Here is a 54,668-nt window from a genome sequence, read left to right on the forward strand (position 1 = left end):
TGCCCGACCGGGCAGGCCTGGTGCCCGACCGACCTGGCGGCCCCGAGGTGTACGGCATGGCCGACCTGGCGCGCCACTATCTGCGGGCGTGCGGCAGGTACCGGCTGATGACGCCGGTCAGGATGCCGGGCAAGGCCGGGCGCGCCTACCGGGCCGGGCAGAACCTCACCCTCGACGGCGCCACCCCGGGCACCCGCAACTGGGAGGATGGCCTGGCCGAGCGGGTCGGCCGGCTCTCGCACAGACGGCCTTCCCGCCTTGATCGCTCTTTGTCCAGCGCAGTCCTAGACGGGCACGACGTTGGCGTTGAGACGGAACAGGTTGTCCGGATCGTAGCGCCGCTTGACGTCCCGCAGCCGCTCCAGGTTGTCGCCGAAGGCCGACTGGACCACCTCTGGCGTCTCTTCCGGCGCGGCGCTGTCGAAGCTGAGGTACGGCCGGCCGGTCGAGAACTTCTCGGCATCGGCGATGACCTGCCGTACCCAGGCGATGTGAGCGTCCGCGTCCTGGTCGCGCCAGTTGGCGTCCACGCTCAGCATGCTGCTCGCGTCGCGCGCGGCGTACGCCGTCGCGTGCGGATTCACGTGGTTGATCGCTCCGCCGAGCAGCGGCACGTGCACCATGGACTCCGGCGAGGTCCGCGCGAGCCCGTGCCGTACGATCACGTCCGCCGCCTGGCTGGGAGGCCCGCTGAGCATCAGCGACTTCCAGTAGCTGGACAGCTGGCCCTTGACGAAGAAGAAGTCGAAGGCCGCCTGGAACATGCGGTACGGCATCGGGGCGCTCAGATCGGCGAGCGGGGTGCCGAGCTGCCGTAGCGGCCGCAGCACCTTCTCCCCCTCGTCGGGCGGCCCCGCGTACAGGGCGCCGGTGATGAGCACGTCCCTGCCGTGGATCTCCGGTGGCATGTGCGGATCCGTCGGGATCGTCCAGAAGATGGCCCTGGTGGTGACCTCGTCGGGCACCGTCCCGGCCCAGTCGCTCCAGGCGCGGAACACCTCGTCCTGGTGGTCGGCGTAGACCGGGACCGCGCACATCACGATCGGGCCGACGGGCTGGGCGGCGAACTCGAAGGCGGTGACCACGCCGAAGTTGCCGCCGCCGCCCCGCAGCGCCCAGAACAGGTCATCGTTCTCCAGCTCGCTGGCCCGCCGCAGCCGTCCGTCGGCCGTGACGATCTCGACAGCGCGCAGGTTGTCGCAGGACAGGCCGTACTTGCGGTGCAGCCACCCGATGCCGCCGCTCAGGGTGAGCCCGGCGACGCCGGTCGTCGACACCACCCCGCCCGGAACGGCGAGGTTGAACACCTGGGCCTCCCTGTCGACGTCGCCCCACGTGGCGCCGCCCTGGACGCGCACCAGACGGGCGTCGGGATCGACCCAGACGCCGCGCATCCCGGACAGGTCGATGAGCAGCGCGCCGTCGCGCGCGGAGTGCCCCGCGATGCTGTGGCCGCCGCTGCGCACCGCGGCCAGCAGGCCGTACTCGCGCGCGAGATTGACCGCGTCGATGACGTCCGCGGCGCCCGAGCACCTGATGACGAGGGCGGGACGGCGATCGATCAGCCCGTTCTGCACCGCCCTGACAGCGTCGTAGTCGGCGTCCTCCTGCGTGATGAGCGAACCCCGGAAGGTCATCCGGAGTTCTTCGAGTTTGTCGTCGTCCAGTGTGACGGTTTCGCCCGAGAGCGTCTCGACCTTGATCGACATGGGCTGCCCCCTTCAGGGCGGTGCGTGATCCCCCCAGCGGACCGGTCTCTCCCCGCACCGGGGCGACCCCGTCCGCGGCGCTTGCCTCATCCCTCCGAACATGCCGCCTATCTGCGGCGATGTCCCGACCTCACCCCGTGACTTCCCACAGTAACCCGTCACCACGCCCCCGCATCAGACCTCCGGCTCCCATCCACCCACCCGCCACCACACCTCAAGGCCCACCCCTGCCCCGGCGTTTGAGGTGGGCCTTTTGATCAGGCTTTCTGGTGGGGCCTTTCTGGTGAGGCCTTTTGGCGGAGCCTTTCTGGGGGCCTTGCGCCGGGAGGCCTTCTGGTGGGGCCTTCTGGTGAGGCCTTTTGGCGGGGGCCTTTTGGCGGGGGCTTCTGGTGGGGCCTTTTGGCGAGGGGCTTTCTGGCCTTCTGGTGGGGCCCCTGTGGTGCGCCGGCCCCGGCGGTCCTGCCCCCGCCCCCGGCGTCGCCGCGCTTCCCGGCTGCCAGTACGACGAGAGAACGGCATCCGACCTGCGCCGACGCACCGTCCGCTCCATAGGATCAGAAGCGCCGCCCACCACCGTCGAGGGAGCCCGAGTGAACCGCAGCATCCGCACCATGGACGACGTCATGAACCTGCTCGACCGGCTGTTCGCGTCGGACGCCGACCGATGGACGGAGCAGGCGTCGACCTGGTGGGACGACTTCTACACCGACCGCTCCAAGCCGGTCCCCTTCTTCGCCGACAAGCCGGACGAGAGCCTCGTGTCCTACCTCGAACGCGGCATGCTCCGCCCCGGACGCGCGCTGGACCTGGGCTGCGGCCCCGGCCGCAACGCCATCCACCTCGCCACGCTCGGCTTCGAGGTCGACGCCATCGACCTGTCCCCGACGGCTGTGGCCTGGGCGGAGGAGCGCGCCAGGAAGGCCGGCGCCGATGTCCGCTTCCACTGCGGCGACGCCTTCACCGCCGACCTCCGGCCCGGCCGGTACGACCTGGTCTACGACTCCGGCTGCCTGCACCACCTGCCGCCGCACCGCCGGGTGAGCTACCTGAACCTGCTGGACAGGCTGCTGGCCCCCGGCGGCCACCTCGCCCTCACCTGCTTCGCCTCCGGTGCGATGGGCTCCGAACTCCAGGACGAGGAGTTCTACCGCGACGGCCGCCTGCACGGCGGGCTCGCCTACACCCCCGACGAGCTGCGCTGGATCTTCAGCGACTACAAGGAGGTGGAGATCCGCCAGATGCGCGAGCAGTCACCCGACGCCCCCACCTTCGGCGTCCCCTTCCTCCTGACCGCCCTGTTCCACCGTCCCGCGAACAGCTGACGAACCCACCCCACCCCACCGCCCCGGCAGACGCCCCCCCCCCGGAGACCACTCACACCACCGCCCCTCCGGAAACCACTCACCCCACCGGCGGACGCCCCTCCGGGAACGGCACTCGCCCCATCGGCGGACACTCCTCCGAAAACCACGCTCGCCCCACCGGCCCGGTGGACGACGGCCCGGAAACCACCCTCACCCCACCGGCCTGGCGGACGCCCCTCCGGAACCGCCCGCCCTCGCCCGCCACTGCGGACATCCATCCGGAAACACCTCCACCCGCCCTACAAGCAACCGCCCGGAAACACCCTCGCCCACCGCCCCGCGGCCGACCGCCCAAGAAGCAGCGCGGACGGCGGCGGCACTCGCTCCGCCACCCCGCAGACACCAGCGGGGATGAACGTCAGCAGAGACTGCCGCCACTGGGCGCGGAACTGACCTGCACCACGTAGTCCGCGCCATCCTTCTCGGGCGCTCCGTCAGCGACCCACACCGACAGATAGACCACCCGCCCCTGGACGGACTTCCTGAAACACAGCCCCGCCGCGTCCTCCTCGCCTGCCACCCTCTCCCACCCGCCCTTGCCGGCGGCCTCCCGGTAGAAGGGCAGCACGCCCGCTCGCGAACCCGGAAGACGGTAGTCCTGCTCGGCATACGCCAGCCGGTCGTCGTCATCGCATCCACCGCGACGCCCGCCGTACGGCTCGGCGGCGTCCGGGCGGACATCGAGAACGCCGAGCCTGACGAGGGACGACGCGACCCGCTTGTCCTCCTCGGTGCACCTGTAGGGAAAGAAGGGGCGATTCGCCACGACCTCAAGGATCCAGAAGGCACCCGCGACGGCGGCACAGCCCACCACCAGGACGGCGACGATCGCCCGCTTCACGTCCGCACCACCCCTGGCCGGAGCCCCTGCCCGCCGGGGACCACGACCACGCCGGGCTCCCGGGCCAGCTTCACCACGGCCACGAACACAGGCAGCAGAAGCAGCACGACGGCGACGACACCCACCGGAAGCAGCCACCAGGGCCGCCCGGCGGCACGAGTCATGGCCGGCCCGGAAGGCGCCGTCCGGTGCGTCCCCTGACGACCGGAGGGCGGCGGCACGAGCGGTCCCCGCGATGCGTCCACCTGAGATCCCTGCCCTTCCGCCCTGGTCGGACGATCATCGGAACGCTAGCAGCCCGCCCGCTCCCCAGGGGAAGCGCCAGGACCGCCTCGACCCTCCTGGACCCCGCGACCACGGCGTCCAGCTCTGGACAGATCCGGCGACGCGAAGAGGTCCGACCCGACGGCGGACGCGGGTGACCACGCCAAGGCCGCCACAACGATCCCACGACCGGGTGGGATGATGGGTGCGGGAGGGCTCCCGGACGCCTCGGTCGTCCGCGCGACGCGCGCCGAGCGTGCGAGCCTGACCCCGAGCGCCTGGTCAGCGAGATCAGCTGTGATCGTCGTTGGAGGACGCCATGGGGACAGCCCTCGGTGATGTGCTCGGGCTCGCCGCCGCGGTCGCGATCAGCCCACTCCCGATCGTCGCCATCATCATCATCCTGGGTACGCCGAGGGGACGTCTCAACGGGCTGCTGTTCACCCTGGGATGGGTCATCGGGCTCTTCGTCCTGGGCGCGGTGATGCTGGCGATCGGCGGGCCGGCCGCCGGCGCGACCCCGTCGAAGCCCGCCGCCTGGGTCGGCGACCTCAAGCTCGCCCTGGGCGTGCTGCTCGTCGTGCTCGGCGGGCGGCAGTGGCACCGGCGACCTCCCGCGGGCGCGGAGGCGGAGCTCCCCAAATGGATGTCCGCGATCGACCGCTTCTCACCGGCCAAGGTCTTCGGGCTCGGCATCGTGCTGTCGGCGGCCAACCTCAAGAACGCCCCGCTCACCATCGCCGCAGGCGCCTCGATCAGCGCGGCCGCGATTCCACCCGGGCAGCAGATCACGGTACTGGCCGTGTTCGTGATCATCGCCTCCCTGGGACTTCTGGCGCCCCTGTCGGTCTTCCTCCTCATGGGAGAACGCGCCAAGAGCATGCTCGACAACTGGAGGGGCTGGGCCGCCCGGCACAACACCGCCATCATGGCCGTCCTGTTCGCCGTCCTCGGCGTGAAGCTGCTCGGGGACGGCATCCGCATCCTCGCCCCCTGACCGACGCCCGCGCCACAGCCGACCAGCCGGCCCCTACCCGCTGCTGTGACCGACCCCCCGGCGCAGCACCGAGACCTCGTTGAAGACCGCCTGGTTCCAGGAGAAGCGAAGCCCGCCGGGCGGAAAGCCATCGTGGAAGACCCCGGGCGTCAGAGACGCGTAGGTAACCAGTCTCCCCTTGCTCCGCCGATCTTGCCCAGCACGCAGGAGACCTCACCTGCCACGACGCCCGGAACGAGAAACCGGCATACGTACCCCTGGAACAGCCCGCATGAGGAGATACCGGTTCGTGGGGCGCGACAACCACGATTTTGGTTCAATAGCCGATCATGAAGGCGCGGGCGATAGCGGCGGCAGTCGCCGTCCTGGCGTTGCTGCCGCCTGCCGCCGTGGCCGAAACGCGGACGGCGGTGGCCGTGATGACGTGGAACGTCTGCACGGGGACGAACCCCGCCTGCGGCCTCTACCGTGCCGACGCCCCTCAGCTGGTGCAGGCGATCGGCGAATATGCCGTGAACCAGCCCATCAGACCCGACGTGATCTTCTTGCAGGAATTCTGCACCGGGGCCGACAGTGCCCTGGAACTGGGACTGCGGCAGCGCACCGGCCGCAAGTGGACCGTCCGCTCGTTCGCCCTCACCTCGAACACCGGGGCCCCGTACGCCTGCCACCCCGACAAGCTCGGCCGCCCGCGAGGCACCCAGAGCATCACGGTCGCCGTCGCCGCCGACACGGCGACCTTCCAGAGCCTTCCGCTGACCACACCGCCTTGGTACGTGAAGCGGGCGGTGCTCTGCGCCACCATCCCCGCCAAGCGCGTCCACGCGTGCGGCACGCACCTGTCAGTGGGCACGGCTTACGATGACCGGCAGCCCGGCGCGCCGTACCGCACCAGGCAGATCAAGGAACTGATGGCCTACGCCGCCAAGCCCGGCTACCACAGCGTCTTCGGCGGCGACCTCAACGTCGCCCCTCCGGACAGCACGAACGGCAGCGCCGCCGGCCGGCGTGCCATCATGCCCGCCTACCAGGCCTACCGCGAGTGCGACCAGCGTGGGAGCAGCCGTACCGGGCGCTGGACACACAGCGCCGGCGAGAGACGCAAGAAGCTCGACTACCTGTTCGTCACCAAAGGCGGCACCCGTCGGTGTCACGTCCCTCCGCCCACCTCCATGTCCGACCACACGCCCCTCTATCTCAGAGTGGAGTTCTGACAGAAGCGGCCCAAGATGGTCGTGCTAGCGTGATCTTCTCCGCATCCCCTTGTCAGAGATGGTCGACAGCCATCTTCTGCGCAGTCACGCGAGGGCCCCTTGAAGATCACACGTTGGATCGCGAGCGGCACGGCCCTGACCGCCGCGGCCGCCCTCACCCTGGTGTCCGCCACTCCCGCGCAGGCCTACCCCCAGGGCACCTGCCGAGGGAACTCGTTCCGCAAGGTAGCCAGCTATCCCATCACGGTAGGAGCGAAGGACGGGGAGGTCTACGGCACCGTCTCGCTCTACCACAGCCGCCTCACGCGCAGGAAGTGCGCCATAGCCCGGGTGGCGAGCCCCTACGTCGGACGGACGAGCTATCTCTACGTCGCGCTCCTCGCGGACAAGAACAGGAACAAGAAGTACGACAGCCCTGACATCGGGGTGGCCGACGGCAGCACGCGCTACAAGTGGTTCGCGGGCCCGGTCTACGCCTACGCCGACCAGTTGTGCGTCCAGTTCCACGGAACGATCCGCATCGGCTCCCAGCCCGCCGTCCACGGAGGCACCCCGGAAGGCACCTGGAAGTACTGCGACTGACCGCGCAGGCCGGGGGCCGGGAACGCTTTTACCAGGCCGCCGCCGTCCTGGCCTGAGTGATGAGATCGAACTCGAGCGTTGCTTCCCCAGCAAGGCGAAGCACAGGGGCGACCTGCTCGTCCGGTAGCAGGTTCACGAACTGATGGGGTGCCTCGCGCAAATACACCGCTTCCAGAAAGACACGTGACCCATCCGAAGGACGCGCGAACGAAGACCGGCTCGCCGGATAGAGATTGGCCGCCGGGCCCATGCCTTCGGTCCTCGCGCCTCAGACGCCGGGCACGCGCGCTGGTATCGCCGATACCGCAGTAGCCGTTCGGCTACTCGGTGTCCTTGGGGTGTCGAGGAGACGCGTAGATCACCCAGACGGTACGGGCGACGTCATCGACCGCATAGCGCACCCGCCCACCACTGGTGACCTCGAATTCCCACTGCTCCAAATCCTTGCCGTTGTGACGGTGAGTCGCGAGATCGCCGCGTAGGCGATGTTGCCGATCATGGCTGAAGCTTGAACGGGGATCAGCCCGCAGCGCCTCGAGGCATCGGCGCGTATTGGCCAGGGCATGACGACACAGCTCCTCCCAGCCCCTGACCGCGTCACTGGCACCGAAGCGGACATCCCACTCGTCATCCGGCGGTGGCACCGTCACTCGATCTCCCCGCTTCGGGCTCACGCCGAAACCTGCACCGGCCCGAAGTCGCCGCTCGTGGGCTTGCGAGCCTCGGCGTAGCGCGCGGGGTCGGCCTTGATTCTGGCAGTGGCCCGCCACCCCGCGATGACTTCCTGGGTGGTGGCATCGACATCCAGCTCGGCCGCGTCGGAGAGCGCTTCGACCAGTTCCAGAGTGAAGGCACGCAGTTCGTCCGACGACAGGTGGCGAACCCAAGGGAAGACATCTGGCATGGCCAGGACCAGCGCACGCGCGGTGGGATCGTGCTTGATCAAGGCAAGGAACAGCCGGGACGCGGTGGCCAGGGTCCGTTCGCGCTCCTCTTCACGGTCCGCCGCGGTCAGGTAGAAGTCTGGAGCATCCCGATGTGTGACGCGCACACGTCCCAGGCGTGCCGCGCGCTCGGCGACCGCTCGCGGGTTTCTCGACAGATCAGAGAAGGTCACTGCGTCGGCATGGCTGGTGCTCACTCGACGAGTTTACGTCAGAACACGTTCTGATGTCAGCGATCGACCATCGATGCGGCTGATCAAAAGCTGATACGGAGCCGTCATCGCCGAACACGCCCGCCGAGCCCACACAGTCCACACCGCTGCCCAGGCAGGGCCCAGGAGAGCCAAGCGGTCAAGACGCGGGGTGTGAGGCTGAGGCCCATGCTTTTCAGTCTGGGCAGGAGACCCCAGCGCCGCCGATGCCGCAGTAGCCGGGATTCTTCTCCAAGTACTGCCGGCGGTAGCGCTTTGGCCGGCGCGTCAATAGCCGATTAGGCGTGCCGAAAAGATGATAAAATTACGGACCTTATTCCTTTTGGCCTCTGCGGTCGTGCCGCGCCCCTTTTCGCATCACCTTGGCCACGGTATTGAACCGCCGAGCGCGGGGGCTGTGATGCCGGCATGAGGAATTCCCGAGCTGACGACGGCGCGCCGAACCGTACGCCTCGCAGGCGAGCCGCTCCCGGGCTGTCGCGTACCGCCCGCCTGGCTCTGCTGGCACCGAGCGCTGCCCTGCTGATCGCCGGCTACGCCCTTCCCGCAGCGGCGAGTTTCCCGGCTTTCCCCAACTCGTCGCCCACACCTACGGCCACGGCGAGCGCCCCCACTCAGCCGGCACTGAAGCCGATCGATCCGGCCGTGTTCCAGTCCGCCGTCGAACGTGCGGCGAAGAAGCTCATGGTTCCCGGCGCGGTGGTCCTGCTCCGCACCCCACAGGGAACCTTCCGGGCAACCGTCGGCACGACCGAGCTGGGCACCGCCAGACCGCCCACCACGCGCGACCACTTCCGGATCGCCTCCAACACCAAAACCATGACCTCGGCGCTGATCATCCTCCTGGCCCAGGACGGCAAGCTCCGGCTGAGCGACCCGGTGTCCGCCTACGTTCCCGGAGTGCCCAACGGCGGGCACATCACCATCGCCGAGCTGCTGAAGATGCGCAGCGGACTCTACAACTACACCAACGCCCCCGAACTGGCGGCGACCATGGACGCCGACCCGGGCAAGGCCCAGACGCCACAGGCGATGCTGGACATCGCGTTCCGCCGCCCGCCGACCTTCGCACCCGGCACGCCCTTCGAGTACAACAACACCAACTACGTGCTGCTGGGTCTCGTCGCCGAGAAGGCGGGCGGCCGGCCGCTGGCCCAGCAGTTCCTGGACCGGCTGTTCGTCCCGCTCGGGCTGGCGGGAACCTCGCTGCCCGCCGCCGACGACCTGTCGCTCCCCATGCCCTCTTCGCACGGCTACATGTACGGCGGAACGGCCTACGCGCTGGTCGACCGGCCCTACCCCGCCGACGTGCAGGCGGCGGCCCGGTCAGGAAAGCTCCGGCCGGTGGACTACACCCATCAGAACCCCTCCTACGCGGCCGCCGCCGGAGGCGTCATCTCCACCGCGGACGACCTGGCCACCTGGATCCAGGCCCTGGTGACGGGCAAGGTCCTCAACCCGGCGTTCCAGCGGCAGTGGCTCCACAGCCCGCAAGCCGAGGACCCGGCCGCGCCACCCGACGGGAAGAAGTACGGGTACGGCATCGCCTACCAGCGCTTCGGTCCGAACGCCTCGATGTACTACCACGGCGGTGAGCTGCCCGGCTTCAATTCCTTCATCGGCCACGACACGGACAACGAGGTCACGCTGGTGATCTGGACGAACCTGACCTTGTCGCCCGGCGGCAGGACCACGGCCCAGGCCCTGCTGCCCACCGTCCTCAACCAGGTCTACGCCGGCCTCTCGCTCCCCACCGGCGTCGACTAGTCGATCCGGGAAGGTGGCGTCTCTTCATGTTCTGGCACGCGGTGTTGACGCACCGGGTCCTGCTCCCGCCCGCGATGGCCTGGTCGCTGACGCGACCGCGGGCAGGAGCGGGTGCCAAGGTGCAGCGCCGCAGACCCGAGGGCTACGGCGTCGCACCACGATCAGCCGGTGTAGGCCGGCCTGGCGACGACGGGCTCCGGGCCCCCCGTCGTCTTGACCACTGGCCGCTGGTCGGCCGGCGCCGGGGCGGGCGAGACGGGCGAGGCAGCCGGCTTCGTGGGATCGGCCGTGGCCGTGCCCGAGAAGCCTGCGAGGCCCGCGGTCACCGCCAGCACCGCGCCGATGCCGATGAGCGTGGCTTTGATCTTCATAGGATTCCCCTGTTCATTCGCGTTGGGCCTCAGCCCTGGACGACGACCGGAGTACCGATCGCCAGGTTGTTCGCCATCCAGGTGATGTCGTCGTTGCTGATCCGGACGCAGCCGTGGCTGGCCCGCGTGCCGATGGCGGAGGGCTTGTTCGTCCCGTGGATCGCCAGCTGGCCTGGGCCGCCGGCGAAGCTCTTCAGCACCGGCGAGAAGCCGCTCAGCCCGAAGGCGTAGGCGCCGTACGCCCCGCCCGGGTCGGCGGGCTTCACCAGCTCGGTGAAGAAGTAACGACCTGGAGGTGTCGGTGTGCCCGCTTCACCCGTCGCGACCCCGCCCGTCCTGACCGGCCTGTCGCCGTCGTAGACCGTGAACCTGAACGCCCCACGATCGATCTCCACCCGGTAGGAGGTCTCCGCAAGCGTCACGTCGGCGGCCTTGATCCAGCCCTTGCTGCCGTTCGGCCGGACCGGCAGCAGCACCTGGAGCCATTCGCCCTCGTCACGTTCCACCAGGAAGACACGCGCCGCGCCGTAGTCGTTGGGACTCGTGATCGTCCTCTGGGTCACCCCCTCCTTGTTCTTGTAGACCGTGATCCGAGATCCCTTGACGGTCGCGATCTTCGAGCTGGCGCCGGTCGCCGGCTCGGGCCGTACGGCGGTGCTCGCGGAACCGGCGCCGGCCGCCGGCTCGCGCCGTACAGCGCTGTCCGCGCTGCTCACACAGCCGGTCAGCAGGAAGGCGAGTGTCGCCGCAGCAGCCGTACGAAGCAGGTTGGTTCTCACCTGCCGCAGCCTGGCGACAGAATGTGTGAAACCTGTTTGGTTGTCATGCGAATCCCATGTGCATCCCTGACATGGGCATAGCCTCGGCTCATGTGCGCGTACGTACTGGTCGCCGAGGACGACCCCAAGCAGGCCGAACTGCTCAGGCGGTACCTGGAGCGGGAGGGCCATGAGGTCCACGTCGTGCACGACGGGCGTTCCGCGATCGACGAGGCGCGGCGAGCGGACCCCGACCTCATGGTGCTCGACGTCATGATGCCGAAGGTCGACGGGTTGGACGTCTGCCGGGCGTTGCGTGCCGAGTCCGACCTGCCGATCCTGATGCTGACCGCCAGGTCCACCGAGGATGACCTGCTGTTGGGGCTCGACCTCGGTGCTGACGACTATGTCGCCAAGCCGTACAGCCCGCGTGAGCTGATGGCCCGCGTGCGGACCCTGCTGCGCCGTACCGGGAAGTCCCAGGGCACCGACCGGCGGGTGTTCCAGGCGGGCGATCTCCTCGTGGACCCGGTCAGGCACACCGTCACCGCGGCGGACACGGTGGTGGACTGCACGCTCGCGGAGTTCCGGATCATCGAGACGCTGGCCGCCGAGCCGGAGCGGGTGTTCACCAGGAAGCAGTTGCTGGAGCGCATCCACGGGTTCGACAGGTTCATCACCGAACGCACGGTCGACGTGCACGTGATGAACCTGCGCAAGAAGATCGAGCCTGATCCGCGCCGCCCGGTCCGGCTGCTGACCGTGTACGGCGTCGGCTACAAACTGACCCACGCATGAGGTCGTTGTTCGTCAGGTTGCTCACGAGTTCGGCTGTCGTGGCGGTCTGCTCGATCTCGGCGACCGCGTGGCTGGCTGCCAGCAGCACCTCCGGCGCCATCCGGCGCGAGCAGGGACAGACGCTGGCCAGCGACGCCCGGATCAACAACAGCCTGCTCGGCTACGCGTCCCGCCACTCGAACTGGTCGGACGTCGCCCCCACCCTGCGCGACCTCGCTACCCGGAACAGCCGCCGCATCGCGCTGGCCACCGAGAGCGGCACCCTCATCGCGGACTCGGCGACCGCCGGGACCCCACTGCCCGCCAAGGTGTCGGCCGTCGTCGACCCGCTGGCCGTGGACGTGACCCTGGTGCCGGGAGCGGCCAGGGACCGTATCGATCCACGCGCGGTGGGCCCTTTCCTGCTGTCCGCCCGCGACCGCGCGCGGCTGAGGAAGGCCGCCGACGCCTACGCCGCCTGTACGGCCCGCACCGGGCAGGCCGTACAGGTGACCGTCTCGAACACCGGCAGACCCCTCGTCACGCCCCTCGACCAGGGGGTCGGTCAGCAGTCGAGACCGGCGCAAAGTCCGATGCCGATGCCGATGCCGACTGCGGCCCCCGTCGTGATGAGCGGCTGCGACGCCACCACCTTCAGCACGCCGACACGCACCGAGAAAGCCGCGTTGAAACAACTCAACCTCCTGGTCAGCAGGTGCCTCAAGGGCAAGGGCGCGGGAAGAGGCTCGGTCGGTCTCGACTTCGCCTGGGTGTCCAAGGAAAGACAGCCGATGCCGCCGGCCGCCGAACCCGATCAGGTGATCTCCTCCTGCATCGTCACGGGCCGCAAGGAACAACTCGATCCCTACGTCGCCCCCGCGGCGTACCTGTACATCGGCTCCCCCGTCGAGGCGACCGGCCAGCTCATACCGCTGCCCTCGATCGCCGGCGCCGCTCTCCTCGTGCTCGTGCTGACCGTGGGCGTGAGCGTCATGGCGGCCAGGCGCCTGGTCAGGCCCGTCAACGCGCTCACCCACGCCGCGCAGCGGATGCGCGACGGGGACAGCTCCGCCCGCGTCACGGTCAGGACTACCGGCGAGATCAGCGAGCTCGCCACGGCGTTCAACGAGATGTCGGAACACCTCCAGCGCATGGAGGAGCAGCGCAAGGCCATGGTCAGCGACGTCTCCCACGAGCTGCGCACACCGCTGAGCAACCTCAGGGGCTGGCTGGAGGCCGCCCAGGACGGCGTCGCCGAGTTGGACCCCGCGCTGATCGCCTCGCTGGTCGAGGAGATCCTGCTGCTGCAGCACATCGTCGACGACCTTCAGGAGCTCGCCCTCGCCGACGCGGGCAAGCTCCGTCTGCACGTCGAACCCGTCCATCTCGGCGACCTTCTCGACCAGGTAAGCATCGCTCACCGAGGCCGCGCCGAAGCCGCAGGGCTCACGCTGACCACCGTGGTCACCGACGACCCCTCGCTGACCGCGGATCCGGTACGGCTCCGCCAGGCCATCGGCAACCTGGTGACCAACTCCCTGCGCTACACGCCACGCGGCGGGCACATCACGCTGGGCGCTCGGCAGGATGGCGACCAGGTCGTCGTCGAGGTGACCGACACGGGGATCGGGATCCGCGCCGAGTACCTCCCGCACGTCTTCGACCGGTTCTGGCGGGCGGAGAAGTCCCGCAACCGCCAGACCGGCGGCAGCGGGCTCGGGCTCGCCATCGTGCGCAACCTGGCCGAGGCGCACGGCGGCACAGCCACGGTCGCCAGCGTGCCAGGTGTCCGCACCACGTTCACCCTGCGTCTTCCGTCGTAGCGGCCCGCCGTACCACCAGGAGCACGTTGGCGGTGCCGACCGCGACCGACCGGAGATCCGCAGCACGGCGAGCAACCGCAGGCGGCCGGCCGTGACCCTGGAGAGAAGTGTTACTGACTGTGACGATCGGCCGGCGCAACCCGGCCGAGGATCAGGTCCGTGATCCTGACGGACCGGGCCACATATACACGGGCCTCGCGGCCACGAACGCGCTTCAGCACCCAGCGCAGATCACGGGCGCACGAGCTCAGGACGCGCCGCTGCTCCGCATCGATCTCACCCCGTCGGGAGCCGACTTACGAGGTCACGATGCCTGCCATAGAAGACTCGGCCAGCACGAAGTCCGGGAAGACCTCTCCCATGCTCGGGTACGGTCGACCGACGTGCTGCGCCCACAGCACCGAGACCTCGTTGAAGATCTCCAGGTTCACTCGCCCCAGGCGCGACGCCCACAGGGCAGGAGACCCCGGTCCCACCGATCCCGCAGTAGTCGCCGGGCTTCTTCTCCAGGTGCTGCTGATGGCAGTGCTTCGCCTCAGGCAATGGATGCATAACCTAACGGACCTTCGACCGGTACTCCGCCCACAAGTCGACAGCCTCTTGGAGATCAAGAGCGGCAACGTCCTCGCGAGCCATCCCCACCGTGTAGATCAACCGGTCCGCGAGCCAATCTGGAACCGGTTCCCGAGGGGGCGCTTTCTCCACCCGAATGTGATCGGCCAGCGCGCCAAGACGCTCGATCACCTGGCCGAGCTGGACAATCTCCGGACGGCCGGTACCCGCCTCGCGAACCCTCACCGTCGCCTCTGCGTAGACTTCCGCGTCGGCCCGTTCACCGACAGCCCACACCTCGCAGATCTCCACCGACTTGTCGTCGGCGATGCGGTAGACGACACGCCAGGTGTTGCGACCGACCACAAGCTTCCGAAAACCGGTCAGTTCCCCACCGAGCGGGTAACCAGCTTCAGGGTTGTCCAACAGGAGAAGGATCTTCTTGAGCACCTTGGGCACCGCGTCTGGGCCAATGCGTCGGAGGTCATCGACCGCTGGTGCCGTAAAGACGACGTCGGACATGTCTACTCGTCGTCCGGGATGGCCGTCAGCGACTCGCGAGTGTGCCCGAAAGCGGCCAGCACCTCATCGAGCGAGACCCGCTCCCCCGTGTCCGTGACCGACCGAGCGAGCACAAGCGCCAGATCCCGCAGGTCAGCCGCCGCCTCCTCCAACTCGTTGAGTCGGCGAATGCTCACCACGGCCGCCACCGGTTGGTGTCGACGGGTAACCACCAGGTCGGCCCCCTGCTCCGCCTCTGCCACCAGGCGGGCAACCCCTCGCTGGGCCGCCTCGGTGACGCTCAACTCAGTAGCGTCATGCAGAACAGTCATACATCAACTGTACAGCTTTCTATACAGAACCGCGATCGGAGCGTGGGCACTTCCTGTCCCACACTCCGGCGGAGCGACGCCCACCGGGCAGGAGACGCCCGTGCCGCCAAGGCCGCGCCGTCCTTGTGGGAGTCCTGCAGGAGACGGCCATGGCCCCGCGGGTCAGCGGTCGCCGCCCTCAGCGAGGAGACGCAGCCCATATCCACCCCTGGCCTTAGCCCGAGCTGCTAGTGCTAGCACCTGCCCTGCTAGCGCTAGCAGGCTACGAGGGCGCCGACCTGGCCGTGATCTCGGTCTGGGTCGGACTGGTGGTCTGGTGCGACGGCGAGCACTTCTGGTGGCGAACGGGATGGAACTCGGCGAAGCGCCGGGTGATCTATGCCTGGCATCCGTCGACGGAACCCATCAGGGCCGCGCGCCGTGTAGCGCTTCGCTATGCCGATCTTCGCGTCGCGCATCCGCTTTCCGAACTGATCGCAGAGGGACCGTCGTGGGGGTGACCTTGAGCCAGCTGATCAGCGCGTTCCCCGGCTGGGAGAGATCCAGGGTGCGGCCGCAGGCAGCTGGTACGCGGCCCGAACCCGACCCGGAGCGCAGGGCCAAGGCCCGAGCACAGGAAGCGGGGCGGCAGCTCTCTTGAAACACAGTGGCGCTGGGTCGCGGCACACGCGCGACCGGTTGCGGTGGCGCGACCTGTCTCGCGACCGGTCGCAAACCACGTGACCAGCTCGAACACTCACAGGTCGCGGGTAGCGGACACCGCCGGTCACATCGCAGAGACCGCCCGAGTCAGACCGCCATGCCCTCTCAGGCCGCGACCGCAACCCGACAGCGCCTCGCAGATCATCGGGGAACGGCAGCCCCGAGTGCTCCGCCCACAGGACCGCGACCTCGTTGAAGATCTCCCGGTTCACTCGCCGGCAGGCGCGACGCCCACCGGGCAGGCGACCCCGGTCCCTCCAATCCCGCAGTAGCCGTTTTTGTTGCGGTGAAGGTACTGCTGGTGATACTCCTCGGCGTAGTAGAACTCGCCGGCCGGGGCGATCTCGGTCGTGATGTCGCCGTAGCCCGCCGACCTCAGCATCTGCTGGTAGGCGTCCCTGGACGCCAGCGCCGCCTTCTCCTGCTCGGGCGAATGGAAGTACGCCGCCGACCGGTACTGCGTGCCCATGTCGTTGCCCTGGCGCATGCCCTGGGTGGGGTCGTGCGCTTCCCAGAACACCTTGAGCAGGTCGGCGTACGACACCTTCGCGGGGTCGTACCAGACCCTCACGACCTCGGCATGTCCGGTGAGGCCGGAACACACCTCCTCGTACGTGGGGTTGGGCGTGTAGCCGCCCTGGTACCCGACTGCCGTGGAGATCACGCCCGGGGTCTGCCAGAACTTCCGCTCGGCGCCCCAGAAGCAGCCGAGCCCGAAGTCCGCGATCTCGCCCTGCGCGCCGACGAGCGGAGCGTCGAGGACGGCGTGGCGGGCGGGGACGGGTATCGGTGTCGAACGTCCGGGTAGGGCGTCCGAGGGGTTCACCATCGATGTCTTGTGCGAGCCGAACAGCCAGCCCATCTTGTACCTCCTCCTCCATCAACCCTATGTCGAAACACTTAAGAGTCCCTACATCATCCCAGATAGCAATACGCATTTGTATTTAATGGAGTAAGGGGCGAAGATGGGTTACATGCCTGACCAACGCCGTGGTGTGCTCTATGGTGTCGCCGCCTACTCCCTGTGGGGCCTCTTCCCGCTCTACTGGCCGCTGCTGAAGCCGTCGGGACCGATGGAGATCCTGGCGCACCGCATGGCGTGGTCGCTGGTGGCGGTGGTGGCGATCCTGGCCGTACGCAGGCACTGGTCGTGGTTCAGGCACCTGGAGCCGAGGCAGTTCGGGCTGCTGGGGCTGGCGGCGTTGCTCATCACGGCCAACTGGGGCACCTACATCTACGGCGTCAACTCGGGCCACGTGGTGGAGTCGGCGCTCGGCTACTTCATCAACCCGCTGGTGAGCGTGCTGTTCGGGGTGATCCTGCTGAAGGAGCGGCTGCGGCCGCTGCAGTGGGCGGCGGTGGGGTTCGGCGCGCTGGCGGTCCTCGTGCTGGCCCTGGACTACGGCCGGCTGCCGTGGATCGCACTCACGCTCGCGGTCAGCTTCGGCATCTACGGCCTGGTGAAGAAGAAGGCGAACGTCGGCGCCGCGGAGAGCCTCACGGTCGAGACGCTAGTGCTGCTGGGACCGGCGCTGGCCTACCTGGTGTACCTGGAGCAGTCGGGCGGCGCGACGTTCGGTGACCACGGGCCGTGGCACGCGCTGCTGCTGGCGGGCGGCGGCCTGGTGACGGCGGTGCCGCTGCTGTTCTTCACGGCCAGCGCGATCAGGGTGCCGCTGACCACGATCGGGCTGCTGCAGTACATCGCGCCGATCCTGCAGTTCCTGGTGGGCGTGCTCATCGCGAAGGAGACGATGCCCGCCAGCCGGTGGGCGGGCTTCGCGATCGTGTGGCTGGCACTGGTGATCTTCACCTACGACAGCCTCAGGGCGGCGCGGCGCTCCCGCCGCGCGGAACCCGAACCCGTTCTCTCCGGTACGGCAAGCCGGTCCGGCGCCCCCGCCGATCACCGCTGACCGCCCGCCGCAGGCGCCCCGCCCAGCAGGACTTCGGTCCCCGCCGTCACGGCGCCCCTGAACCCCGCCCAGCAGGACCCCCGGCGTCACGGCGCCCCTGAAACCCCGCCCAGCAGGACTTCGGCCCCCGCCGTCACGGCCCCCCTGAAGTCCAGCGCGTAGGCAAGCCCGGCAGGTGGACGAACCGGTGCGCCGACCACGCATCACCCCAGGATGAGTCCGTCAGGCGGGGATCCCGCACGGTCGACGATGCGGGCGACGGCAGTGGCGACGCCGTCCTCGGCCGCCACACGCCGACCGAGCGCGCCGGTCGCAGGGGCGAGAGGTGCCGCCTCCTCAAGGCGGCGGCCAAGCGCCACGCCGTGAGCCGACCGGCCCGACGCCCGACGTCCGACGGACGGCTGAGCGAACCCTCAGCCCGGCAGCGCCAGGAACGCCGCCCGCGCCGGGATGTCCGGCAGCGCCTCCAGGACGGCCCGAGCGGCCAGTCAGCCCGACCGCTCCACCACGTAGTCGCACAGCGCCAGGAACGCCGCCCGCGCCGGGATGTCCGGCAGCGCCTCCAGGTCGGCCCGTGCCCTGTTCACCCACGACTCCAGCTCCTGCCGGGCCCGCGCCATCCCCTGGTCGGCCCGCAGCAGCCGCAGGGCCTCGGCGACGTCCTCCTCGGCCACCGGCCCCTGGAGCAGTTCCCGCAGCCGCGCCGACGGCGACGACTCCAGCGCGTAGAGGACGGGCAGCGTCCTGATCCCTTCGCGCAGGTCCGTGCCGGGCGTCTTGCCGGACTCGGCGGACTCCGATGCCACGTCCAGCAGGTCGTCGCCGAGCTGCCAGGCCACGCCGATGGCCTCGCACGCGCTGGACAGCCGTTCGACCACGTCGGTGGGGGCGCCGGACAGCAGGCCGCCGAAGCGTCCCGAGGTGGCGATGAGGGAGCCGGTCTTGTCGGCCAGCACCCTGATGTAGTGGTGGATCGGGTCGACGCCCTCGGCGGGCCCGATCGTCTCGCGGATCTGCCCGCGCACCAGGCGGGAGAACGTCTGCGCCTGGATCTTGATCGCCTCGGCGCCGAGGTCGGCGAGGATCTCCGACGCCTGCGCGAACAGGTAGTCGCCGGTGAGGATGGCCACCGTGTTGTCCCAGCGGGCGTTGGCGGAGGGAGAGCCACGGCGGACGGGGGCCTCGTCCATGACGTCGTCGTGGTAAAGCGTGGCCAGGTGGGTGAGTTCGATCACCACCGCGGCGGGCACGACGCCCGGCGCGGAGGGATCACCGAACTGCGCGGCCAGCAGCACCATCATCGTGCGGAAACGCTTTCCGCCGGCCTCGATGAGGTGCTTGGACGCCTCCGTGACGAAGGCGTCCTCGCTCTCGACCGACGTGCGCAGCAGTTTCTCGACGGAGGCGAGACCGCTGGCAAGGTCTTGCGCCAACCGCTCATCGTCGATAGGAAGATCAACAACCGGTGGCGCAGACATATATTCCCCTTAGCGGATGAACAAGGCAGATGCAGCCTTGTCAGCGAGATCCAGGACAGGCTGCGGGAAAACCCCCAGCACTACCGTAACCGCTGCCGCGAGAGTGATAACAGCCGCGGTGGCCGCAGAGGGCACCGCGATGGTCGGGCCGTCGGCGGCGGGCTCGCTGAAGAACATCAGCACGATCACGCGGACGTAGAAGAACGCGGCGATCGCGGAGGTGACCACGCCGACGATGACCAGCGGCGTCGCGCCGTTGGCCACCGCGGCGGCGAAGACCGCGTACTTACCGAAGAACCCGCTGGTGAGCGGGATGCCGGCGAAGGCCAGCAGGAAGAACGCGAACACGCCCGCCAGCATCGGCGACCGCTTGCCCAGACCCGCCCAGCGCGACAGGTGGTTGGCCTCGCCGCCCGCGTCGCGCACCATCGTGACGACGGCGAACGCGCCGACCGTCGTGATGCCGTAGACGAGCAGGTAGAACATGATCGCCGACAGGGTGTCGGCGTTGCCCTGCGCCTGCGTGCTGGTCGCGATCACACCGATGAGCAGGAAGCCCGCGTGCGCGATCGAGGAGTAGGCCAGCATGCGCTTGATGTCCGTCTGGGTGATCGCGAGGATCGCGCCGACGATCATCGTGAGAATGGCCACACCCCACAGGACCGGACGCCAGTCCCAGTCGAGGTTGCCCAGAGCCACCCAGAAGACCCTCAGGACCGCGCCGAAGGCCGCGACGAGCGTGCCGGAGGCCATGAGCGCGGTGACGGGGGTCGGGGCGCCCTGGTAGACGTCAGGCTTCCACGCCTGGAAGGGCGCGGCGCCGATCTTGAACATCAGGCCGACGCCGAGAAGCGCCAGACCGATGAGGAGCACCGTGTCCAGGCCGCCCACCTTGCCGAGCGCCTCGCTGATCTTGACCAGGTCGACCGAGCCGGCGAAGCCGTACACGAAGGCCATGCCGTACAGGAAGAAGGCCGAGGAGAACGCGCCGAGCAGGAAGTACTTCATCGACGCCTCCTGCGACAGCAGGCGGCGACGGCGCGCCAGGCCACACAGCAGGTACAGCGGCAGCGACATGACCTCGAGGCCGACGAACATCACCAGCAGGTCGTTCGCGGACGAGAACAGCAGCATGCCGCCCACCGCGAACAGGATCAGCGGGTAGATCTCGGTGTGCGCGCCACCGGTGATCTCCGCCTCCTCCTCGGCCGCGCTACCAGGTACGGCGGCGGCCGAGGCCACGAAGGTGTCGTCGTCGAGCACCAGCAGCGTGCTGACGAAGGCCAGGACGAGGATGACGCCCCAGAAGAACAGGGCGGGACCGTCGACCGCGACGGCGCCCATGGCCGCGGGCGCGGTCGGCAGTCCGCTCATCACCTGGAAGACGACCAGGACGAAGGCCCCGGCCATGCTGAGCAGCGTCACCGGCACTTGGATCGACTTGCGCAGGTAGCGAGGCGCGAACGCCTCCACCAGCACGCCGATGACCGCCGCGCCGAAGATCACCAGCATCGGCGCCAGCAGGCCGTACTCGATCGTCGGCGCTTGGATGGTGCCGTTCACTGTCCGGCCCCCTTCTCGGCAATCGCCGGGGTGAACTTCTCCACCTGGACGTTGGACAGGGTGTGGTCCACCGCCGGGTTGATCACGTCAAGCAGCGGCTTGGGGAAGAAGCCCAGTCCGATGATCAGAGCGATCAGCGGGGCGACCACCCACAGCTCGCGGCCGTTGAGGTCCTTGAACTCCTTGACCGGCTCGGCCGTCGGCCCGCCCGCGACCCGCTGGTACATCCACAGGATGTAGATGGCCGCCAGGATGACGCCGGTCGCCGAGATGATCGCGGGGACCAGGTAGCGCTCGTAGGTGCCGATCAGCACCATGAACTCGCTGACGAAGGACGACAGGCCGGGCAGCGACAGACCGGACAGGCCCGCGATCAGGAACACGCCGGCCAGCTTCGGCGTGACCTTCTGCACGCCGCCGTAGTCCTCGATGTACGGCGAGCCCCGCCGCGCGATGAGGAACCCGGCGATCAGGAACAGCGCGCCGGTCGAGAAGCCGTGGTTGACCATGTAGAGCGTGGCGCCGGCGCCCGCGTTCGCCGTCATCGCGAACACGCCGAGGGCGATGAAGCCGAAGTGCGAGATCGAGGTGTAGGCGATCAGGCGCTTCATGTTCGTCTGGCCGATGGCCACGATGGCGCCGTAGATGATGCCGACCACCGACAGCACGATCACCAGCGGGGTGAAGAACTTCGACGCGTCCGGGAACAGCTCCAGGCAGAAGCGGAGCATGCCGTACGTGCCGACCTTGTCCAGGACGCCGACCAGGAGCACCGCCGCGCCGGCCGGAGCCTGCGCCGCCGCGTCGGGCAGCCACGTGTGGAACGGCCACAGCGGCGCCTTCACCGCGAAGGCGAAGAAGAAGCCGGCGAACAGCCACTTCTGCGTGGTCGGGTCCTGGATGGCCCCGATCAGCTCGGGGAACAGGAAGGTGTTCTTGCCCGCGATGACGTAGAGGCCGATGACCGCGACCAGCATGAGCAGGCCGCCGAACAGCGAGTAGAGCAGGAACTTGACGGCCGCGTAGGACCGCTGCGCGCCGCCGTACGACCCGATCATGAAGTACATCGGGATCAGCATGGCTTCGAAGAAGACGTAGAACAGGAAGATGTCGGTCGCCGCGAAGACGCCGATCATCATGGCCTCGAGCACCAGCAGGAGCGCGAAGTACGTCTTCACCGAGTACTTGGCGTGCGGGGCGTCGGCGTCGTTCCAGGAGGCCAGCACCACGATCGGCACCAGCACCGCCGACAGCGCGATCAGCACCAGCGCGATGCCGTCGACACCGACGCCGTAGTGCACGCCGAAGCGCGGGATCCAGTCGTAGGTCTCGACGAACTGGAAGCGCGGGCCCTTCGGGCTGAACTGCGCCGCCATCGCGATGGTGAGCCCCAGCACGACGACGGAGACGGCCAGCGCGAGCTGCTTGGCCAGCTTGCCGCTGCCCTTCGGCGTGAGGGCCACCAGGACAGCGCCCACCACGGGCACTGCCATCAGGATCGTAAGCCAGGGCATCACAGGTTCCCTACAAGGAGCAGAGCGCCGGCCAGGACCGCGGCGCCGAAGAGGATGGACAGCGCGTACGTCCGCGCGAAGCCCGTCTGGAGCCGGCGCATCCGGCCGGAGGTGCCGCCGACGGCCGCCGCCAGCCCGTTGACCAGGCCGTCGATGCCGCGGTTGTCGAAGAACACCGCGATGCGGGTGAGCCACTGTCCCGGACGCATGAGCAGTGTCTCGTTGAGGGCGTCGCCGTAGAGGTCACGCCTGGCGAAGGTGGTGAGGAACGAGCCGCGCGGGGCCGTCTCGGGGACCGGCGCCTTGCCGTACTTCATCCAGGCGAACCCGGCGCCGACCGCCACCAGGGCGAGCGTGGCGAGACCCGCGACGCTGTTCCAGTGGAAGGTGGGCAGCTCCTCCGGACGGCCGACGGCCGGGGCGAGGAAGAGCATCAGCCGGTTGCTCAGCACCAGGTAGCCACCGAGGAAGATCGAGCCGATCGACAGGATGACCAGCGGGATCGTCATGACCTTGGGCGACTCGTGCGGGTGCGCGTCGTCGGCCCAGCGCTTCTCGCCGAAGAAGGTCATGAAGACCATCCGCGACATGTAGAAGCCGGTGATGCCGGCGCCGATCACGGCCAGCCAGCCGAGGATCTGGTTGTGCTCCATCGCGGTCTCGATGATGCCGTCCTTGGTGAAGTAGCCGGACAGCAGCGGGAAACCGATGATCGCCAGGTAGCCGACGAAGAACGTCGCGAAGGTCAGCGGCATGTACTTGCGCAGGCCGCCGTACTTCCTCATGTCGACCTCGTCGTTCATGCCATGCATGACCGATCCGGCGCCGAGGAACAGGTCGGCCTTGAAGAAGCCGTGCGTGATCAGGTGGCCGATCGCGAAGGCGTAGCCGGCCGGGCCGAGGCCCGCGCCGAGCATCATGTAGCCGATCTGCGACATCGTCGAACCGGCCAGGCCCTTCTTGATGTCGTCCTTCGCGCAACCGATGATGGCACCGGCCAGCAGCGTGGCCACGCCGACGATGGTGACGACCAGCTGCGCGGTGGGCGCGGCCTCGAAGACGAAGCCGGAGCGGACCACCAGGTAGACGCCGGCGGTGACCATGGTCGCGGCGTGGATGAGGGCCGAGACCGGGGTCGGGCCCTCCATCGCGTCGAGAAGCCAGGACTGCAGCGGCAGCTGGGCCGACTTGCCGCAGGCGCCGAGCAGGAGCAGCAGGCCGATGGCGGTGAGCGTGCCCTCCGAGGCCTGGCCGACCTTGGCGGAGATGTCGCTGAAGGCCAGCGAGCCGAACGTCGTCCACATCGTGAACATCGCGATCAGCAGGCCGAAGTCACCGACGCGGTTGACGATGAACGCCTTCTTGGCCGCGACCGCCGCCGTCGGCTTGAACTGCCAGAAGCCGATCAGCAGGTAGGAGGCGAGACCGACGCCCTCCCAGCCGATGAACAGGCCGACGTAGTTGGCCGACAGCACCAGCAGCAGCATCGCCGCGACGAACAGGTTCAGGTAGGAGAAGAACCTGCGCCGGTCGGGATCGTGCGACATGTAGCCGATCGAGTAGATGTGGATCAGCGAACCCACACCCGTGATCAGCAGACAGAAACTGATCGACAGCGGGTCGATCAGCAGGCTGATGTCCGCCATTCCGGGAATGAAGTCGTACAGGTGGACGCTGTAACGACCACCATCGAGCTCCATGAAGGCGAGCACCGCGACGACGAACGAACCGAGCGACATCAGGACGCCCAGGTAGTGCCCCCAGGCGTTGGTACGGCGGCCGCCGAGCAACAGGATCGCCGCGCCCAAGAGGGGCAGTGCGATCATCAGCCATGAGGCCCCGATCACTCCACCGGAGTGCGGGATGATCTCTGCCGGTTCCACTGTCACCTCTTAGTACTTCAGCAGGTTGGCATCGTCCACGGACGCCGACCTGCGGGTTCGGAAGATCGTCACGATGATCGCCAGACCGATCACGACCTCGGCCGCGGCCACGACCATCACGAAGAAGGCGATGATCTGGCCGTCCAGGTTGCCGTGCATGCGGGCGAAGGTGACGAACGCGAGGTTGCAGGCGTTGAGCATGAGCTCGACGCACATGAAGACCACGATCGCGTTGCGCCTGATCAGCACGCCGAGCGCGCCGATCGCGAAGAGCAGTGCGGAGAGGACCAGGTACTCGGTGGTCACTTGGTCACCTCACCCAGGTGCTCGGAGTCCGTCGCAGAATCCTCTGTCACGGGTTCCTCCTCGACCGCGTGCTTGATGGCCTGGGCGAGCTTGGGGTCGTCGGGCAGATGGTCGTGCTCGACGTCCCAGCGCGCGATGTGCCGGTTGACCGACAGTTCGGCGACCGAGCCGTCGGGCAGCAGCGCGGGCATGTCGATGGCGTTGTTCCTGGCGTAGGTGCCGGGCGCGGGCAGCGGCGACGGGTCGCCGGTGGCGAACCTGGCGCGCGCCAGGTCCTTCTGCGACGGCTTCGGCTCGGCCCTCTCGCGGTGCGCCAGCACCATCGCGCCGAGCGCGGCGGTGATGAGCAGCGCGGAGGTGATCTCGAAGGCGAAGACGTGGCGGGTGAACACCAGCCTGGCCAGCGCCGGTACGTTGCCGCCCGCCTGCTCCGTGGCGGCGGCCAGACCCGCGGGCTCGGGGACGAACAGCGCGTTCCCGATCGCGAGGATCACCAGGACGGCGAAGCCGACACCGGCGACGCCCGCCCAGAAGCGCTGTCCCTTGAGCGTCTCCACCAGGGAGTCGGCCGAGTCGACGCCCACCAGCATGAGCACGAACAGGAAGAGCATCATGATCGCGCCGGTGTAGACGATGATCTGCACCGCGGCCAGGAAGGGCGCCTCCTGCACGGCGTAGAGCACCGCGAGGCAGAGCATCACACCGCCCAGCAGGAGCGCCGAGTAGACCGCCTTGCGGCTGAAGATCATTCCGAGCGCGGCGCCGACGGAGACGACGGCCAGCACCCAGAACGTGATGGTCTCACCCATTCTCGCGCCCCAAGCGGTAGTAGTCCTCTTCGGTCTCGCCGAGCCGCATGGGGTGCGGAGGCTGCTCCATGCCCGCGGTGAGCGGAGCGAGCAGCATCTCCTTGGTGTAGATGAGGCTCTCCCGGTCGGAGTCGGCGAGCTCGTACTCGTTGGTCATCGTCAGCGCCCTGGTCGGGCACGCCTCGATGCACAGGCCGCACAGGATGCACCGCAGATAGTTGATCTGGTAGGTGCGCCCGTAACGCTCACCCGGCGAGTAGCGCTCCTCCTCGGTGTTGTCGCCGCCCTCGACGTAGATCGCGTCGGCGGGACACGCCCAGGCGCACAGCTCGCAGCCGACGCACTTCTCCAGCCCGTCGGGCCAGCGGTTCAGCTGGTGACGACCGTGGAAGCGAGGAGCCGTCGGCTTCTTCACCTCCGGGTAGTTCGTCGTGACCGGCTTCTTGAACATCGTGTGAAAGGTCACGCCGAACCCCTTCACGGGGTTCAGCCAATCAGTTGCTCCCACTGGGAACCTCCTTGCGCCCCACCCCGTGGTAGTGCGGCAGGTCAAGCGGCGGCACAGGGAAGCCGCCGGCGGTCGGCTCGTTGGCGAGCTGCTCGAACTCAGCCGCCACCTTGGCCTTCTCCGCCTCCTTGCGGCGCTGGTTCACGGTGTCGAAGCGGAACCAGATGGCGAAGGCTCCGACGACCACGATCGCCCCGATGACGTACACGAAGGTCAGGTCGACGCCGGGGGTCCTGAGCAGCTTGACGGTGGCCACGAGCATGATCCACGCCAGGTTGAGCGGGATCAGCACCTTCCAGCCCAGCGCCATCAGCTGGTCGTAACGGACGCGGGGCAGCGAGGCGCGGACCCACACGACGAACGAGAAGACCAGGACGAACTTGATGAAGAACCACAGGAACGGCCAGTAGCCGGTGTTCGCGTCGTCCCAGAGCGAGATCGGCCACGGCGCCCGCCATCCGCCGAGGAACAGCGTGATCGCCATCGCCGAGGCGGTGAAGGTGTGCAGGTACTCGCCCATCATGATCAGGGCGAACTTCAGCGACGAGGAGTACTCGGTCTGGAAGCCGCCCACCAGCTCGCCCTCGCCCTCGGGCAGGTCGAACGGGATACGCGCGGCCTCACCGAAGGCGCACACCACGTAGATGAGGAAGGAGGGCAGCAGCAGGATCACGTACCACGAGGGCATCGGGATCTCGAGCCCGAACAGCTGCAGCGTGCCGCCCGACGCCTGCGCCGCGACGATCTCCGAGGTCGACAGCGTGCCGGCGAACAGGAACACCGCCACGAACGACAGGCCCATCGCGATCTCGTAGGAGACCACCTGGGCCGCCGACCGCAGACCACCGAGCAGCGCGTACGGCGAGCGGGACGACCAGCCCGCCAGCACCACGCCGTAGACCGACACCGCGCCCATCGCCAGCATGAACAGCACCGCGACCGGCAGGTCGACCAGCTGCAGCGGCGTCTGGACGCCGAACATGTTCACGATCGGCCCGAACGGCACGATGGAGAAGGCCAGGAAGGCCGGGACCACCATGATGACCGGAGCCAGCAGGTAGAGCACCTTGTCCACCGTGTTGGGGAAGATGTCTTCCTTCAGGCCCATCTTCACGCCGTCGGCGACCGACTGGAGCAGACCGAACTTGCCGGCCCGGTTGGGGCCGTAGCGGTTCTGCATGCGGGAGATCAGCTTGCGCTCGTACCAGACGCCGAACAGGATGCCCACCATCAGGAAGGCGAAGACGCCGACCGCCTTGATGATGGTGATCCAGAGCGGATCCTTGCCGAAGTCGGCGAGGGTCGGATCCGTCGCGAGGACTGTCACGCTCATGAGGCGCTCCCGATCTTGACGATGTCGCCGGCCAGCGCGCCCAGGTCGCGCCTGACCGAGCAGCCCGGGGAGTTCGTCGGCACCCAGACCACCCGGTCGGGCAGGTCCACGACGCGCACCGGCAGGGACACCGTCTCACCCACTACGATCTTGCCGCCGTCGGCCACGCCGATCTCGGCCGCGGTGCTCTCCGATAGCAGCGCCTCGACCGGGCGGGCGGTGCCCGCCAGGTACGGCTCGCCGTCCTGGAGGCGGCCGGCGTCGAGCAGCTGGTGCCAGGTGGCCAGCACGGCCTCGCCCGCCTGGGGCGCCGGCTGGGCCGTCGCGGCGGCGTTCGGCGCGCCGACCCTGGTGCCGCGCCAGGCGCCGAGGCCGCTGAGCTCCTTGCGGGCGGCGGCGGCGTCGGGCAGGCCCAGGTGCACGTCCATGTGGTCGGCGATGGCCGACAGCACGTTGAGGTCGCTCATGATGCCGGGGACCTTCAGCGCCCGCTCGAACGAGCGGCCGCGGCCCTCCCAGTTCACGAACGTGCCGGCCTTCTCGGCGACGGCGGCGACCGGCAGGACCACGTCGGCCCGGTCGGTGACCGCGCTGGCGCGCACCTCGAGGCTGACGATGAACGGCGTGTTCTCCAGGGCGGCCAGCGCCGCCTCGGCGTCGGCCAGGTCACGCGGGTCGACGCCGGCGACGAGCAGCGCGTCGACCTCCTCGTTCAGCGCGGCGGCCAGGATCGCGTCGGTGCCGCGGCCCGGCGTGGCGGGGAGCGAGGTGACGTTCCACGCCCTGGCCACCTCGGCCCTGGCGCTCTCGTCCTCGACCGGGCGGCCGATCGGGAGCAGGTTCGGCAGCGCGCCCGCCTCGATGGCGCCGCGCTCCCCGGCCCTGCGCGGGATCCAGGCCAGCCTGGCGCCGGAGGCGGCGCTGAGCCGTACCAGGGCCGACAGCGCGCCGGGGACGGTGGCCAGCCGCTCGCCGGCCAGGATGATCGTGCCCTCGGCCACGGAGCCGAGCTCGTCGAGCGCGTCGGCCTCGCCGCCCGGCAGCGTCCTGATGAGCGTGCCGCCCATCTTGGCCAGGCCCTCGGTCGCGAACGGCGCGATCGAGGTGACCTTCAGGCCCTTCTTGCGCCAGGCCTTGCGCAGGCGCAGGAAGACGATCGGCGACTCCTCGTCGGGCTCGAACCCGACCAGCAGGACGGCGGGCGCCTGCTCCAGGTCGGTGTAGGAGATCTCGATGCCCTTGCCGGCGACCGCGTGCGCGAGGAACTGCGCCTCCTCCGCGCTGTGCGGCCTGGCCCGGAAGTCGACGTCGTTGGTACCGAGCGCGACGCGGGCGAACTTGGCGTAGGCGTAGGCGTCCTCGACGGTCACGCGACCGCCGACCAGCACGCCCGCCTTGCCGCGCGCCTTGGCCAGACCCGCGGCGGCCACCGCGAGGGCCTCCGGCCACGAGGCGGGAACCAGCAGGCCCTCCTCGTTACGGACCAGCGGGGTCCTGAGCCGGTCGGGCTGCGTCGCGTAGGTGAAGGCGAAGCGGCCCTTGTCGCAGTTCCACTCCTCGTTGACCTGCATGTCCAGGCCGGCCAGACGGCGGGTGACCTTGCCGCGGCGGTGGTCGGTGCGCAGCGCGCACCCGGAGGCGCAGTGCTCGCAGGCGCTCGGCGAGGAGACCAGGTCGAACGGCCTGGCGCGGAAGCGGTAGGCACCGCTGGTCAGCGCGCCGACCGGGCAGATCTGGATGGTGTTGCCGGAGAAGTAGGAGTCGAACGGCTTGCCGTCGGCGACGCCCACCTGCTCCTTGGCGCCACGCTCGAAGAACTCGATGAGCGGGTCGCCCGCGATCTCGTCGGAGAAGCGGATGCAGCGCTTGCACTGCACGCAGCGCTCCCTGTCGAGCAGCACCTGCGCCGACAGCGGCAGCGGCTTGGGGAAGGTGCGCTTGTGCTCGTGGAAGCGCGACTCGCCCTGGCCGTTGGACATCGCCTGGTTCTGCAGGGGGCACTCGCCGCCCTTGTCGCAGACCGGGCAGTCCAGCGGGTGGTTCATGAGCAGCAGCTCCATCGCGCCGCGCTGCGCCTTCTCGGCGACCGGCGAGGTGAGCTGGGTCTGCACGACCATGCCCTCGGCGACCTCGATCGCGCACGACGGCTGCGGCTTGGGGAAGCCGCGGCCGTTGCCCGCGTCGGGAATGTCGACCAGGCACTGGCGGCAGTTGGCCGCCGGGTCGAGCAGCGGGTGGTCGCAGAACCTGGGGATCTGGATGCCCAGCAGTTCGGCGGCCCTGATGATGAGCGTGCCCTTGGGCACGGTGACCTGGAAGCCGTCGATCGTGAGGGTGACGACTGAGGTCTCGACTGCGGTAGTGGTCACTTGTCACCCCACACGGTGGACTTCTTGTGGTCGAACGGGCAGCCGCCGACCTCGAAGTGCTTGAGGTACTCGTCGCGGAAGTACTTCACCGACGAGTGGATCGGGCTGGTCGCGCCGTCGCCCAGGGCGCAGAAGGAACGGCCCAGGATGTTGTCGGCGATGTCGGTGATCAGCGCGAGGTCGTCCTCGGTGCCCTGGCCGGCCTCCAGACGCCTGAGCACCTGCTTGAGCCAGTAGGTGCCCTCGCGGCACGGCGTGCACTTGCCGCACGACTCGTGGGCGTAGAACTCGGTCCAGCGCAGCACGGTGCGGACCACGCAGGTGGTCTCGTCGAAGATCTGCAGCGCGCGGGTGCCGAGCATCGAGCCCTTGGCACCGACCGCCTCGAAGTCGAGGGGGACGTCGAGGTGCTCGTCGGTGAAGATCGGCGTGGAGGAGCCGCCCGGGGTCCAGAACTTGATCTGGTGCCCCTCGCGGATGCCGCCCGCCATGTCGAGCAGCTCGCGCAGCGTGATGCCGAGCGGCGCCTCGTACTGGCCCGGACGGGTGACGTGGCCGCTCAGCGAGAAGATGCCGAAGCCCTTGGACTTCTCGGTACCCATCGCGGCGAACCAGTCGGCGCCGTTCGCGATGATGCTGGGAACACTGGCCACAGACTCCACGTTGTTCACAACAGTGGGCGAAGCGTACAGGCCCGCCACGGCAGGGAACGGAGGCTTGAGACGCGGTTGACCCCGGTAACCCTCGAGCGAGTCGAGCAGTGCCGTCTCCTCGCCGCAGATGTAGGCGCCGGCGCCGCTGTGCACGACCAGCTCCAGGTCGTAGCCCGAGCCGAAGATGTCCTTGCCGAGGTAGCCCTTCTCGTACGCCTCGCGCACGGCCGCGTGCAGCCTGCGGATCACGTGCAGCACCTCACCGCGCACGTAGATGAAGGCGTGGTTGGCGCGGATGGCGTAGGAGGTGATGATGACGCCCTCGACCAGCGAGTGCGGGTTGGCCATCATCAGCGGGATGTCCTTGCAGGTGCCCGGCTCCGACTCGTCGGCGTTGACGACGAGGTAGTGCGGCTTGCCGTCGCCCTGCGGGATGAAGCCCCACTTCATGCCGGTGGGGAAGCCGGCGCCGCCGCGGCCGCGCAGACCGGAGTCCTTGACGGCCTGGATGACCGCGTCGGGGTCCATGCCGAGCGCCTTCTTCGCCGCGTCGTAGGGGCCGTAGCCCTGCAGCGTGAAGGAGTTGGGCTGGTCCCAGTTGGCGGTCAGGACCGGGGTGAGTGTCGTGCTCATGCCTCGGGAGCCTTCCATCCGTTGGCCTTGGCGACCTTCAGGCCCTCCAGCGAGGGGCCGGCCGCCGACGGGCCGTCACCGGCCAGGTCGTCGGGCAGCCCGGAGAGCACCCGCGAGGCCTCCTTGAAGGTGCACAGGCGCTTCGGGCCGCGCGTCGGCGAGACGCTCTTGCCGTCGCGCAGGTCGTCGACGAGCTGCTTGGCCGACTCGGGCGTCTGGTTGTCGAAGAACTCCCAGTTGACCATCATCACCGGGGCGAAGTCGCAGGCCGCGTTGCACTCGAGGCGCTCCAGCGAGACCTTGCCGTCGGCGGTCGTCTCGTCGTGGCCGACGCCGACGTGCTCCGACAGCTCCTCCCAGATCTGGTCGCCGCCCATGACCGCGCACAGCGAGTTGATGCACACGCCGACGTGGTAGTCGCCCATCGGCTTGCGCTTGTACATCGTGTAGAACGTCGCCACACCCACGACCTCGGCCTTGCTCAGGCCGAGCATCTCCGCGCAGAACTCCTGGCCGTCGTCGGAGACGTAACCGTCCTCCGACTGCACCAGGTGGAGCAGCGGCAGCAGCGCCGAGCGCGACTTCGGATAACGCCCGATGATCTCCTTGGCGTCCCTCTCGAGACGCTCCCGGACTTCCGGCGAGTAACTCACCGGTCAACACCTCCCATGACCGGGTCGATGGATGCCACGGCCGCGATCACGTCAGCGACCTGGCCACCCTCGCAGGTTGCCGGTACGGCCTGCAGGTTCGTGAAGGACGGCTCGCGGAAGTGGACGCGGTACGGCCGGGTGCCGCCGTCGCTGACCACGTGCGCGCCGAGCTCGCCGCGGGGGGACTCCACCGAGGCGTAGGCCTGGCCCGCCGGGACCCTGAAGCCCTCGGTGACCAGCTTGAAGTGGTGGATCAGCGCCTCCATGGAGCTGCCCATGATGTGCGCGATGTGGTCGGGCGAGTTGCCGAAGCCGTCGGGGCCGAGCGCCAGCTGGGCCGGCCAGCCGATCTTCTTGTCCTCGATCATGACCGGCTTGTTCTTCAGCGGTCCCGCTATGCGGTCGAGAGCCTGCTCAATGATCTTGAGGGACTCCTCCATCTCCGTCATGCGGACCAGGTAGCGGCCGAAGACGTCGCAGCTCTGCTCGGTGGCGACCTCGAACTCGTAGGTCTCGTACCCGCAGTACGGCTGCGACTTGCGCAGGTCCCACGGCAGGCCGGCGGCCCTGAGCATCGGGCCGGTGACGCCGAGCGCCATGCAGCCGGTCAGGTCGAGGTAGGCCACGTCCTTGGTGCGGCGGGTGTAGACCGGGTTCTCGTCGAGCAGCTTGCGGATGTCCTTGATGCGCTTGGGCATCTCCTTCAGGAACTCGCCGACCTTGTCGACGGTGCCCGCGGGCAGGTCGACGCTCACGCCGCCCGGCCTGACGTAGGCCATGTTCATGCGCAGACCCGTGATGTACTCGAACAGGTCCATGACCATCTCGCGGTCGCGGTAGCCGAAGAGGAACGGCGTGGTCGCGCCCAGCTCCATGCCGAACGTGCCCATCGCGACCAGGTGCGAGGAGATGCGGTTGAGCTCCATCATCATCACGCGGATGGCCTGCGCCCGCTCGGGGATGCGGTCCTCGATGCCGAGGAGCTTCTCCACGGCCAGGCAGTACGCCGTCTCGTTGAACAGCGGGGCGAGATAGTCCATGCGGGTGACGAACGTGGTCCCCTGGGTCCACGTCCGGAACTCCATGTTCTTCTCGATGCCGGTGTGCAGGTAGCCGATGCCGGTACGGGCCTCGGTGACCGTCTCACCGTCGAGGGTCAGGATGAGCCTGAGCACGCCGTGCGTGGACGGGTGCTGCGGGCCCATGTTGACGACCAGGCGCTCCTCTTCGGAGTCGCGCACCGCGCCGACGACGTCGTCCCAGTCGGCACCGTTGACCGAGTAGACCTTGCCCTCGGTCGCCTCGTCATAACCAGTACTCACGCGTAGTCCTCGCTTCGCTCGTCGACGCTCCGCTCGCTGTGCGAGCGCGCGTAGTCCTCGCTCCGCCCGTCGACGCTCCGCTCGCTGTGCTCGCTCACGCGTACGACCTCCTGTTGTCCGGCGAGGGGATCTCGGCGCCGCGGTACTCGACGGGGATGCCGCCCAGCGGGTAGTCCTTCCGCTGCGGGTGACCGTCCCAGTCGTCCGGCATCATGATCCGGGTCAGCGCGGGATGGCCGTCGAAGACGATCCCGAAGAAGTCGTAGGTCTCGCGCTCGTGCCAGTTGTGCGTCGGGTAGACGCTGACCGTCGAGGGGATGTGCGGGTCGGAGTCCGGCGCGCTCGCCTCGACGCGGACACGCCTGTTGTGGGTGATGGAGCACAGGTGGATGACCGCGTGCAGCTCCTCGCCCACGAGGTGCGGGTAGTGGACGCCGCTCACGCCCAGGCTGAGCTCGAAGCGCAGCTCGGGCTCGTCGCGCAGGCGCAGGCACACCTCGACCAGCTTCTCGCGCTTGACGTGGAGGGTCAGCTCGCCGCGGTCGACGACGACCCGCTCGATGGCGTCGTCGACGACCGACTCGAGCTTGTCGACGAGCTCGTCGAAGTAACCGCCGTAGGGGCGGGAGGTCGACAGGCGGGGGGCCCGCCGTACGACGAGGCCGCCGTAGCCGGAGGTGTCACCGGTGCCGGTGGCGCCGAACATGCCGTGGCGAGCCACCGGCTCCTCGGGCAGGTTGGCGGGCACCTCGGGGAGGTTCTCGCTCACTTGGCGGCCTCCTGGTCGATCAGCGGCAGCGTACGGAGCGCCCGCAGTTCGAGCTCGTCGATCTGCTTGGCGCGGTGCGCGCCGAACTTCATGTTCTGGATCTTGTCGTGCAGCTTCACGATCGCGTCGATGAGCATCTCCGGCCGCGGCGGGCAGCCGGGCAGGTAGATGTCGACGGGGACGACGTGGTCGACGCCCTGCACGATGGCGTAGTTGTTGAACATGCCGCCGCTGGAGGCGCACACGCCCATGGCGATGACCCACTTGGGCTCGGCCATCTGGTCGTAGATCTGCCGGAGGACCGGCGCCATCTTCTGCGACACGCGGCCCGCGACGATCATCAGGTCGGCCTGCCGGGGAGACGCCGAAGCGCGCTCCATGCCGAAGCGCGCCAGGTCGTAGTGCGATGCACCGGTTGCCATCAGTTCGATCGCGCAACAGGCGAGACCGAACGTGGCCGGCCACACCGAGTTCTTCCTGGCCCATCCGGCGGCCGCCTCGACCGTGCTGAGGATGAACCCGCTGGGGAGTTTCTCTTCAAGTCCCATTTTCAGTCCCAGTCCAGACCCTTGCGGCGCCACACGTAGGCGTAGGCCACCAGCACGGTGACGATGAACAGCACCATCTCGACCAGCCCGAAGACGCCGAGCATGTCGAACGACACGGCCCACGGGTAGAGGAAGATGATCTCGATGTCGAACACGATGAAGAGCATCGCGGTGATCATGTATTTCAGCGGGAAGCGTCCGCCACCGACGGGCTGGGGCGTCGGCTCGATGCCGCATTCATAGGCGTCAAGCTTGGCGCGGTTCCAGCGCTTGGGACCGGTGAACGGGGCGATCGCGACCGAGAAGAGCGCGAACCCTCCCGCGAGAACGGCGAGCACCAGGACGGGCACGTAAAGATCCATCGCTACGCCTCCTCTCCCATCTCCACGCGCGCGGGCGCGCAGTCTGATCTGTGTGTGTGCCGGGCGGATGAAACGTTCATGCTGGTGGGGCGACCTTCGCGAGAGCGTTGATGATCCGGTCTGACGCATCGCCTCGCCGGTCGGTGAGATTACCAAGGAGTTTGAGTGCGAAGCGCATCAGCCTGGGATGGTGCAGACCATGTCGTGTGCCGAAGCTCATCACGCCAGGCTTCCCGATAGCTTCGACAAACCACCTGCCTAGCGTGAAATATCCGCCGTATGCGTCCTTGAGCACCTTCGGGTAGGCGCGCAGGATCCGCTCCTGCTGCGCGGGCGTGGTGCCGCGCAACGCCTTGACGATGACCTCGGCCGCGATCTCACCGGTCTCCATCGCGTACGCGATGCCCTCGCCGTTGAACGGGTTGATCGCCCCGCCCGAGTCGCCCACGAGCACCAGGCCCCTGGTGTAGTGCGGCTGCCGGTTGAAGGCCATCGGCAGCGCCGCCCCCCTGATCGGGGTCGTCATGTTCGCCTCGGTGAAGCCCCACTCGGCGGGCATGTTCCGCGTCCAGCGCTTGAGCAGGTCGCGGTAGTCGATGTTCTTGAACGCCTCGCTGGTGTTGAGCAGGCCGAGGCCGACGTTCGAGGTGCCGTCGCCCACGCCGAACACCCAGCCGTAGCCGGGCAGCAGCGTCTCCTCGTCCCAGAGCTCCAGCCAGATCTCCAGGTAGTCGTCATCGTGGCGCGGCGACTCGAAGTAGGTCCGTACGGCGACGCCCATCGGACGGTCTTCCCGCTTGTACAGCCCCATCGCCAGGGCGAGCCGGGTGGAGTTGCCGTCGGCGGCGACCACCACGCGGCTGCGGTAGGAGACGCCGTCCTTCGTCGTGACGCCGACGATGTGACCGCTGCGGTCGTCGAGGATCGGGCCCGTGACGTTCACGCCCTCCATCAGGCGGACGCCGCCCTTCACCGCGTTGGCCGCGACGATCTGGTCGAAGTCCTGCCTGGTGCGCACCAGGCCGAAGTCGGGGAAGCTGTCGAGCTGCGGCCAGTCGAGGTCGTAACGGCCGCCGCCACCCACGACGCGCAGGCCCTTGTTCCTGACCCAGCCGGGGGCGTCGATGTCGACGCCCATGTTCATCAGCTGCTTGACCGCGCGCGGGGTCAGACCGTCGCCGCAGACCTTCTCGCGGGGGAAGCGCGTCTTCTCGAGTAGCAGGACGTCGAGCCCGGCCTGGGCGAGATGGAACGCCGTCGCCGAACCCGCGGGACCCGCGCCGACGACGATGACGTCGGCGTCGGTGGCGTTCACTGTCGCGCCCGCTTCGCCGCTGGCCGGCTCGTTCCTCGCGGTGTCGCGGCTGGCTCCTGCGCTTGCCTGATGTCGGCTGGCACGGTCACGGACCTGTCCTGTCCTACACGCTGGTTGGCCTCTGAGTGGTGGCCTTCGTTCCTTTGTGAAGCTCTTCACAAACTTTGTCGGCACGCAGTCTAGCGCTTTTCCGGATCCAGGTGGCAGCCGGGTAGGCGCTTACCCATACAGAAGGCCCTCCGTCAACGACAGAGGGCCTTGACCGGGTCACCGGCAGCGCGTCAGACGTCGAACTCGGCGTTGCGCACCCCGGCCAGGAAGGCTCGCCACTCACCAGGCGTGAAGGCCAGCACCGCTCCGGCGGGATCCTTGGAGTCGCGCAGCATCACGCCACCGTCAGCGGAGCGCCCGAACTCGACACACTCCCCACTGAGGTTGCTGAAACTACTCTTGCGCCAGTTCTCAACAGCGGTCTCAGCCACACCAGCGTTCACGGTACGGTCCATCCCATATCTACAGGCACCCGGAGTCTAGGCATGCCGGAGCGCGCGTTGTTTGCGAGCAACACTGCGCGCGATTTAATCGACTCTCGGACAGCCGCGCAGGACCTTTATGCAATCGTGATGAACCGATAGTGAACCCATGCCCTCTGGGGTATTGTCAGTCGAACTCTCCGTTTCGCACACCGGCGAGAAACGCACGCCACTCACCGGCGCTGAAGCACAAGACGGCCACGTCGGGCTGCTTGGAGTCCCTGACCAGTACGCCGCCATCATGGACGTGGGCGACCTGCACACACTCGCCGTTGAGTGCACTGAAGCTGCTCTTGCGCCACACGATCTCTTCAGGGATCGCTGACTCCATCGCACATCCTCACTGTCGGGGGCAGAGAGGGCATACCCCGACAGCGGGCGCGAGACTCACCGGCTGAGCTCTCCGAGCATCTTCAGCGAATCCTCCTCAGACAACGCGTCTGCTGACATTTGGCGAAATAGCTGCTCAACTCGGTACGTCTCGGCATAACGTTCCTCGAACACGGCACCTGTCGCGTGCTCGAAATACACCAGGTCCTCATGCATGCTGTCCAGCCCCTCGCGGGATGGGAACTTCAGGAGGACGAAGGCGTGCGTCAACGGGCCGTGGGGGCCGTCGAGAGGGACGATCCGAACGGAGACATTGGGCAGTTGCGCCACCTCGAGGATGTGGCGGAGCTGGTCGCGCATCACCTCAGGGGTGCCGAACCTCCGGTGCAGGACCGACTCGTCGATCAGCGCGTTCACCACCAGCGGCGAGGGGCCTTCGAGCATCTGCTGCCGCCGCATCCGGACCCGCACCAGTCTCTCGACCTCGGCAGGCGGGATAGCGCTGAGCGAATGTCCGAGACCGATGACACTGCGTGCGTAGTCGACGGTCTGCAGCAGCCCGGGAACGGTCACGTTCTGCCAGGTGAGCATCGAGTCGGCACCGGCCTCGAGGCCGATGTAGCTCATGTACGACTCGTTGAGCGAGTCTCCGAATGCCTCCCACCAGCCTTTCCTCTCGGACTCCTCCGCGAGGGCGAGCAGGGCCGCCCGGGCCGAGGGCGACACGTCATAGAAGTCCGCCAGCAGGGCCACATCGTCCTTGTGCGCGACGACCTGGGCCTTCTCCATGCGGGAGATCTTGGATGACGATCCGTCCAGGACCTGGGCGACCTGGGTGCCCGTCTTCTGGGCATCCTCTCGGAGTCGACGCAGCTCTGCGGCGAGACGGCGTCGGCTGACGGTGGGGCTCGGCTCCCGCGCCACTCAGCTCTCCTCACAAGCGTGTCGAAGTATTACCCACCGCCCAAGGGTTGAACCCCTTCAGACGCGGGCATCTCTCCAATAATCCCAGCGGGAATTGCACGACACTTCCCGGAGGGAAAACCTCATCCTAGTACGAGAAGCGGTGAGCAGACGTGAAGAAGCGCGCCCCTCCCCGGGAACGATCCAGCCGGATGTCCGCGCAGCAGACGCGGGCGGATGGGTCCCGCCACCACCCGCCCTGAAGTCCCCCAGCACCGCGTACCCACGACAGGACATCGGAGCCGTGAGACATGACCAGAGTCACCCCCAGGCGTGGATCGCGCAAGGGGAGCTTCCTCCTCTGGAGCTCAGCGAACGTCGGACGGGCCGACGCCGGCACGACGGAGAACGACGACCGGTTGGCTGAACGCGGAGGACACCCGCGCGGCCATCCGTACATCCCGCAGGCGCGCGACCTGCCCGCCCGCCTCGGAGCGGTGTTCAGATGGCGGACGGAGGCGACGTCGGCCGGCCTGTTCTTCCTGGTCACCGCGCAGGTGGCGGCGTGGACGGACGCCACCACGGCGGGGATGGCCGTGGTCGGCGTGGCGCTCGCCTGCATGGGAACGCCCGCCGCCAGGCGGCAGATCATGGGGCAGGTGGTGGCGGTGACCGTGCGGCACCGCTTCCAGGGCCTGGCCAGGAGGACGTCCATGCGCACGGACAGCGGCCGGCTGCCGCTCGTGCTCAGGATGAGCGTGGAAGGCGCCAGCGTGCTGCTCCTCCTCGGCCTGCGCTCGGGGCTCAGTCTCGAGTTGCTGGAGGACTACGCGGCCGAGATCAGGACCGCCTGCCTGGCCCAGGCGGTCGTCTTCTACCGGCACCCGGCCAACGGCGGCCTGGTGACCATGGAAGTGGTTCAGCCCTGGGGCTTGTGACCCCGGTGCATGGCGACGATGCCGAGGTTGAGGTTGCGCCAGGCGACCCGCTCCCAGCCGGCCCGCTGGATGATCGTGGCCAGGGCCGGCTGGTCGTGCCAGTCCCTGATCGACTCGGCGAGGTAGTCGTAGGAGTCGTCGTTCGAGCCGAAGACCCTGGCCACCTTGGGCAGGAGCTTCATCAGGTACTCGCGGTAGACCACGTCGAACGACTTGACCGTCACGTGGGAGAACTCGAGGATCACCAGCCGGCCGCCCGGCTTGGTGACGCGGAGCATCTCGCGCAGCGCCTGTTCGGTGTTGTGCACGTTGCGCAGCGCCACCGAGATCGTCACCGCGTCGAAGACGTCGTCGGCGAACGGCAGGTTCAGCGCGTCGCCCGCGATGAACGGCACGCCCTCGCCGGTGAGCGCGTTGCCGCCCCGGCGCCGGACACCGGTGGAGAGCATGCCGAGGGAGAAGTCGGAGGCGATGGCGCGGGCGCCGAGCGTGGTGAAGGCGTCGGTGGAGGTGCCCGTACCGGCTCCGAGGTCGAGGACGATCTCACCGGGGCCCGCGTCGACGGCCTGGGCGACGGCCTTGCGCCACGCTCGCACCTGGCCGAGCGAGATGACGTCGTTGACGAGGTCGTATCGCCTGGCCGTGCGATCGAACATCGCGGCGACCTCATGCGGCTGCTTGTCCAACTGAGCGCGGGTCATGGGGTCAAGCCTAGGGCTTGAGCGACGATAAACCGGAAGTAGCACCTCGATTACCCAGAGTGTGCTAAGACTTGGCGAATGCTTGTCCGAACCGCCCTCGCGGCGCTCGTCGCCGTCACCCCGGTCGCACACACCCGCGTGGTGGCCACCAATCCGGTCGACACCACGCCTCACGTCCTCGACGGCATCGTCAATGCCATCACCCTGGTCGGCGACACGGTCATCGTCGGCGGCGCCTTCTCCGAGGTGAGCGACTCGAGCCGGACCTTCGTCGTGGAACGTGACAATCTCTTCGCCTACAACGTGCGCACGGGCGCGATCCTGCCCGAGTTCGCCCCGTCGCTGGACGACCCCGTCTACGCGCTGGCCCCCGGCGAGGACGACACCGTGTACGTCGGCGGCTCCGGCCTCCTCAGGCTCAGCGTGTCCGACGGCTCGGCCGTGGAGGACTTCGATCCGCAGGTGAGGGGCGGCCAGGTCACGACGCTGGCCAGGAGCGGCTCGAAGCTGTACGCCGGCGGCGACTTCACCCGCCCGCGCGTGGCCCTGGCCAGGCTCGACGCCACGACGGGCGCGGCCGACCCCACGTTCGCCATCACACCGGGCGCCGCGCGCACGCCCCAGGTCAAGGTGCACGCGCTGGCCCTGACCCGCGACCGGCTGATCGTCGACGGCAGCTTCACCACTCTGAACGGCCTGCCCAGGCCCCAGCTGGGCGTCATCGACGTCGGCGCGGCGCGGGCGAAGGTGGCCGACTGGCGCACCGACGCCTACGCGCCGGCCTGCAGGGACGTCTTCCCGTCCTACGTCAGGGGGCTCGACGCCGCCCCCGACGGCAGCTACTTCGTCGTCGTCACGACCGGCGGCTACGGCGGCGCGCGCAAGCTCTGCGACAGCGCGTCCAGGTTCGAGACCTACGCCAGGGGCGACCGGGTCAAGCCCACCTGGGTCAACCACACCGGGGGCGATTCGCTCTATTCGGTGGCCGTGACGGGCGCCGCCGTCTACGTGGGGGGCCACCAGCGCTGGATGAACAATCCGCGGGGGCACGACTCGGCCGGACCGGGGGCGGTGCCGCGCGAGGGGATCGCGGCCATTCACCCCGTCTCAGGAAAGGCGCTCAGCTGGAATCCTGGCCGGGAGCGCGGGATCGGAGTCAAGGCATTTCTGGCGCACAAGGACGGACTACTCGTTGGTAGCGACACGACGCGACTCGGACGGGAGTACCATGCCCGGATTGGCATGTTCCCCCTGCCCTAGTCGGCCTCCGGCTTCGGCCGGTCGACCTTGTCGCTGATGCGTGCGCTCATGGCGTCACGCTGCTTGGAGAGCAGGACGTAGCTGGCAATCCCGCTGATGACGAACGCCACGGCGATCAGCATCAGCGGGTTCCGCACGTTCAACAGGTACAGCACACCCAGGGTCACGACAAACAGGCCGATCCGCGACGCGGTGTAAACGAGAACGGGACGCACAGCTCCGAGGTTACTCGGCCCCTGCGGCTGGTCGCTCTACGCACCAGGCGCGAGCGCTGCTAGTGTTCACAGTTAGGCGCTTTCGTAAAGAAACACCCACGAGAGCCCCAAAGAGGCTCTATCATATAACAATCGGGCAGTTGGCCTATAACAACCCGTGATCTTTGTCAAAAGCACGGATAAATCAGGCTTCGCTCGACACACTGGGTACCTGTCCGCCCGCTGGCAGGAAGCGGGATGCGAGGGGGAGAGATTGGTGGAGAGTAGCAGCGAGCGTCTGCTGACGCCGGGAGAGGTCGCCGCCCTCTTCCGGGTAGACCCGAAGACGGTGACGCGCTGGGCCGCGGCAGGCCGCATCAGTAGCATCCGGACCCCCGGAGGGCACCGTCGCTTCCGCGAGTCGGAAGTACACGCCCTTCTTCGTGGCGAGGACGCCCTTACGGCCGACCGGCCCGCAGGCGAGTCCCCGCGCGTCTGACGTCCGTCAACGGTGATCCTGCGCGTGCAACCCGGAACACGCAGGGTCACCCGACAGGGCGCTCAGCCGTACGGCGAGCAGGGCCGCGAGCGCGGCGGGCCGAGACCGGTCCTCCAAGCCGCTCCAGCGCGTCCGGCCGCCGTCACGTCGCACGGTCCAAGGGTCGAGTCGTGATGCGCTCCCCCGCCGTCAGACGTCCTCCTGCTCGGACTTGAAGGCGAGGAACGCGCGCTCCAGGTCGTCGTTCTCCTCCTCCCACCGCCGGCGCCGCTCGGCCAGTTCCTCCTCGGTCAGCGACTCGGCCAGCCATCGTTCGTAGTCGGGGTCGCCGGGCGCCACCTCGACGTAGGCGTTGCCGATGAGACGGCCGTCCTCGCTGGTCAGGCTCTCCGGCACGCGCAGGGTTCCGTCAGCGAGCCGGATCACGTACATGGTCGATCACCTAGATTCCGTAGCGCCGGTTGAAGAACAACATGACGTCGAGCGCCGTCCGCGTGTCGCCGCCGAGCATGTCGACCAGGGCCGGACGCTGACGCGAGGCGATCGCCGCGAAGGCGTCCGCGAAGAACTCCTTGCGTCCGAGCCCGCCGCCCTGCCGGTGGAAGGACGAGGCCAGGAGAGGTTCGGCCTGCTCGTAGAGTGCCACGAACTCCGGCGAGTCCGACACCCAATCGTCGTACGGAGCGTCGACGTCGTCGATCGCGTGGCCGACCTCGTGCATCATCACGTCAGGTGTGGGTGAGGGCCGGTCCCCCACGACGATCTTGCGGTCGCCGTACGCTCCGGCGCAGATGTCCCACGTCGCCCGTCCCGACGGCAGCGGCGCTCCCCGCAGGTATCCCATGTCGTCGAGGTCCGGGACGCCGCCCGCACCGACGTAGATGCCCTCCAGCTTCTCGGCGAGCAGGTCCTTCAGCCGCTCGGGCAGCCTGGCGAGGCTCTCGACGGCCCGGACGGCGTCGGCCGAGGGAGGGCCCTGCCTGGCGTCCCACTGGCGGTGCAGGATGGCTTCGAGCCGCCCGCAGTGGGCCAGCCCGTCTCCCTGGGGCGGCAGGTCGGGCCGGTTGGGCTGGGCCCTGGGGCGGTCGTCGACGAGCTCGAAGTCCTGCCAGGTGTACTGGGGCCGGTCGAGCACGGAGGCGGCGTACCGCTCGCCCCTGAAGTCGGCCCGGTAGCCGTCGTCGCGTTCCTTCTCCAGCCGTCCGGCGTAGGGGTGCGCTCCTGCCCGCCCGTCGCCCGCGTGGGGGCTGTCGGCCGGCCTGCCGTACGCGGGAGAACCCGCCGAGGCCGCCGCGCCACGCTCAGAGGATCCCGTGTCGCGCCCGGAGAGCCCCGTGCCACGCTCAGAGGATCCCGTGCCGCGCTCGGCGGGCCACCAGGACGGGCGGCGGCGCTCGGGACGGCTGTCGGGCTCCTCCAGGGGGCGCTCCGCCCTGTCACCGCCCCAGAACGACTCGCGGGGACCGTCCGAACGCCGCGACGACAGGTACGAACCCCGCCGCCACCACCGGCTGCCCCGTCGATGGCGGCCCCTGTCGCCGGTCCGCCGATCGTCAGACAAGGCCATCGCACCTCTTCACGACGTCGGAGCCATGGCTCCGTGCCCTCGCCCCGCAGCGGCGCGCCGCGGTGCCAACTCTCCCGCGCCGGCCCCGCGCGGGAACATCGAGACGTGCAGTCGCCGGGCGATGCCCGGTGGCGCCTCCTGGGTCGGACTGCCGGGAAAGACCGCCGGAGAAACAGGTACCACGGTACGACGGGGATCTTCCCGAGTCACCCGATATGGGAGAGCGCGCGGACACGATCACGCGATCCATGGCCTACAGTACGGGCATGCCTGGCGTGCTAATCGGACTGGCGATGCTGGCCTTCTGGCTCTACTCGTTGTTCGACGTCATCACGACTCCCGACGAGGAGTCCAGGAACCTGCCGAAGATCCTGTGGGTGCTCATCGTGGTCCTCGTCCCGCTGGTCGGCAGCGTGTTCTGGTTGCTGCTCGGCCGTCCGACGCGGTCACGCCCGTTCCAGTTGCCCGGCCGTTCCGCCACGGACAGGGGTGAGGCGCCCCGCGGCCCCGACGACGACCCCGACTTCCTGCGCGACCTCGACCGCCGTCTGCGCGACGACGACTGACCGTTCCGAAGGAGACGGCGGGTCACCGAGGACTCGCCGGAGTGCACGGCACGGACGGCAGGCGGTGACCCCCGGAACGGTGGACCACCGCCTGCCCGCAAGGAAGGGCGTCAGTTGCCGACGTCGGCGTAGCTGTGCAGGCCGCCGAGGAAGATGTTGACGCCGACCAGGTTGAACAGCAGGCACACGAAGGCCACCAGCTGCACGATCGTGACGGCGCGTCCCCGCCAGCCCGCGGTCGCGCGGGCGTGCAGGTAGGCCGCGTAGGCGATCCAGGTGATGAACGCCCAGACCTCCTTGGGGTCCCAGCCCCAGTAGCGGCCCCACGCCTTGTCGGCCCACAGCGCGCCGGCGATGACGGCGAAGGTCCAGATCGGGAAGGACAGCACGATCGCCTGGTGGGCGACCCGCTCCAGGTCGTCGCGCGTGGGCAGGCGGGAGAAGCCGTCCTTGCGGATGAGGTAGAGGATGCCGGAGACGCCTGCCACGATGAACAGCCCGCTGGCGATGACCGCGGCGGAGACGTGGATGGCGATCCAGTAGGAGTCGAGCGCGGGGACGACGGGCCCCGCCTGCACGTGCAGCCAGATGACCGCGAAGCCGAGCCCCAGCGCCGATGTCACCATGACGAACGCGCCGAGGAAGCGGACGTTGCCGCGCAGCTGGGTCACGAGGAAGGCGGTCACCGCGGCGAAGCAGATGGCGACCACGAACTCGTACATGTTGCCCCACGGCCACCGGTCGACGGCCAGGCCGCGGGTGACGAGGGAGCCCAGGTTGGCGGCCCAGCCGAGCCAGCCGAGGACGATCGCGACCATGCCCGCCTTGGGCGCCCACGACGGCGGCTCGGGCGGGCTGACGACGACGGCGCCGCCGCCCGCGGCCTCGGCCACGCCGCCACCGCCGGCCGTCCCCACCGCGACCGTCGCCTTCGCGGCGACGGCGGGCGCGTCCTCGGTGACGCCGTCCTCGGTGAGGGTGATCGAGGTGGCGCCCGTGTTGGTGCGGGCCCTGCCGAAGGCGAGCTCGAGCGCGAACCCGATCATCGAGGCCAGGTAGAGCAGCACGGTGGCGAGGACCAGGTCGTCGCTCAGTCCTGCCAGTTGGTCAGCGGACATCCTTCTCTCCTGCGGATAGGACCTTGACGATGTCGGCGAACTCGTCGGCGAATCCCGCGGCCGACCCTTCCGTGCGCGTCAGCCCGCCCACGTCCGCGGCGCCGTCCTTGATCCGGACGAAGACGCGGCGGCGGCGGATCATCAGCGACAGGACCAGGGCGACGGTCGCGAGCGCGGAGGCCAGCAGCGCGGGCATGCGTCCCGGGTCGTGCGCGATCTGGAGCGTCATCCACTCCTTCACGCCGGTGAACTCGATCTTCCCCACGCCGCCCGGCAGGTCGAAGGACGCGCCGACGGCGAGCGGCGGCGGCGCCTTCGACCCCATGACGAGGGGGGTCAGCTTCTTCATGACCTCGGGCGGGGCCAGTTCGTACACCGACTGCGGCTTGCCCGAGCGCACGCCCAGGTCGCCCGAGAACGCGCCGAGGATCTTCACCTCAGGCCTGGCTGCGCCGGGGAAGGCCGAGACGTGGCTGCCGTCGCCCAGCTGCACGCTGGTCGGCAGGAAGGTGAGCAGGAAGCCGAGCTGGGTGGGCTGCGCGTCGGGCACCTTGATCACGCAGCCGGAGGTCAGCGTCGCCTTCTGCTCGATGAGGCACGGCACCGGCCCCTCGAAGGCCACCTGCCCCTTGCCGTCGGTCACCTTGAAGACGGGCGCGTAGCCGTGGCCGATCAGGTAGGTGAGCGTGCCGTTGACGTCGAGCGGCTCGTTGACCTTGAGGTCGTAGTCGCGCGCGGGCGCGGCCGGCGAGTCCTGCACCGACAGCCTGGCGGTGTAGTCGAGCTCCTGCCCGCGCTTGGCGCCGGCGACCTGGTAGGAGGCCTGGAAGTCCTTCAGCGTGAAGGAGAACGGCTCCAGCGACTCGGCCGAGACGCGGTTGCCCGGCATGTAGCGGTCGTAGGCGGCCACGGTGTTGGCGAACCCGTCGCCCTCGACGACCAGGACGTTGCCGCGGTAGCCGTACAGGGAGCCGATGCCCACGGCGACCAGCAGCCCGAGCAGGGCCACGTGGAAGAGCAGGTTGCCGGTCTCGCGCAGGTAGCCCTTCTCCGCCGACACCCAGCCGGGGCCCGTGGCCACCCTGAAACGCAGCTTGCGCAGCCTCCGGGCCGCCTCCTCGACCTCGAGCGGGCCCTCGACCACGGCGTGGTGCGGCAGGCGCGACAGGTTCTTCGGGGCCGTCGGCGGCTTGCGGCGCAGCTCCTTCAGGTAGGTCGTGGTGCGCGGGATGACGCAGCCGATCAGCGAGGTGAACAGCAGCAGGTAGATGGCCGCGAACCAGGGGGCGGTGAAGACGTCGAACAGGTGGAGGCGGTCGTACCACTCGGCGAGGGCCGGGTCGTTCTGGTAGATCAGCGCGACCTTGTCGGGCTCGACCGAGCGCTGCGGCACCAGCGAGCCGGGGATGGAGGCCAGCGCGAACAGGAACAGCAGGATCAGCGCGGTCTTCATCGAGGTGAGCGTGCGCCAGAACCAGCGCAGCCAGCCGACCGGGCCGAGCTTGGCCGGTCGGGGCGCCTGCGTCCGCAGTTCGTCGATCGCCATCAGATCACCGGCTCGAATCCGCCGATCCACGTCTGCATGCCCGCGATGATCTGCCCCCACAGCCCGGTGACGAGCAGGAGGCCGACCGTGACGAGCATGCCGCCGCCGATCCTGGTGATGAGGCGCGAGTGCTTGCGGATGGCGCTGAAGGTGCGCAGCGCCCTGCTGTAGGCCAGGGCGGCGACCACGAACGGCAGGCCGAGCCCGAGCGCGTACGCCACGGCGAGGAAGGCGCCCCGCGCGGCGCTGCCCTCGGTGTAGCCGAGGGAGAGGACGACGGCGAGCGTGGGGCCGATGCACGGCGTCCAGCCGAGGCCGAACACCACGCCGAGCAGCGGCGCGCCCGCGAGCCCCGCGCTGGGCACCCGGTGGATGCGCACGTCGCGCATGAGCCCGGGGATGACGCCGAGGAAGGCCAGACCGAGCACGATCGTCAGCACGCCGACGACGCGCGTGATGACGTCGGCGCTGCCGTACAGGGCCGAGCCGAGGCCGCCGAACAGCGCGCCGCCCGCGACGAACACCGCCGCGAAGCCGGCCACGAACAGCGCCGTGCCGAGCACCAGCCGGCCCCGCCTGGGGTCGGCGCTCATGCCCGTCACGTACGACAGGTAGCCCGGCACCAGCGGAAGCACGCACGGCGACAGGAACGACACCAGCCCGGCCAGCACCGCGATCGGTATGGCGAGCAGCAGCGAGCCCGAGGCGACGACGTCACTCATCGCGCACCTGGGTCACGGCCTTGAGCAGGTCGTTGTACTTGACCGCGCCGAGCGCCCTGGCCGCCACCCTGCCCTGCTCGTCGATGACGAGCGTGGAGGGGATCGCGGCGGGCGGCACGGTGCCCTGGAACGCCAGCGCCACCTTGCCGGGCTGGTCGAAGATGCTGGGGTAGCCGGGCTGCTCGGTGCGCTCGAAGGCCAGCGCGTCGGCCTGGCGGTCCTTGAAGTCGATGCCGACGAACTCCACGCCGCCGGCCTTGGTCTTGGCGTGGATGTCCTTGAGCACCGGCGCCTCGGCCCGGCACGGGCCGCACCACGATGCCCAGAAGTTGAGCACCACGACCTTGCCCTTGTAGGCCGCGAGCGAGACCTTGCCGCCGTCGAGGGTCGTGCCCTCGACCGCGGGCGCCTGCTTGCGGTCGGCCGCGGGGAACACGGTCACCTTGCCGTCGCCCGCGACGAACCTGGTGTCGCCCGCCTGCGGCTGGCCGCCCGGACTCCCCGCGCAGCCGGCGACGGCGAGCAGGGCCAGGAAGGCGAGGGCGTGGGGTTTCGCGCGCACGGGAGAGTGATCTCCTTGTACTACAGCCGGTAGAGCTTGCCACTCTACCGGCGCGGTCAGGCGCCCGGGACGCTGGGGCCGCTCTTGACGAGCGCGGCGGCGGGCTCGCTGTAGCCGACGCTGACGAGCCTGTCTCCCTCGAAGGTGAAGGTCGTGAGGCTGGCCAGGGCGCACTGGCGGCGGCGCGGGTCGTGCCACAGCCGGCGGCCCTCGGCCGCCGTCCTGATCATCCAGATCGGCAGCTGGTGACTGACCAGCACCGCCTCGTGACCGCGCGCCTCGGCGCGCGCGCTTTCGACCATGCCGCGCATCCGTGCCACGACCTCGACGTACGGCTCGCCCCACGAGGGCCGGCCGGGATGCCAGAAGTGGCGGTAGTTGCCGGGGCTCCTCATCAGGCGGGCGATCTTGCGGCCTTCGAGCACGTTGCCGGCCTCGATCAGCCGGTCGTCGACGGTGACCTCGATCCCCAGCTTCTCGGCCAGCGGGGCGGCGGTCTCGCGCGCCCGTTGGAGCGGGGAGCTGTAGATGCGGACGATGTCGCGGTCGGCCACGGCCTTGGCGACCGTCTCGGCCATCAGGCGGCCGGTCTCCGAGAGGCGGTAGCCGGGCAGCCTGCCGTACAGGATGCCTTCGGGGTTGTGCACCTCGCCGTGTCGCAGCAGGTGAACGACGGTCGTCTCAGCCATGGTGGCCCCACCCTATCCGTTCCCGTCGATCCGGCTGCGACAGTGGAGGTGTGAACCCCCTCGCACTCGCCCTTGTCCTGGTCGCCGCCGTCTCCCACGCCGGATGGAACCTGTTGAGCAAGCAGGCGGCCAAGGCCGACTCCGTGGTCTTTCTGTGGCTGGTCGCCGCCGCCTCGACCGTGTTGTGGACGCCCGCCGCCCTGGTCTCCGGCGCCGTGCCGTCGTGGCGGGTGGTGCCGCTGATCTGTGTCAGCACGGCGCTGCACCTGGCCTACTTCGTGCTGCTCCAGCGCGGCTACCGGCACGGCGACCTGTCGGTGGTCTACCCGGTGGCCAGGGGCACGGGGCCGATGCTGGCCAGCGCCGTGGCGGTGGTGTTCCTCGGCGAGCACCCGACCCATCTCGGCATCGCGGGCATCCTGCTGGTGGGCGTGGGGGTGTTCCTGCTCAGCGGGGGCGGCGCGGGCGACGTCAAGGGGCTGCTGTTCGGGCTGATGACGGGCACGTTCATCGCCGCCTACACGGTGTGGGACGCCCAGATGGTCAAGGAGTTCGCGGTCGTCCCGATGGTGCTGATCTATCTCGGCGAGATGTTCAGGATGCTGGCGATCACGCCGCTCGTCGTCGTCGGCGGGCGGTGGCGGCTGGTCGCGCAGGTGTGGCGGCAGCACTGGCCGAAGGTGCTGGGGGCGGCCGCGCTGGTGCCGCTGTCGTACCTGCTGGCGTTGTTCGCCTTCCAGCTGGCGCCGGTCAGCGTGGTCGCGCCGATGCGGGAGGTGAGCGTGCTGATCGCGGTGGTCATGGGCGGGCGGCTGCTGGCCGAGGGGGACCTCGGCCGCAGGCTGGTCGCCGCGGGCGTCATCCTCGGCGGGATGGTCGCGATCGCGATCAGCTGATCCAGCCGGTCTCCAGCTCCCTGCTGGCGTGCATGAGCGCGTCGACGGCGGCGCGGATGGCGGGCCGCCGGGCCGCGTCGGTGCGCCACAGCGCGTAGATGCGGCGGGTCTGCCTGGGCCTGATGGGCACCATCCGCACTCCCGCGGGGATGTGGACCCTGCCGAGCCTGGGCACGATCGCGCAGCCGAGGCCCGCCTCGACCAGCGCGAGCTGGGTCGGGTACTCGTCGGCCATGCAGGTGATCTCCGGCTCCAGCTCGGCGCTGCGCAGCGTGAACACCAGCCAGTCGTGGCAGATCGTGCCGGGCGCGGTGCTGATCCACCGCTCTCCGCACAGCTGGGCCAGCTCCACCTCCTTACCGGCGGCCAGCGGGTGGGCGGCGGGCATGGCGACGTCGGCGATGTCGTCGAGCAGCGTCGCCCGCGACAGCCCGTCGGGGATGGCCAGCGGCCGGTTCATCCAGTCCTGCGCGACCACGAGGTCGAGCTCGCCCCTGGCGACCTCCCTGATCTGCCGCTCGGGCTCGCGCTCGGTCAGGTACACCGCCAGGTCGGGATGGCGCTGCTTGAGCAGGGACAGCGCGCGCGGCATCAGCCCTCTGGCCGCTGTCGGGAACGCGCTCACGGCCAGCTTGCCGACGACCGCGCCGCGCAGCGCCTCGAAGTCGGCCTCGGCGGTCTCGACCAGGGCCAGGATGCGCTCGGCGTGCTCGGCCAGCAGGCCCGCGGCGTCGGTGAGCTTCACCCCTCTGCCGTTGCGTTCGAGCAGGGTCGCGCCCGTCTCCCGCTCCAGCTTGGCCAGCTGCTGCGAGACGGCGGACGGCGTCACCATCAGGGCGTCGGCGGCGGCGCCCACCGACCCGTAGACGTGGACGGCGTGCAGCGCCTTCAGCCGGTTGAGGTCGAGCATGTAGCCATTCTAAACCTTTCACCGTAGAAGATGTCGCTTGTGCTCAAGAGTCGTCCCTTGTGAGCATGGGTGCATGCGTTTGCGGCATGTATTGCTCGCTGTCGGCCTCGCCGCCGTGTGGGGGTTCAACTTCGTCGTCATGGAGGTCGGTCTGCGGCACTTCCCGCCCCTGCTCTACGCGGCGCTCCGGTTCACCCTCGCGGCCTTTCCGGCGATGCTGCTGGTGGGCCGGCCCACCGTGGGCTGGCGGTGGATCGCCGGCGTGGCGGCCTCGGTCGGTGTCGGGCAGTTCGGCCTGCTGCTCGTCGGCATGCGGGCGGGGATGCCACCGGGACTGTCCTCGCTGGTGCTGCAGACACAGGCGCTGTTCGTCGTGGTCTTCGCGGCGGTCCTGCTCGGCGAGCGGCCAGGCGCGCGCCGGATCACGGGTCTCGCCGTCGCCTTCGCCGGGCTGGCCGTCGTGGCCGTCGACTTCGGCTCCGGAGGGCCGGTCGGCGCGTTCCTGATGTGCGTGGGAGCCGCGGCCGCCTGGGGCCTGGGCACCGTCATCCAGCGCAAGGCCGCGCCGCCGGACCCGCTGCGCTTCATGGTGTGGGTCAGCGCGCTGTCGGCGCCGCCGCTGCTGCTGCTGTCGCTGGCCGTGGAGGGCGTGCCGCGGCTGACCTTCGCGTGGGAGGGCGTGGCGTCGCTGGCCTACGTGGCCTTCGTCTCGACCCTCGGCGGGTTCGGGCTGTGGGGCTGGCTGCTGCGGCGCTACGACGCCTCGACGGTCGCGCCGTACACGCTGCTCGTCCCCGTCTTCGGGCTGTCGTCGGCGGCGCTGGTGACGGGGGAGAGCATCTCGTGGCTCAAGCTGGCGGCCGGGGTGCTCATCGTGTCCGGCGCGCTCTACGCGGGCACCCGGCCGCGCGCGGCGCGCCGGCCGGACCGGTCCCTCCCCGAACCCGTCACCGCGGGCCGCCCCTGAGGGCGGCGGTCAGCCCGCCTGGGCCGCCGCCTGCGCCGCCGCGGGCAGCGCCTCGACGATCAGCCCCAGCGCCTCCTCGTCGTGCGCCGCCGACAGGAACCACGCCTCGTACGCCGACGGCGGCAGGTAGACGCCCTGGTCGAGCATCGAGTGGAAGAACGCCGTGTACGCCTTGGTGTTCTGCGTCTGGGCCGCGGCGAAGTCCGTCACCTCCCGATCGGTGAAGAAGATCGAGAAGAGGCTGCCCGCGCTCTGCAGCCGGTGCGGGACGCCCGCCGCCTCCAGCGCCTTCGTCGCCGCGAGCGAGACCGCCGCGGCGGCGGCGTCCACCCTGGCGTAGGCGTCGTCGTCGAGGCCGCGCAGCGTGGCCAGGCCGGCCGCGCACGCCAGCGGGTTGCCCGACAGCGTGCCCGCCTGGTAGACGGGGCCCTCGGGCGCCAGGTTGGCCATGACGTCCGCCCGGCCGCCGAACGCCGCCGCGGGCAGACCGCCACCCATGACCTTGCCGAACGTCATGAGATCGGCGTCGACGGGGTCGAGACCGTACCAGCCGGCCCTGGACACCCTGAAGCCCGTCAGCACCTCGTCGAGGATGAGCAGGGCGCCGTTGGCCGCGCACAGCTCCTTGAGCCGCCGGTTGAAACCGGGCAGCGGCGGCACCACACCCATGTTGGCCGGGCACGCCTCGGTGATCACGCAGGCGATCTCGCCCGTGCGGAAGGCCTCCTCGACCGCCGCCAGGTCGTTGTACGGCAGGACGATCGTGTCGGCCGCCGCCGCGCCCGTGACACCAGGCGTGTCGGGCAGGCCGAAGGTGACCACGCCCGAACCGGCCGAGGCGAGCAGCGCGTCGACGTGGCCGTGGTAGCAGCCGGCGAACTTGACGACCTTGGAACGCCCGGTGAAGCCGCGGGCCAGCCGTACGGCGCTCATGGTCGCCTCGGTGCCCGAGCTGACCAGGCGCACCTTCTCCACGGGAGCGACCCTGGAGACGATCTCCTCGGCCAGCTCGACCTCGCCGGGGGTGGCTGTGCCGTACGACAGGCCGTGCTGGAGCGCGCCGGAGACGGCCTCGACGACGGCGGGGTGGCGGTGGCCGAGGATCATCGGGCCCCACGAGCAGACCAGGTCGACGTAGCGGTTGCCGTCGACGTCGGTGATGTAGGGGCCCTGGCCTGAGGCCATGAAACGGGGCGTGCCGCCGACGGCGCCGAACGCTCTCACCGGGGAGTTGACGCCCCCGGGCACGATGGCGCGGGCTCGCTCGAAGAGGTCCTCTGAGTTCTGTGTACGGCTCACGCGTCCCAGCCTACGGTCAGGGACCCTTCCCTCTTGCGTGGCCCTCACCTGGCGGCACGGACACGGAGTCAAGTCCGCTTTATGGGCATTTGGGGGAAGACGCAAAGGAGGCGGGGTATCTCAGGTACGCACGGGGAGTGACGGAGTGGTGATAAGCGTGCGCCGGAGCCGGGAGGGGCCGGCTCTCCGGCCATGCCGACCGGACGGCCAGCAACGCTACGACGGAAGACGCCCATGAACCTGCAAATCCTGCCCCTGGCCGTCACCATGATGGCGGGTCCGCAGATCATGACGGCGATCGTCCTGGTCATGCACCGGTACGCGGTGCGGGTCTCCCTCGCCTACCTGGTCGGCATCGCGCTCGCCGCGACCGTCGGAGTGATGCTGACCCGCTGGCTCGCCGCCCTGCTCGACGGCGCGATCCCGCTGGGCGACCCCCACGACAAGGGATCGCTGGGCTGGATCATCCAGATCGTCCTGGTCGCCCTCCTGGTCGCCATCGCGCTCAAGAGCTACCTGGGACGGGCGACCTCCAAGCCGCCCAAATGGCTCGACAAGCTGCTGGAGACCGGTCCGCGCAAGGCGTTCACCACCGCGCTGCTGCTCGTGCTGTTGATGCCGACCGACATCGTGGCGATGCTCACCGTCGGCGTGAACCTGCAGCAGAACCACGCCCCGCTGCGCGCGGCGGTGCCGTTCCTGCTGGTGACGCTCCTGATCGCGGCGCTGCCGCTGCTGGCCTACCTGCTGTTCCGGCACCGGGCCACGGCCGTCATGCCCAAGGTGCGGAGCTGGATGGACACCCACGGCTGGCTGATCAACATCATCGTCTGCGGCATCTTCGTCCTCCTCATCGTGTGAGACCCCCGGAGGACGGCTTCGGGCGGGCGGCCCGGGATCAGACGAGCCAGTCGAGCACGCGGAGCGGGTCGGGAAGGGGACGCCCGTCGGGAGGCCGCAGCCAGGACACGGGCTGGCCGCCGGCCATGGTGGAGGGCGGGGCCAGGACGTAGCTGTCGCGGCAGTGCCACCGCAGGCCGGGCGTCTCGTCGATCGAGGTGGGCGCGACGTCGAGGCTGCACGTCCACCACTCGTCCTCGTCCTCGGGATTGCCGCGGGTGGCCACATAAAAGAGCACCCGGTCGCCGTGAGAGGCGACCGGGCCGGAGTGGAAGTCGGCGGCGTCCATGCGGGACAGCGCGGTGAGGCCCGCCGTGAGCGGTACGTCGAAGACGTCGAACACGCGGCCGGTGGGCAGGATCACGTTGGCCTCGGGCTCGCGCTGCCACCAGCGGGTCAGCTGCGTCGTGTCCGTCGTGGCCTGCAAGGACCAGGCGGGCGAGAGCGGATGGGCACCGGGATCCGGACAGCCGATCCGGTCGCACGAACAGGCGCGGGCCCCCCGGCGCAGCGGATGGGCGCCCGGCACGCTCGCCCAGCCGAGGGCCGCGTACTGCAGGACCGATTCGACCCGGGTCGGGCGCGTCCGCTTTTTGGTACGCCGAGCGAGTGGTACCCCCACCATGGTGTCTCCCCGTTCGAGTCCGTGCCTGAGAGAGGTCCCCGGGCACTCGAGACGGCTTCACAAGGGACACACCAGCACTTGTCCTCGCACTCTAACGCATAGGTCCCATGACCCGACGGGAAACCCCTCTGCTCAGATGCGTCGCGCCACTTCCGTCGCCCAGTACGTGAGGATCAGGTCGGCCCCGGCGCGTCGGATCGCGACCAGCGACTCCATGATCGCGCGGTCGCGGTCGATCCAGCCGTTGGCCGCCGCCGCCTCCACCATCGCGTACTCGCCGCTGACCTGGTAGGCGGCCACCGGCACCTCGACCGTGTCGCGCACCTCGCGCAGGATGTCGAGGTAGGGGAGGGCGGGCTTGACCATGACGATGTCGGCGCCCTCGGCGACGTCGAGGCGGACCTCGCGCAGGCCCTCCCCGACGGGCCCGGCCGGGTCCTGCTGGTAGGCCTTGCGGTCGCCGAAGTTCTTCGGCATCTCGACGGCCTCGCGGAAGGGCCCGTAGAAGGCGGAGGCGTACTTGGCCGAGTAGGCCATGATCGGCACCTGGGCGAAGCCCGCCGCGTCGAGCCCGGACCTGATCGCGCCGACCTGGCCGTCCATCATGCCGCTCGGCGAGATCATCTGGGAGCCGGCGCGGGCCTGGGCGACGGCCATGGAGACGTAGCGGTCGAGCGTGGCGTCGTTGTCGACCTCGCCCTCGGGCGTCAGGATGCCGCAGTGGCCGTGGTCGGTGACCTCGTCGAGGCAGGTGTCGGCCATGACCACCAGCGCGTCGCCCACCTCGGACACCACGTCACGCAGCGCCTGCTGGGTGATGCCGTCGGGGTCGTCGGCGGCCGTGCCGTAGGAGTCCTTGACCGCGGGGACCCCGAACAGCATCACCCCGCCGAGGCCCACCTCGGCCGCCTCGTGGACGGCCTTGCGCAGCGACTCGCGGGTGTGCTGGACCACGCCCGGCATCGAGCCGACGGGCTGCGGCTCGGTGATGCCCTCCTTGACGAACAGCGGAAGGATCAGATCGGCCGGATGCAGCCGCGTGCCGGACACCATCCTCCGCAGCGCGGGGGTACGGCGCAGCCGCCGCGGTCGGGCGGCGGGGAACTCGGCGGTCATGACTCTCCTCACACGTGCCCCCGGGGACGGGGTTACTTGGCGCGCCTGCGCGCTCCCCTGCGGTTCTGCGACGGCCTGCGCGGGACGTCGCCCGCCTCCAGCGCCGCCTGCCTCTGCTTACGACCGTACTCGGCCAGCGCGGCGGCCAGGGCCGAAGCCGACGGCTTGTCGGCCATCACGTCG

60 protein-coding genes (1 of these 60 cut by a window edge) are annotated in these 54,668 nt (G+C 69.2%); 16 read left to right on the top strand and 44 right to left on the bottom strand.

All coding sequences use genetic code 11. The features are described from left to right. Positions 1-284 precede the first annotated feature (284 nt). A complete protein-coding gene (locus ACWDLG_RS02385; protein ID WP_449915152.1) occupies positions 285-1,709 on the bottom strand; it encodes an FAD-binding oxidoreductase in 1,425 nt (474 codons plus the stop codon). Between the two features lie 590 nt (positions 1,710-2,299). Between ACWDLG_RS02385 and ACWDLG_RS02390 the strand changes: the two genes are divergently transcribed. Then, complete coding sequence (locus tag ACWDLG_RS02390; protein ID WP_449915154.1) at positions 2,300-3,031, top strand: class I SAM-dependent methyltransferase; 732 nt, start codon at positions 2,300-2,302, stop codon at positions 3,029-3,031. Positions 3,032-3,431: 400 nt separating this feature from the next. Here ACWDLG_RS02390 and ACWDLG_RS02395 read toward each other — a convergent pair whose 3' ends face one another. Both ACWDLG_RS02395 and ACWDLG_RS02400 read right to left on the bottom strand, forming a co-directional pair. Beyond that, positions 3,432-3,914, bottom strand: coding sequence for a hypothetical protein (locus ACWDLG_RS02395; protein WP_449915157.1), 483 nt, complete (start codon positions 3,912-3,914; stop codon positions 3,432-3,434). Beyond that, entirely contained in the window at positions 3,911-4,078 is a 168-nt protein-coding gene (locus ACWDLG_RS02400; protein WP_449915159.1) for a hypothetical protein, read from the bottom strand. The genes ACWDLG_RS02395 and ACWDLG_RS02400 overlap by 4 nt, the downstream gene beginning before the upstream one ends. A 419-nt stretch (positions 4,079-4,497) precedes the next feature. Between ACWDLG_RS02400 and ACWDLG_RS02405 the strand changes: the two genes are divergently transcribed. The 3 genes from ACWDLG_RS02405 (at position 4,498) to ACWDLG_RS02415 (ending at position 6,971) form a co-directional block, all read left to right on the top strand. Further along, the gene (locus ACWDLG_RS02405) at positions 4,498-5,175 is read left to right on the top strand and encodes a GAP family protein (RefSeq protein ID WP_449915161.1); all 678 of its coding nucleotides are present in this window, start codon (positions 4,498-4,500) and stop codon (positions 5,173-5,175) included. Between the two features lie 329 nt (positions 5,176-5,504). After that, a complete protein-coding gene (locus ACWDLG_RS02410) occupies positions 5,505-6,389 on the top strand; it encodes an endonuclease/exonuclease/phosphatase family protein (protein WP_449915164.1) in 885 nt (294 codons plus the stop codon). A gap of 99 nt (positions 6,390-6,488) precedes the next feature. Then, on the top strand, positions 6,489-6,971 hold the full coding sequence (locus ACWDLG_RS02415; RefSeq protein ID WP_449915167.1) for a hypothetical protein: 483 nt from the start codon (positions 6,489-6,491) through the stop codon (positions 6,969-6,971). Between the two features lie 320 nt (positions 6,972-7,291). Here ACWDLG_RS02415 and ACWDLG_RS02420 read toward each other — a convergent pair whose 3' ends face one another. Further along, complete coding sequence (locus tag ACWDLG_RS02420) at positions 7,292-7,621, bottom strand: hypothetical protein (protein WP_449915170.1); 330 nt, start codon at positions 7,619-7,621, stop codon at positions 7,292-7,294. A 20-nt stretch (positions 7,622-7,641) separates the two neighbouring features. After that, positions 7,642-8,112 carry a hypothetical protein gene (locus ACWDLG_RS02425; protein ID WP_449915173.1) on the bottom strand — a complete coding sequence of 157 codons (471 nt, stop codon included), beginning with the start codon at positions 8,110-8,112 and terminating at the stop codon, positions 7,642-7,644. A 423-nt stretch (positions 8,113-8,535) separates the two neighbouring features. Between ACWDLG_RS02425 and ACWDLG_RS02430 the strand changes: the two genes are divergently transcribed. After that, positions 8,536-9,894 (top strand): serine hydrolase domain-containing protein, encoded by a 1,359-nt coding sequence (locus ACWDLG_RS02430; protein WP_449915175.1) that lies wholly within the window; start codon positions 8,536-8,538, stop codon positions 9,892-9,894. Positions 9,895-10,055: 161 nt separating this feature from the next. On the opposite strand, the gene ACWDLG_RS02435 is transcribed toward ACWDLG_RS02430, so the two are convergent. Together ACWDLG_RS02435 and ACWDLG_RS02440 are read right to left on the bottom strand one after the other, a co-directional pair. After that, the gene (locus tag ACWDLG_RS02435) at positions 10,056-10,265 is read right to left on the bottom strand and encodes a hypothetical protein (RefSeq protein ID WP_449915178.1); all 210 of its coding nucleotides are present in this window, start codon (positions 10,263-10,265) and stop codon (positions 10,056-10,058) included. Positions 10,266-10,294: 29 nt separating this feature from the next. Continuing rightward, positions 10,295-11,044, bottom strand: a complete 750-nt coding sequence (locus tag ACWDLG_RS02440; RefSeq protein WP_449915181.1) for a L,D-transpeptidase — start codon at positions 11,042-11,044, stop codon at positions 10,295-10,297. 90 nt (positions 11,045-11,134) lie between these two features. Here ACWDLG_RS02440 and ACWDLG_RS02445 point away from each other — a divergent pair, with 90 nt between their 5' ends. Both ACWDLG_RS02445 and ACWDLG_RS02450 read left to right on the top strand, forming a co-directional pair. Then, positions 11,135-11,821, top strand: a complete 687-nt coding sequence (locus ACWDLG_RS02445) for a response regulator transcription factor (protein ID WP_449915183.1) — start codon at positions 11,135-11,137, stop codon at positions 11,819-11,821. Then, the gene (locus ACWDLG_RS02450; RefSeq protein WP_449915186.1) at positions 11,818-13,623 is read left to right on the top strand and encodes a sensor histidine kinase; all 1,806 of its coding nucleotides are present in this window, start codon (positions 11,818-11,820) and stop codon (positions 13,621-13,623) included. Before ACWDLG_RS02445 ends, ACWDLG_RS02450 begins: the two co-directional genes overlap by 4 nt. A gap of 296 nt (positions 13,624-13,919) precedes the next feature. Here ACWDLG_RS02450 and ACWDLG_RS02455 read toward each other — a convergent pair whose 3' ends face one another. The 3 genes from ACWDLG_RS02455 to ACWDLG_RS02465 all read right to left on the bottom strand — a co-directional run bounded on the left by ACWDLG_RS02455 (position 13,920) and on the right by ACWDLG_RS02465 (position 15,008). Beyond that, entirely contained in the window at positions 13,920-14,054 is a 135-nt protein-coding gene (locus tag ACWDLG_RS02455) for a hypothetical protein (RefSeq protein WP_449915188.1), read from the bottom strand. 124 nt (positions 14,055-14,178) lie between these two features. Beyond that, positions 14,179-14,697, bottom strand: a complete 519-nt coding sequence (locus ACWDLG_RS02460) for a type II toxin-antitoxin system RelE family toxin (RefSeq protein ID WP_449915190.1) — start codon at positions 14,695-14,697, stop codon at positions 14,179-14,181. 2 nt (positions 14,698-14,699) lie between these two features. Further along, a complete protein-coding gene (locus ACWDLG_RS02465) occupies positions 14,700-15,008 on the bottom strand; it encodes a type II toxin-antitoxin system prevent-host-death family antitoxin (RefSeq protein WP_449915192.1) in 309 nt (102 codons plus the stop codon). A 284-nt stretch (positions 15,009-15,292) separates the two neighbouring features. Between ACWDLG_RS02465 and ACWDLG_RS02470 the strand changes: the two genes are divergently transcribed. Further along, a complete protein-coding gene (locus ACWDLG_RS02470; protein ID WP_449915195.1) occupies positions 15,293-15,508 on the top strand; it encodes a hypothetical protein in 216 nt (71 codons plus the stop codon). Positions 15,509-15,918: 410 nt separating this feature from the next. Here ACWDLG_RS02470 and msrA read toward each other — a convergent pair whose 3' ends face one another. Next, positions 15,919-16,572, bottom strand: a complete 654-nt coding sequence (gene msrA / locus ACWDLG_RS02475) for a peptide-methionine (S)-S-oxide reductase MsrA (protein ID WP_449915198.1) — start codon at positions 16,570-16,572, stop codon at positions 15,919-15,921. Between the two features lie 112 nt (positions 16,573-16,684). On the opposite strand from msrA, the gene rarD reads away from it, so the two are divergent. Continuing rightward, positions 16,685-17,626 (top strand): EamA family transporter RarD, encoded by a 942-nt coding sequence (gene rarD, locus ACWDLG_RS02480; protein WP_449915201.1) that lies wholly within the window; start codon positions 16,685-16,687, stop codon positions 17,624-17,626. Positions 17,627-18,114: 488 nt separating this feature from the next. Here the strand turns inward: rarD and ACWDLG_RS02485 are convergent, their stop codons facing one another. The 19 genes from ACWDLG_RS02485 to ACWDLG_RS02575 all read right to left on the bottom strand — a co-directional run bounded on the left by ACWDLG_RS02485 (position 18,115) and on the right by ACWDLG_RS02575 (position 37,431). After that, positions 18,115-19,104 carry a polyprenyl synthetase family protein gene (locus ACWDLG_RS02485; protein WP_449915204.1) on the bottom strand — a complete coding sequence of 330 codons (990 nt, stop codon included), beginning with the start codon at positions 19,102-19,104 and terminating at the stop codon, positions 18,115-18,117. 9 nt (positions 19,105-19,113) lie between these two features. After that, entirely contained in the window at positions 19,114-20,667 is a 1,554-nt protein-coding gene (gene nuoN / locus ACWDLG_RS02490) for an NADH-quinone oxidoreductase subunit NuoN (RefSeq protein ID WP_354907752.1), read from the bottom strand. Further along, the gene (locus ACWDLG_RS02495; RefSeq protein WP_354907754.1) at positions 20,664-22,181 is read right to left on the bottom strand and encodes an NADH-quinone oxidoreductase subunit M; all 1,518 of its coding nucleotides are present in this window, start codon (positions 22,179-22,181) and stop codon (positions 20,664-20,666) included. The genes nuoN and ACWDLG_RS02495 overlap by 4 nt, the downstream gene beginning before the upstream one ends. After that, positions 22,181-24,007, bottom strand: a complete 1,827-nt coding sequence (gene nuoL / locus ACWDLG_RS02500; RefSeq protein ID WP_354907953.1) for an NADH-quinone oxidoreductase subunit L — start codon at positions 24,005-24,007, stop codon at positions 22,181-22,183. Before nuoL ends, ACWDLG_RS02495 begins: the two co-directional genes overlap by 1 nt. A gap of 66 nt (positions 24,008-24,073) precedes the next feature. Next, positions 24,074-24,370 (bottom strand): NADH-quinone oxidoreductase subunit NuoK, encoded by a 297-nt coding sequence (nuoK, locus tag ACWDLG_RS02505; RefSeq protein ID WP_183652029.1) that lies wholly within the window; start codon positions 24,368-24,370, stop codon positions 24,074-24,076. Beyond that, positions 24,367-25,179, bottom strand: a complete 813-nt coding sequence (locus tag ACWDLG_RS02510) for an NADH-quinone oxidoreductase subunit J (protein ID WP_449915211.1) — start codon at positions 25,177-25,179, stop codon at positions 24,367-24,369. The genes nuoK and ACWDLG_RS02510 overlap by 4 nt, the downstream gene beginning before the upstream one ends. Next, on the bottom strand, positions 25,172-25,687 hold the full coding sequence (gene nuoI / locus ACWDLG_RS02515; protein WP_354907757.1) for an NADH-quinone oxidoreductase subunit NuoI: 516 nt from the start codon (positions 25,685-25,687) through the stop codon (positions 25,172-25,174). The genes ACWDLG_RS02510 and nuoI overlap by 8 nt, the downstream gene beginning before the upstream one ends. Then, a complete protein-coding gene (nuoH, locus tag ACWDLG_RS02520) occupies positions 25,674-27,020 on the bottom strand; it encodes an NADH-quinone oxidoreductase subunit NuoH (RefSeq protein ID WP_449915214.1) in 1,347 nt (448 codons plus the stop codon). The genes nuoI and nuoH overlap by 14 nt, the downstream gene beginning before the upstream one ends. Further along, positions 27,017-29,389, bottom strand: a complete 2,373-nt coding sequence (locus ACWDLG_RS02525) for an NADH-quinone oxidoreductase subunit G (protein ID WP_449915216.1) — start codon at positions 29,387-29,389, stop codon at positions 27,017-27,019. Before ACWDLG_RS02525 ends, nuoH begins: the two co-directional genes overlap by 4 nt. After that, positions 29,386-30,675, bottom strand: a complete 1,290-nt coding sequence (gene nuoF, locus ACWDLG_RS02530; protein ID WP_449915218.1) for an NADH-quinone oxidoreductase subunit NuoF — start codon at positions 30,673-30,675, stop codon at positions 29,386-29,388. Before nuoF ends, ACWDLG_RS02525 begins: the two co-directional genes overlap by 4 nt. After that, positions 30,672-31,328, bottom strand: coding sequence for an NADH-quinone oxidoreductase subunit NuoE (gene nuoE / locus ACWDLG_RS02535; protein ID WP_354907763.1), 657 nt, complete (start codon positions 31,326-31,328; stop codon positions 30,672-30,674). The genes nuoF and nuoE overlap by 4 nt, the downstream gene beginning before the upstream one ends. Beyond that, on the bottom strand, positions 31,325-32,650 hold the full coding sequence (locus tag ACWDLG_RS02540; protein ID WP_449915221.1) for an NADH-quinone oxidoreductase subunit D: 1,326 nt from the start codon (positions 32,648-32,650) through the stop codon (positions 31,325-31,327). The genes nuoE and ACWDLG_RS02540 overlap by 4 nt, the downstream gene beginning before the upstream one ends. 94 nt (positions 32,651-32,744) lie before the next feature. Continuing rightward, positions 32,745-33,419, bottom strand: coding sequence for an NADH-quinone oxidoreductase subunit C (locus ACWDLG_RS02545; protein WP_354907766.1), 675 nt, complete (start codon positions 33,417-33,419; stop codon positions 32,745-32,747). Continuing rightward, entirely contained in the window at positions 33,416-33,967 is a 552-nt protein-coding gene (locus ACWDLG_RS02550; protein ID WP_354907767.1) for a NuoB/complex I 20 kDa subunit family protein, read from the bottom strand. Before ACWDLG_RS02550 ends, ACWDLG_RS02545 begins: the two co-directional genes overlap by 4 nt. Positions 33,968-33,969: 2 nt before the next feature. After that, positions 33,970-34,329 carry an NADH-quinone oxidoreductase subunit A gene (locus ACWDLG_RS02555; RefSeq protein ID WP_354907769.1) on the bottom strand — a complete coding sequence of 120 codons (360 nt, stop codon included), beginning with the start codon at positions 34,327-34,329 and terminating at the stop codon, positions 33,970-33,972. Positions 34,330-34,405: 76 nt separating this feature from the next. Continuing rightward, positions 34,406-35,644, bottom strand: a complete 1,239-nt coding sequence (locus tag ACWDLG_RS02560) for a geranylgeranyl reductase family protein (RefSeq protein ID WP_354907770.1) — start codon at positions 35,642-35,644, stop codon at positions 34,406-34,408. Between the two features lie 281 nt (positions 35,645-35,925). Next, positions 35,926-36,126, bottom strand: a complete 201-nt coding sequence (locus ACWDLG_RS02565) for a DUF397 domain-containing protein (RefSeq protein ID WP_449915226.1) — start codon at positions 36,124-36,126, stop codon at positions 35,926-35,928. Positions 36,127-36,304: 178 nt separating this feature from the next. Then, positions 36,305-36,508, bottom strand: a complete 204-nt coding sequence (locus ACWDLG_RS02570; protein ID WP_354907774.1) for a DUF397 domain-containing protein — start codon at positions 36,506-36,508, stop codon at positions 36,305-36,307. 56 nt (positions 36,509-36,564) lie between these two features. Beyond that, a complete protein-coding gene (locus ACWDLG_RS02575) occupies positions 36,565-37,431 on the bottom strand; it encodes a DUF5753 domain-containing protein (protein ID WP_449915229.1) in 867 nt (288 codons plus the stop codon). A gap of 290 nt (positions 37,432-37,721) precedes the next feature. Between ACWDLG_RS02575 and ACWDLG_RS02580 the strand changes: the two genes are divergently transcribed. Beyond that, positions 37,722-38,348: a hypothetical protein gene (locus ACWDLG_RS02580; protein WP_449915232.1), complete on the top strand. Its 627-nt coding sequence runs from the start codon at positions 37,722-37,724 to the stop codon at positions 38,346-38,348. Here the strand turns inward: ACWDLG_RS02580 and ACWDLG_RS02585 are convergent. Continuing rightward, complete coding sequence (locus tag ACWDLG_RS02585; RefSeq protein ID WP_354907778.1) at positions 38,330-39,049, bottom strand: demethylmenaquinone methyltransferase; 720 nt, start codon at positions 39,047-39,049, stop codon at positions 38,330-38,332. The two genes, ACWDLG_RS02580 and ACWDLG_RS02585, sit on opposite strands and share 19 nt — an antisense overlap. Positions 39,050-39,127: 78 nt before the next feature. On the opposite strand from ACWDLG_RS02585, the gene ACWDLG_RS02590 reads away from it, so the two are divergent. Continuing rightward, positions 39,128-40,309, top strand: a complete 1,182-nt coding sequence (locus ACWDLG_RS02590) for a hypothetical protein (RefSeq protein WP_449915235.1) — start codon at positions 39,128-39,130, stop codon at positions 40,307-40,309. Here the strand turns inward: ACWDLG_RS02590 and ACWDLG_RS02595 are convergent. After that, on the bottom strand, positions 40,306-40,524 hold the full coding sequence (locus ACWDLG_RS02595; protein ID WP_354907782.1) for a DUF4229 domain-containing protein: 219 nt from the start codon (positions 40,522-40,524) through the stop codon (positions 40,306-40,308). The two genes, ACWDLG_RS02590 and ACWDLG_RS02595, sit on opposite strands and share 4 nt — an antisense overlap. 256 nt (positions 40,525-40,780) lie before the next feature. Between ACWDLG_RS02595 and ACWDLG_RS02600 the strand changes: the two genes are divergently transcribed. Further along, positions 40,781-41,002 carry a BldC family transcriptional regulator gene (locus tag ACWDLG_RS02600; RefSeq protein WP_354907783.1) on the top strand — a complete coding sequence of 74 codons (222 nt, stop codon included), beginning with the start codon at positions 40,781-40,783 and terminating at the stop codon, positions 41,000-41,002. A gap of 189 nt (positions 41,003-41,191) precedes the next feature. Here ACWDLG_RS02600 and ACWDLG_RS02605 read toward each other — a convergent pair whose 3' ends face one another. Together ACWDLG_RS02605 and ACWDLG_RS02610 are read right to left on the bottom strand one after the other, a co-directional pair. Next, on the bottom strand, positions 41,192-41,434 hold the full coding sequence (locus tag ACWDLG_RS02605) for a hypothetical protein (RefSeq protein ID WP_354907784.1): 243 nt from the start codon (positions 41,432-41,434) through the stop codon (positions 41,192-41,194). A gap of 10 nt (positions 41,435-41,444) precedes the next feature. Beyond that, complete coding sequence (locus ACWDLG_RS02610) at positions 41,445-42,569, bottom strand: hypothetical protein (RefSeq protein WP_449915238.1); 1,125 nt, start codon at positions 42,567-42,569, stop codon at positions 41,445-41,447. A 266-nt stretch (positions 42,570-42,835) separates the two neighbouring features. Here ACWDLG_RS02610 and ACWDLG_RS02615 point away from each other — a divergent pair, with 266 nt between their 5' ends. Continuing rightward, positions 42,836-43,135 carry a PLDc N-terminal domain-containing protein gene (locus ACWDLG_RS02615; protein WP_449915240.1) on the top strand — a complete coding sequence of 100 codons (300 nt, stop codon included), beginning with the start codon at positions 42,836-42,838 and terminating at the stop codon, positions 43,133-43,135. A gap of 110 nt (positions 43,136-43,245) precedes the next feature. Here ACWDLG_RS02615 and ccsA read toward each other — a convergent pair whose 3' ends face one another. The 5 genes from ccsA to ACWDLG_RS02640 are packed head-to-tail and all read right to left on the bottom strand — an operon-like array spanning position 43,246 to position 47,772. Continuing rightward, positions 43,246-44,253 (bottom strand): cytochrome c biogenesis protein CcsA, encoded by a 1,008-nt coding sequence (gene ccsA, locus ACWDLG_RS02620; RefSeq protein WP_449915242.1) that lies wholly within the window; start codon positions 44,251-44,253, stop codon positions 43,246-43,248. Then, the gene (gene resB / locus ACWDLG_RS02625; protein WP_449915245.1) at positions 44,243-45,799 is read right to left on the bottom strand and encodes a cytochrome c biogenesis protein ResB; all 1,557 of its coding nucleotides are present in this window, start codon (positions 45,797-45,799) and stop codon (positions 44,243-44,245) included. The genes ccsA and resB overlap by 11 nt, the downstream gene beginning before the upstream one ends. Next, positions 45,799-46,521 (bottom strand): cytochrome c biogenesis CcdA family protein, encoded by a 723-nt coding sequence (locus tag ACWDLG_RS02630; RefSeq protein WP_354907790.1) that lies wholly within the window; start codon positions 46,519-46,521, stop codon positions 45,799-45,801. The genes resB and ACWDLG_RS02630 overlap by 1 nt, the downstream gene beginning before the upstream one ends. Then, on the bottom strand, positions 46,514-47,083 hold the full coding sequence (locus ACWDLG_RS02635; RefSeq protein WP_449915247.1) for a TlpA family protein disulfide reductase: 570 nt from the start codon (positions 47,081-47,083) through the stop codon (positions 46,514-46,516). The genes ACWDLG_RS02630 and ACWDLG_RS02635 overlap by 8 nt, the downstream gene beginning before the upstream one ends. 56 nt (positions 47,084-47,139) lie before the next feature. Beyond that, entirely contained in the window at positions 47,140-47,772 is a 633-nt protein-coding gene (locus ACWDLG_RS02640) for a histidine phosphatase family protein (RefSeq protein ID WP_449915249.1), read from the bottom strand. Between the two features lie 50 nt (positions 47,773-47,822). Here ACWDLG_RS02640 and ACWDLG_RS02645 point away from each other — a divergent pair, with 50 nt between their 5' ends. After that, positions 47,823-48,668 carry an EamA family transporter gene (locus tag ACWDLG_RS02645; RefSeq protein ID WP_449915250.1) on the top strand — a complete coding sequence of 282 codons (846 nt, stop codon included), beginning with the start codon at positions 47,823-47,825 and terminating at the stop codon, positions 48,666-48,668. On the opposite strand, the gene ACWDLG_RS02650 is transcribed toward ACWDLG_RS02645, so the two are convergent. Beyond that, on the bottom strand, positions 48,661-49,578 hold the full coding sequence (locus ACWDLG_RS02650) for a LysR family transcriptional regulator (protein WP_354907795.1): 918 nt from the start codon (positions 49,576-49,578) through the stop codon (positions 48,661-48,663). The genes ACWDLG_RS02645 and ACWDLG_RS02650 overlap by 8 nt on opposite strands. A 73-nt stretch (positions 49,579-49,651) precedes the next feature. On the opposite strand from ACWDLG_RS02650, the gene ACWDLG_RS02655 reads away from it, so the two are divergent. Then, positions 49,652-50,545 carry an EamA family transporter gene (locus ACWDLG_RS02655; RefSeq protein WP_449915253.1) on the top strand — a complete coding sequence of 298 codons (894 nt, stop codon included), beginning with the start codon at positions 49,652-49,654 and terminating at the stop codon, positions 50,543-50,545. Between the two features lie 9 nt (positions 50,546-50,554). Here ACWDLG_RS02655 and hemL read toward each other — a convergent pair whose 3' ends face one another. Then, positions 50,555-51,844, bottom strand: coding sequence for a glutamate-1-semialdehyde 2,1-aminomutase (gene hemL, locus ACWDLG_RS02660; protein ID WP_354907798.1), 1,290 nt, complete (start codon positions 51,842-51,844; stop codon positions 50,555-50,557). Between the two features lie 234 nt (positions 51,845-52,078). On the opposite strand from hemL, the gene ACWDLG_RS02665 reads away from it, so the two are divergent. Further along, the gene (locus tag ACWDLG_RS02665; RefSeq protein ID WP_354907800.1) at positions 52,079-52,705 is read left to right on the top strand and encodes a GAP family protein; all 627 of its coding nucleotides are present in this window, start codon (positions 52,079-52,081) and stop codon (positions 52,703-52,705) included. 37 nt (positions 52,706-52,742) lie between these two features. Here the strand turns inward: ACWDLG_RS02665 and ACWDLG_RS02670 are convergent, their stop codons facing one another. The 3 genes from ACWDLG_RS02670 to ACWDLG_RS02680 all read right to left on the bottom strand — a co-directional run. Then, positions 52,743-53,369 carry a bifunctional DNA primase/polymerase gene (locus ACWDLG_RS02670; protein WP_449915257.1) on the bottom strand — a complete coding sequence of 209 codons (627 nt, stop codon included), beginning with the start codon at positions 53,367-53,369 and terminating at the stop codon, positions 52,743-52,745. Positions 53,370-53,501: 132 nt separating this feature from the next. Then, a complete protein-coding gene (hemB, locus tag ACWDLG_RS02675) occupies positions 53,502-54,485 on the bottom strand; it encodes a porphobilinogen synthase (protein ID WP_354907802.1) in 984 nt (327 codons plus the stop codon). Positions 54,486-54,517: 32 nt separating this feature from the next. Beyond that, positions 54,518-54,668, bottom strand: partial view of a uroporphyrinogen-III synthase gene (locus ACWDLG_RS02680; RefSeq protein ID WP_449915259.1) — the 3' portion only. 1,394 nt of this gene lie beyond the right edge of the window; the window shows 151 of its 1,545 coding nt (coding positions 1,395-1,545); the start codon falls outside the window, past its right edge; it ends in the stop codon at positions 54,518-54,520.

It is taken from the genome of Nonomuraea sp. NPDC003727 (assembly GCF_053586935.1).

Excerpts from the sequence above, each read along its gene's own strand:
- ACWDLG_RS02385 (WP_449915152.1), bottom strand. The coding sequence starts at position 1,709 with ATGTCGATCAAGGTCGAGACGCTCTCGGGCGAAACCGTCACACTGGAC.
- ACWDLG_RS02400 (WP_449915159.1), bottom strand. The coding sequence starts at position 4,078 with ATGACTCGTGCCGCCGGGCGGCCCTGGTGGCTGCTTCCGGTGGGTGTC.
- ACWDLG_RS02405 (WP_449915161.1), top strand. The coding sequence starts at position 4,498 with ATGGGGACAGCCCTCGGTGATGTGCTCGGGCTCGCCGCCGCGGTCGCG.
- ACWDLG_RS02410 (WP_449915164.1), top strand. The coding sequence starts at position 5,505 with ATGAAGGCGCGGGCGATAGCGGCGGCAGTCGCCGTCCTGGCGTTGCTG.
- ACWDLG_RS02430 (WP_449915175.1), top strand. The coding sequence starts at position 8,536 with ATGAGGAATTCCCGAGCTGACGACGGCGCGCCGAACCGTACGCCTCGC.
- ACWDLG_RS02435 (WP_449915178.1), bottom strand. The coding sequence starts at position 10,265 with ATGAAGATCAAAGCCACGCTCATCGGCATCGGCGCGGTGCTGGCGGTG.
- ACWDLG_RS02445 (WP_449915183.1), top strand. The coding sequence starts at position 11,135 with ATGTGCGCGTACGTACTGGTCGCCGAGGACGACCCCAAGCAGGCCGAA.
- ACWDLG_RS02450 (WP_449915186.1), top strand. The coding sequence starts at position 11,818 with ATGAGGTCGTTGTTCGTCAGGTTGCTCACGAGTTCGGCTGTCGTGGCG.
- ACWDLG_RS02460 (WP_449915190.1), bottom strand. The coding sequence starts at position 14,697 with ATGTCCGACGTCGTCTTTACGGCACCAGCGGTCGATGACCTCCGACGC.
- ACWDLG_RS02465 (WP_449915192.1), bottom strand. The coding sequence starts at position 15,008 with ATGACTGTTCTGCATGACGCTACTGAGTTGAGCGTCACCGAGGCGGCC.
- msrA (WP_449915198.1), bottom strand. The coding sequence starts at position 16,572 with ATGGGCTGGCTGTTCGGCTCGCACAAGACATCGATGGTGAACCCCTCG.
- rarD (WP_449915201.1), top strand. The coding sequence starts at position 16,685 with ATGCCTGACCAACGCCGTGGTGTGCTCTATGGTGTCGCCGCCTACTCC.
- ACWDLG_RS02485 (WP_449915204.1), bottom strand. The coding sequence starts at position 19,104 with ATGTCTGCGCCACCGGTTGTTGATCTTCCTATCGACGATGAGCGGTTG.
- ACWDLG_RS02495 (WP_354907754.1), bottom strand. The coding sequence starts at position 22,181 with ATGCCCTGGCTTACGATCCTGATGGCAGTGCCCGTGGTGGGCGCTGTC.
- nuoL (WP_354907953.1), bottom strand. The coding sequence starts at position 24,007 with ATGATCGCACTGCCCCTCTTGGGCGCGGCGATCCTGTTGCTCGGCGGC.
- ACWDLG_RS02510 (WP_449915211.1), bottom strand. The coding sequence starts at position 25,179 with ATGGGTGAGACCATCACGTTCTGGGTGCTGGCCGTCGTCTCCGTCGGC.
- nuoH (WP_449915214.1), bottom strand. The coding sequence starts at position 27,020 with ATGAGCGTGACAGTCCTCGCGACGGATCCGACCCTCGCCGACTTCGGC.
- nuoF (WP_449915218.1), bottom strand. The coding sequence starts at position 30,675 with ATGAGCACGACACTCACCCCGGTCCTGACCGCCAACTGGGACCAGCCC.
- ACWDLG_RS02550 (WP_354907767.1), bottom strand. The coding sequence starts at position 33,967 with ATGGGACTTGAAGAGAAACTCCCCAGCGGGTTCATCCTCAGCACGGTC.
- ACWDLG_RS02555 (WP_354907769.1), bottom strand. The coding sequence starts at position 34,329 with ATGGATCTTTACGTGCCCGTCCTGGTGCTCGCCGTTCTCGCGGGAGGG.
- ACWDLG_RS02570 (WP_354907774.1), bottom strand. The coding sequence starts at position 36,508 with ATGGAGTCAGCGATCCCTGAAGAGATCGTGTGGCGCAAGAGCAGCTTC.
- ACWDLG_RS02580 (WP_449915232.1), top strand. The coding sequence starts at position 37,722 with ATGACCAGAGTCACCCCCAGGCGTGGATCGCGCAAGGGGAGCTTCCTC.
- ACWDLG_RS02585 (WP_354907778.1), bottom strand. The coding sequence starts at position 39,049 with ATGACCCGCGCTCAGTTGGACAAGCAGCCGCATGAGGTCGCCGCGATG.
- ACWDLG_RS02590 (WP_449915235.1), top strand. The coding sequence starts at position 39,128 with ATGCTTGTCCGAACCGCCCTCGCGGCGCTCGTCGCCGTCACCCCGGTC.
- ACWDLG_RS02605 (WP_354907784.1), bottom strand. The coding sequence starts at position 41,434 with ATGTACGTGATCCGGCTCGCTGACGGAACCCTGCGCGTGCCGGAGAGC.
- ACWDLG_RS02610 (WP_449915238.1), bottom strand. The coding sequence starts at position 42,569 with ATGGCCTTGTCTGACGATCGGCGGACCGGCGACAGGGGCCGCCATCGA.
- ACWDLG_RS02615 (WP_449915240.1), top strand. The coding sequence starts at position 42,836 with ATGCCTGGCGTGCTAATCGGACTGGCGATGCTGGCCTTCTGGCTCTAC.
- ccsA (WP_449915242.1), bottom strand. The coding sequence starts at position 44,253 with ATGTCCGCTGACCAACTGGCAGGACTGAGCGACGACCTGGTCCTCGCC.
- resB (WP_449915245.1), bottom strand. The coding sequence starts at position 45,799 with ATGGCGATCGACGAACTGCGGACGCAGGCGCCCCGACCGGCCAAGCTC.
- ACWDLG_RS02630 (WP_354907790.1), bottom strand. The coding sequence starts at position 46,521 with ATGAGTGACGTCGTCGCCTCGGGCTCGCTGCTGCTCGCCATACCGATC.
- ACWDLG_RS02640 (WP_449915249.1), bottom strand. The coding sequence starts at position 47,772 with ATGGCTGAGACGACCGTCGTTCACCTGCTGCGACACGGCGAGGTGCAC.
- ACWDLG_RS02650 (WP_354907795.1), bottom strand. The coding sequence starts at position 49,578 with ATGCTCGACCTCAACCGGCTGAAGGCGCTGCACGCCGTCCACGTCTAC.
- ACWDLG_RS02655 (WP_449915253.1), top strand. The coding sequence starts at position 49,652 with ATGCGTTTGCGGCATGTATTGCTCGCTGTCGGCCTCGCCGCCGTGTGG.
- ACWDLG_RS02665 (WP_354907800.1), top strand. The coding sequence starts at position 52,079 with ATGAACCTGCAAATCCTGCCCCTGGCCGTCACCATGATGGCGGGTCCG.
- ACWDLG_RS02670 (WP_449915257.1), bottom strand. The coding sequence starts at position 53,369 with ATGGTGGGGGTACCACTCGCTCGGCGTACCAAAAAGCGGACGCGCCCG.
- hemB (WP_354907802.1), bottom strand. The coding sequence starts at position 54,485 with ATGACCGCCGAGTTCCCCGCCGCCCGACCGCGGCGGCTGCGCCGTACC.